Origin of the sequence: Mycoplasma bradburyae, assembly GCF_024338845.1 — a bacterium.
In the GTDB taxonomy this organism is placed as follows: domain Bacteria; phylum Bacillota_I; class Bacilli_A; order Mycoplasmatales; family Mycoplasmoidaceae; genus Mycoplasmoides; species Mycoplasmoides bradburyae.
This window is the reverse complement of the sequence record NZ_CP101414.1, coordinates 230,686-288,356: the sequence shown is the minus strand read 5'-3', so window position 1 is coordinate 288,356 and position 57,671 is coordinate 230,686. Positions and strand designations below refer to the sequence as shown.

The 57,671-nt window shown below is 29.3% G+C and carries 34 protein-coding genes, 2 tRNA genes, 3 rRNA genes, 1 other RNA gene and 1 riboswitch (2 of these 41 only partly in view); of the genes, 4 read left to right on the top strand and 36 right to left on the bottom strand.

Going from position 1 to position 57,671, the window contains the following annotated elements:
- From NMG68_RS01185 to rpoB, 33 genes are all read right to left on the bottom strand, one after another.
- Positions 1 to 99, bottom strand: the start of a protein-coding gene (locus NMG68_RS01185; protein ID WP_255034873.1) for a hypothetical protein. Its footprint begins 1,671 nt before the window's first position; 99 of the gene's 1,770 nt are visible here — the first part of the coding sequence; its start codon is at positions 97 to 99; its stop codon lies off the left edge, out of view.
- A 16-nt stretch (positions 100 to 115) separates the two neighbouring features.
- The gene (locus tag NMG68_RS01180; protein ID WP_255034872.1) at positions 116 to 1,255 is read right to left on the bottom strand and encodes a replication initiation and membrane attachment family protein; all 1,140 of its coding nucleotides are present in this window, start codon (positions 1,253 to 1,255) and stop codon (positions 116 to 118) included.
- A 212-nt stretch (positions 1,256 to 1,467) separates the two neighbouring features.
- Complete coding sequence (coaE, locus tag NMG68_RS01175; protein WP_255034871.1) at positions 1,468 to 2,058, bottom strand: dephospho-CoA kinase; 591 nt, start codon at positions 2,056 to 2,058, stop codon at positions 1,468 to 1,470.
- Positions 2,039 to 2,863, bottom strand: coding sequence for a DNA-formamidopyrimidine glycosylase (gene mutM / locus NMG68_RS01170; RefSeq protein ID WP_255034870.1), 825 nt, complete (start codon positions 2,861 to 2,863; stop codon positions 2,039 to 2,041). Before mutM ends, coaE begins: the two co-directional genes overlap by 20 nt.
- Before the next feature lie 2 nt (positions 2,864 to 2,865).
- Positions 2,866 to 3,735 (bottom strand): 5'-3' exonuclease, encoded by an 870-nt coding sequence (locus NMG68_RS01165; protein ID WP_255034869.1) that lies wholly within the window; start codon positions 3,733 to 3,735, stop codon positions 2,866 to 2,868.
- On the bottom strand, positions 3,728 to 6,808 hold the full coding sequence (locus tag NMG68_RS01160) for a DNA polymerase III subunit alpha (RefSeq protein ID WP_255034868.1): 3,081 nt from the start codon (positions 6,806 to 6,808) through the stop codon (positions 3,728 to 3,730). Before NMG68_RS01160 ends, NMG68_RS01165 begins: the two co-directional genes overlap by 8 nt.
- A complete protein-coding gene (locus tag NMG68_RS01155; RefSeq protein WP_255034867.1) occupies positions 6,809 to 7,069 on the bottom strand; it encodes a hypothetical protein in 261 nt (86 codons plus the stop codon).
- Between the two features lie 143 nt (positions 7,070 to 7,212).
- On the bottom strand, positions 7,213 to 9,135 hold the full coding sequence (locus NMG68_RS01150) for a variable surface lipoprotein (protein ID WP_255034866.1): 1,923 nt from the start codon (positions 9,133 to 9,135) through the stop codon (positions 7,213 to 7,215).
- Between the two features lie 108 nt (positions 9,136 to 9,243).
- Positions 9,244 to 13,107, bottom strand: a complete 3,864-nt coding sequence (locus NMG68_RS01145) for a M60 family metallopeptidase (RefSeq protein ID WP_255034865.1) — start codon at positions 13,105 to 13,107, stop codon at positions 9,244 to 9,246.
- A 437-nt stretch (positions 13,108 to 13,544) separates the two neighbouring features.
- Positions 13,545 to 13,649 (bottom strand): 5S ribosomal RNA (gene rrf, locus NMG68_RS01140).
- 67 nt (positions 13,650 to 13,716) lie between these two features.
- Positions 13,717 to 16,623, bottom strand: a 23S ribosomal RNA gene (locus NMG68_RS01135).
- Between the two features lie 501 nt (positions 16,624 to 17,124).
- Positions 17,125 to 17,919: a hypothetical protein gene (locus NMG68_RS01130; RefSeq protein ID WP_255034864.1), complete on the bottom strand. Its 795-nt coding sequence runs from the start codon at positions 17,917 to 17,919 to the stop codon at positions 17,125 to 17,127.
- Between the two features lie 584 nt (positions 17,920 to 18,503).
- Positions 18,504 to 20,020, bottom strand: a 16S ribosomal RNA gene (locus NMG68_RS01125).
- The 16S, 23S and 5S rRNA genes sit together here, the layout of an rRNA operon.
- Positions 20,021 to 20,140: 120 nt before the next feature.
- The gene (locus NMG68_RS01120) at positions 20,141 to 21,877 is read right to left on the bottom strand and encodes an MATE family efflux transporter (protein ID WP_255034863.1); all 1,737 of its coding nucleotides are present in this window, start codon (positions 21,875 to 21,877) and stop codon (positions 20,141 to 20,143) included.
- Positions 21,861 to 22,496, bottom strand: coding sequence for a YtpR family tRNA-binding protein (ytpR, locus tag NMG68_RS01115; protein WP_255034862.1), 636 nt, complete (start codon positions 22,494 to 22,496; stop codon positions 21,861 to 21,863). Before ytpR ends, NMG68_RS01120 begins: the two co-directional genes overlap by 17 nt.
- 2 nt (positions 22,497 to 22,498) lie before the next feature.
- Positions 22,499 to 23,374 (bottom strand): DegV family protein, encoded by an 876-nt coding sequence (locus tag NMG68_RS01110; RefSeq protein WP_255034861.1) that lies wholly within the window; start codon positions 23,372 to 23,374, stop codon positions 22,499 to 22,501.
- Positions 23,375 to 23,512: 138 nt separating this feature from the next.
- Positions 23,513 to 24,697 (bottom strand): elongation factor Tu, encoded by a 1,185-nt coding sequence (gene tuf, locus NMG68_RS01105; RefSeq protein WP_255034860.1) that lies wholly within the window; start codon positions 24,695 to 24,697, stop codon positions 23,513 to 23,515.
- Positions 24,698 to 24,923: 226 nt separating this feature from the next.
- Positions 24,924 to 24,998, bottom strand: a tRNA-Trp gene (locus NMG68_RS01100).
- A gap of 5 nt (positions 24,999 to 25,003) precedes the next feature.
- Positions 25,004 to 25,237: a phosphopantetheine-binding protein gene (locus tag NMG68_RS01095; protein WP_255034859.1), complete on the bottom strand. Its 234-nt coding sequence runs from the start codon at positions 25,235 to 25,237 to the stop codon at positions 25,004 to 25,006.
- 41 nt (positions 25,238 to 25,278) lie between these two features.
- Entirely contained in the window at positions 25,279 to 25,878 is a 600-nt protein-coding gene (locus tag NMG68_RS01090) for a DUF5452 domain-containing protein (protein ID WP_255034858.1), read from the bottom strand.
- Positions 25,878 to 26,960, bottom strand: a complete 1,083-nt coding sequence (locus NMG68_RS01085; RefSeq protein ID WP_255034857.1) for a DUF5443 family protein — start codon at positions 26,958 to 26,960, stop codon at positions 25,878 to 25,880. The genes NMG68_RS01090 and NMG68_RS01085 overlap by 1 nt, the downstream gene beginning before the upstream one ends.
- Complete coding sequence (locus tag NMG68_RS01080; protein ID WP_255034856.1) at positions 26,954 to 27,289, bottom strand: MG284/MPN403 family protein; 336 nt, start codon at positions 27,287 to 27,289, stop codon at positions 26,954 to 26,956. The genes NMG68_RS01085 and NMG68_RS01080 overlap by 7 nt, the downstream gene beginning before the upstream one ends.
- A 267-nt stretch (positions 27,290 to 27,556) precedes the next feature.
- Entirely contained in the window at positions 27,557 to 28,981 is a 1,425-nt protein-coding gene (proS, locus tag NMG68_RS01075; RefSeq protein ID WP_255034855.1) for a proline--tRNA ligase, read from the bottom strand.
- Positions 28,982 to 29,128: 147 nt separating this feature from the next.
- Positions 29,129 to 30,733, bottom strand: a complete 1,605-nt coding sequence (locus NMG68_RS01070) for an ABC transporter permease (RefSeq protein ID WP_255034854.1) — start codon at positions 30,731 to 30,733, stop codon at positions 29,129 to 29,131.
- A complete protein-coding gene (locus NMG68_RS01065; RefSeq protein WP_255034853.1) occupies positions 30,720 to 31,469 on the bottom strand; it encodes an ATP-binding cassette domain-containing protein in 750 nt (249 codons plus the stop codon). The genes NMG68_RS01070 and NMG68_RS01065 overlap by 14 nt, the downstream gene beginning before the upstream one ends.
- Entirely contained in the window at positions 31,469 to 32,560 is a 1,092-nt protein-coding gene (gene cypl / locus NMG68_RS01060; RefSeq protein ID WP_255034852.1) for an ABC transporter thiamine pyrophosphate-binding lipoprotein p37/Cypl, read from the bottom strand. The genes NMG68_RS01065 and cypl overlap by 1 nt, the downstream gene beginning before the upstream one ends.
- A 40-nt stretch (positions 32,561 to 32,600) precedes the next feature.
- Positions 32,601 to 32,706, bottom strand: a riboswitch (TPP riboswitch).
- Positions 32,707 to 32,769: 63 nt separating this feature from the next.
- Positions 32,770 to 33,116, bottom strand: an RNA gene (gene rnpB, locus NMG68_RS01055) — RNase P RNA component class B.
- A 71-nt stretch (positions 33,117 to 33,187) separates the two neighbouring features.
- A tRNA-Trp gene (locus NMG68_RS01050) sits at positions 33,188 to 33,261 on the bottom strand.
- Between the two features lie 38 nt (positions 33,262 to 33,299).
- Positions 33,300 to 34,793, bottom strand: a complete 1,494-nt coding sequence (locus NMG68_RS01045) for a hypothetical protein (RefSeq protein WP_255034851.1) — start codon at positions 34,791 to 34,793, stop codon at positions 33,300 to 33,302.
- A 70-nt stretch (positions 34,794 to 34,863) separates the two neighbouring features.
- Positions 34,864 to 38,376, bottom strand: a complete 3,513-nt coding sequence (locus NMG68_RS01040; protein ID WP_255034850.1) for a P116 family lipid acquisition surface protein — start codon at positions 38,374 to 38,376, stop codon at positions 34,864 to 34,866.
- Positions 38,377 to 38,480: 104 nt separating this feature from the next.
- Positions 38,481 to 41,480, bottom strand: coding sequence for a P116 family lipid acquisition surface protein (locus NMG68_RS01035; protein WP_255034849.1), 3,000 nt, complete (start codon positions 41,478 to 41,480; stop codon positions 38,481 to 38,483).
- Positions 41,481 to 41,595: 115 nt separating this feature from the next.
- Positions 41,596 to 45,513, bottom strand: a complete 3,918-nt coding sequence (gene rpoC, locus NMG68_RS01030) for a DNA-directed RNA polymerase subunit beta' (protein ID WP_255034848.1) — start codon at positions 45,511 to 45,513, stop codon at positions 41,596 to 41,598.
- A gap of 30 nt (positions 45,514 to 45,543) precedes the next feature.
- Positions 45,544 to 49,707, bottom strand: coding sequence for a DNA-directed RNA polymerase subunit beta (rpoB, locus tag NMG68_RS01025; protein ID WP_255034847.1), 4,164 nt, complete (start codon positions 49,705 to 49,707; stop codon positions 45,544 to 45,546).
- A gap of 137 nt (positions 49,708 to 49,844) precedes the next feature.
- Between rpoB and NMG68_RS01020 the strand changes: the two genes are divergently transcribed.
- Entirely contained in the window at positions 49,845 to 50,660 is an 816-nt protein-coding gene (locus tag NMG68_RS01020; RefSeq protein ID WP_255034846.1) for an alpha/beta fold hydrolase, read from the top strand.
- A gap of 155 nt (positions 50,661 to 50,815) precedes the next feature.
- Here NMG68_RS01020 and NMG68_RS01015 read toward each other — a convergent pair whose 3' ends face one another.
- On the bottom strand, positions 50,816 to 51,397 hold the full coding sequence (locus NMG68_RS01015) for a DJ-1/PfpI family protein (RefSeq protein WP_255034845.1): 582 nt from the start codon (positions 51,395 to 51,397) through the stop codon (positions 50,816 to 50,818).
- A 113-nt stretch (positions 51,398 to 51,510) separates the two neighbouring features.
- Here NMG68_RS01015 and lspA point away from each other — a divergent pair, with 113 nt between their 5' ends.
- From lspA to tsaB, 3 genes are read left to right on the top strand one after another with little or no spacing between them, the layout of a single operon-like run.
- Positions 51,511 to 52,419, top strand: coding sequence for a signal peptidase II (gene lspA / locus NMG68_RS01010; RefSeq protein ID WP_255034844.1), 909 nt, complete (start codon positions 51,511 to 51,513; stop codon positions 52,417 to 52,419).
- Positions 52,412 to 53,347: an RluA family pseudouridine synthase gene (locus NMG68_RS01005; RefSeq protein WP_255034843.1), complete on the top strand. Its 936-nt coding sequence runs from the start codon at positions 52,412 to 52,414 to the stop codon at positions 53,345 to 53,347. The genes lspA and NMG68_RS01005 overlap by 8 nt, the downstream gene beginning before the upstream one ends.
- A gap of 13 nt (positions 53,348 to 53,360) precedes the next feature.
- The gene (tsaB, locus tag NMG68_RS01000) at positions 53,361 to 53,933 is read left to right on the top strand and encodes a tRNA (adenosine(37)-N6)-threonylcarbamoyltransferase complex dimerization subunit type 1 TsaB (RefSeq protein WP_255034842.1); all 573 of its coding nucleotides are present in this window, start codon (positions 53,361 to 53,363) and stop codon (positions 53,931 to 53,933) included.
- Here the strand turns inward: tsaB and NMG68_RS00995 are convergent.
- Positions 53,930 to 55,810 (bottom strand): P68 family surface lipoprotein, encoded by a 1,881-nt coding sequence (locus tag NMG68_RS00995; protein WP_255034841.1) that lies wholly within the window; start codon positions 55,808 to 55,810, stop codon positions 53,930 to 53,932. The two genes, tsaB and NMG68_RS00995, sit on opposite strands and share 4 nt — an antisense overlap.
- 221 nt (positions 55,811 to 56,031) lie before the next feature.
- Positions 56,032 to 57,671, bottom strand: partial view of a P68 family surface lipoprotein gene (locus NMG68_RS00990; protein WP_255034840.1) — the 3' portion only. The gene runs 253 nt beyond the window's last position; only the last 1,640 of its 1,893 coding nucleotides appear in the window; the start codon falls outside the window, past its right edge; it ends in the stop codon at positions 56,032 to 56,034.

Genomic DNA, 57,671 nt, shown 5'->3' with positions numbered 1-57,671 from the left:
AGCTCAATCAGTATATAAATTAACAAGTTCTTCACATAAATAAGTAACTTGTTTTTTTAAATTCTTTTTATTTACTTTATTCTTTTTTTTATCCATCATTGATCTTTATGATCTTTTAATTTCCTTTTGCTACAGCAGATTTGAAATTATCAGTTTTCTTATTACGATATGCTTTTCTAAAAAACTTAACTGCATCGTTTAATTTTGCTATATTCTTTAATTTTAAAGTATTAGAAATTTTTTCTACGTACTCAAATTGAATCTGATCTGTTAAAGTAAAGTGAGCGGCAAAATCTAAAATCGCATTAACAATATGCTCTTTATTAGAATGCTCTTTTTTGATTTTTTCAATTAATTCAACTTCTCTAGGGAATAAATTTCTACGATAAATACCTCTTAAGTATTTTTCGCTATTCATTGTACGATATTCTTTTAGAATTTTCATTTCTAAGTCATTAGGACAAAATGCGCTATAGAAACTTTCATTCCTAGACATATTTTGCGGAATAGCATTGTCTTCAACTTGATCTACAGTTTTTGTGTAATCAGAGATAGCTTTCGTTAATTCATAAACATCATTAATGTTTTCTGTGCTATTAATAATTTTTTTCAAATCATCTTCAGTAGGATTATATGATTCACATAAACTAATTAATGCTGTTTTAGTTTCTTCAGATATTTCAAAATCACTAAGCGAAAGATCATCAATATTAACTAATGTCTTTGTTGGTTTGATAATATGATTGAATTCATCAGTACCATTAGGCTTATAAACTTGATGAAAGGTCGATGAGACATTAACATTACTTCCGCCAATATTTTTATTAGAATAAAGACTACTTAATCTAAAGTATTCCTCGTGACCTATTTTAGATATTAATCTTTTCTTTATTTCTTCTTGAGAAACCAAACTCTCTCAATCAAGCATTTTTGCTAAACAAAATTTATAAATAATCTGTTTATCAGATTGTTTTTCTTCTTTATAAGTTTTGATTAAACTCATGCCTTCTAGTAAATTTCTAAAATCGTTTAGTTGTTTTTTAGAGATTCTTAAACTACTTAAGATACGAGATAAAGGTAAAGTATTCTTCTTGCATAACTCGTTCATATATACTTGATGATCATTAATCAACCACATATAAAACATAGTAGCATCAGGACCTAGAATATGGATATAAACATTAGTGATGAGACCAAAATCACTAAACCCACCATTCATTTTATGTATCTCGTATAACTCTTCGTAATCAATCATATCAATGCCCCTTTTTTATCTTACAAATGCTAGTATTTCAACTTGCGACATTAAAAGTATAAGCAACTTAAAAATAGATATTTGACTTTTTTCATATGATAAAAAATCGATAATAAATAGAGAAAATAAACTTAAAAAATTATCCCAATTTTTAATACCCAATATTAGGGGTTTTTGTTAAGTTTTCCACAAATTGTGGATTATAATTCACATTAGCTATTAATTTTTTTTAGAAAATTTTTCAATTCATTATAAGCATTCATGATATCGCTATTATTTTGAATGCAAATATCAAACTTGAAATTTTTATTTTCCTTAATTGGATTCCATTTTTTTAAATTAAAGTCTTTTAAATAAGCGAATTTTGCACGAATTGAATCTTCAATCAAGTTTTGATCTCTCTGAATCAGAACAAAATAATCAAAAATATCAAGATATCTTTCTTGATTGTTATAAATAGCCGCACCTTCAACTATGATAATCCCTTGATTGTCAATGTTTTTTAGATGATATTTCACAATTTTTTCAGCAAAATCGTTTAATAGTTTTAATTTGTTAGGATTATTAAAAACTAAATCACCCAATTTTTTACGATTAACTTTTTCATTATCAATGTAATCGCTACCAAAATTATCTAAAACAAATTGATAACCCGATTTACCTTTTTCGTAATATTCATGAATTAAATTATCAAGTTTAATTGTTTGATAACCATCTTTATTTAACAAATCAATTAGCATTGATTTCCCGCACGATGCTTTACCTGATAAACAAATTAAAATCTTATTTTTGGCATTTTTCACAATAATAAGTTCCTCTATTGTTTACCTTAGTTTTCTTAATTAAACACTTACAAACTTTACAAGGTTTATCTTTTTGCAAATGAACATTTAAATATTCTTGATAAGATCCTGCATGGTTTTCTTTAAATTGATATGAAAAAATTGTAGTTCCGTTTAATTCAATCGCTTTTAATAGAACCTTCGTAGCATTTTGCGCTATATCTTTATATTGCTTATTAGTTAATTCGTTAGCTTTTTTAGTTGGATTTATTTTGGATAAAAACAAAATTTCATCAGCATAAATATTTCCGATACCAGCGACAACTTCTTGGTCTAGAATAACTGATTTTATTGCTCTATTTGATTTAATGGCATTATTTTTAAGATACTGCCAATTTCATTCTTCTTGTGTTGGATCAATTGCCAACTTCTTAAGATAATCTTGATCTTTATATTCACCAATACTGTGAATATGAAAAGTTCCAAATCTTCTTGTGTCATGGTAGTGTAGTTCAAATTTATCTAATTTAAATCTAACTAAAACATGGCGTTGGTCATAGTCGGCATTAAACTGATTAATCTTGTATTTACCCTCCATTCTTAAATGGGATACTAACACTTTATCATTGGTTAGAATAAAAATAATATACTTACCAATCCTTTTAATATCAACAAAAGATTCGCCAACTAAGAATTTTTTAAATTCTTCAGGCGTTGAATTTTTAAGTAGTTTAGTAGCATTAACAATAACATCATTAATCTTTTGATTAATGATTTCTTCTTTTAAATAGTTAATTACAGTTTGGACTTCTGGTAGTTCTGGCATAATTATCAGTTTCTATAATTTATATTAAAATATTCGCAAAAACCAATAAAATTACTTTCGTCAATTGGTTTGATTTTGTAATCTTCAATATTATGTTCTTCTAAGCAATCAGTTCTTATTGTTGCTAGTTTTTTAGATAAATAACAATTATCTTTATTTTCAATTAATTTATTACGAATCGATGGTTTAATCCGATCAAGATTTTCGTATATACCATCAATATTTCGATAATCCTTAATTAATTGTATGGCAGTTTTTTCGCCAATCCCCTTAACACCTGGAATGTTATCAGATTTATCGCCTACCAATGATTTATATTCAATTACATCCAATGGATTTAATCCATGGAAGTGTTCATTAAAATTCACGTGATCAATTTCGTTAAATATCGTTACACCCTTAACGAATTGAAACAATTTAGTTTTTTCATTTACCAATTGGTAAATATCTTGATCAGATGAATATATATGCGAGATTATATTATTTTTAGTAGCTAGAACACTAAATGACCCGACTAAATCATCTGCTTCAATTCCTGGAGATGAAATAACATTTAATCCCATAAATTTAAAACCATCTTGAAGCGCAATTAATTGTTCAATTAATCCTTCTACAGGTTTTTTTCTTGTAGCTTTGTATGCATCATACAATTTAGCACGATCAGTTTTTTCTTTAGAGTCAAAAGCAATTAAAGCATAGTCGTATTTATCCTTAGCTAAAATCTTATTAACCATAGATAAACTTGTCTTAATCCCATTGTTAGGTCTGATATTATTTTGTACTGCATATTCATACATATTAATCGTTGCATAAAATGCTCTAAAAACCAAAGAATTACCGTCGATTATTAACGCTTTTTTAGTGTTATTCATGATTGTTTTTATATTCAATTAAACCAAGTGCTGTGTAAGAATCATAACCCCTAAAAATATCTCGTTCTAATCTTATTAATAACTTGTCTTCCTTATCAATAAAATTAGATAAATATTCAACTAACTTAAGATCTCTTACCTTAACATTTATTTGGTAAGCTCCATCAAATACTGTAAATCTTCAAATTTTATTTTTTAGTTCTTTCTTTTTGATTTGAACTAACATCGAACACACTTCTTTGTTGAGCGTTCCTTTTAATTCTTTAACAGTTTTTAGATTTTTAATATTTTTTTCTAGTTTTGTTATTTCGCTTTTAAAAATATTTGGTTTGTAAATCTTATTTTTAAGATCTAAAAAAGAAACTTTAAGTAAACTATCAGTTTGCTCATTTTCTTTTTCTAATTCTTCCCTTGTTAAAACGCTAAACAATTCAGGATTTTGTTTGTTTAAAAAGAAAATATTCGAATTGATAATCTCTTTTTTTTCTTGAAAGCTTATGAGATCATCGTCGCTTTTGTAAGAATTATTTTCATCATAATAATTTTTAACTAAAGCAATCATTACTTTTTTAGAAAATTCTTGTCGATATTCATCAAAAACACCGGCATTGATTAATTTTTCGAATAAAACTTTAGTTATCCCTTTTTTATGTAAATTAATTAAACAATCAATAAAAGAATCGAATCGTTTATTATTTCTAGCCTCAATAATTTTGTTAGCAATTTCACTACCAAGACCATTTATCATATTAAATCCTAAAATGATTTTTTGACCATCAGAACTTAAACTGAATGAAGCATCTGATAAATTAATATTAGGTTTAACTAAACTGATATTACGTTCAATAATTTCGATAAAATAATCAGCTAATTTTGATTTAGTATCAATATTATGTCTTAATAAAGTTAGATAGAATTCTTTGGGATAATTCGCTTTTAGATAAGCCATTTGGTATGCTAAAAAAGCATACGCTAAAGAATGGGAATGATTAAATCCGTAGTCAGCAAATTTATGTAAATATTCGAAGATTTCAACAGCTTTTTCTTTTGTGTAATTATTTTTTGTTGCTTGCCTAATGAAATTATCTTTTTCTTTTAACAATAGCTCTTCATCTTTTTTAGAAATCGCTCTTCTAAATAAATCAGCTTGAGCAGCGCTAAATTTAGCTACAACTATGGCCGTATTAATGACTTGTTCTTGATAAACAATAATTCCGTGAGTAGGTTTTAGAATATCAATTAATTCATCACTTAAATGATCGTATTTTTTATTCGAAAACTTACGTTCAACATATTCATCAATATTTTGTTGCGGGCCTGGACGGAATAATGCTGAAATAATAGAAATATCTTCTAAAGAATCTGGAAGCACTTTTCTCAAAACATTTTGCATCCCAACAGATTCTAATTGAAAGACACCTTTTGTGTAACTTTTCTTTAATAAATTAAAGGTTTCTTTATTGTCTAATTCTACTTTATTGATGTCAAAATTTTTGTCGTGATTTAATTTAACTAAATTGTTAATTTCATCGATAATTGTTAATGTTTTTAATCCTAGCAAGTCGATTTTTATTAATCCAAATTGTTCAAGATATTCCATTGAAAATTGCGAAGTTGCACGATCGCCAGAATAGATTAATGGAATGCAAGTATCAAGCGGTTCGTTACCACATACAATACCTGCTGCATGCGATCCGATTTGCCTTGGAACATTAAAAATCATTTCAGCTAGATCAAAAATCTTTCTAATTTTATAACAACTAACATTACCAGATCTACCACAATTCTTATTAAATTCATCGCATTCTTGGCATTTGATAACTTTTTTAAGCCCGGCAGAATCCTTATTCTGTTCTCACTCTTCAATTTCGTCATAACTAACAAATTTAATAACTTCATCAGTTTCAGATGTTTTTAAATCTAAAACACGACAAACGTCACGAATTGCGTTTTTTACCTTAATTCTTTGAAAAGTGATAATGTTGGCAACATTGTTTTTAGAATACTTATCAAAAATGTATTTAGCAACATCTTCACGCCGTGAATCCATGATATCAACATCAATATCAGGCATGCTCTTACGTTCAGGGTTTAGAAAACGTTCAAAGATTAATCCGTATTCGATCGGATTAATTGTAGTTATATTTAAAAGATAAGAAACAAATGAACCAGCAGCAGAACCTCTTCCTGGTCCTATTACAATTCCTTCTTTTTTAGCGAAGTAGATGAAATCATATACGAATAAGAAATAATCACTAAAATTAAGGCGCTTGATAACATCCAATTCAGAAACAAGGCGTTTAATATCATCTAATTTAACAAGTTTTTTATCTAGCAACTCATTAAAAGATTTTTTACATAATTCTTCTAGATAAGTGTTACTATCAAATCCTTTTGGAGTTTTATATTTAATTATTGTATTTTTTTTAAGATTATCTAAATCTCAAAAAGAACATTTTTGAATTAAATTATTGAGTTTATCTAATTGTTTATCAGAAAACTTGCTATTGGCTTGATTCGTACTTAAAAATGGACTGGCTAAAACAATATCATCGTTATACAGTTCATTAATTTCAAATTTCGATTTTTGACCTGACTGTTTAATACTTATAGCATTAATCAAATTTAAGCCAACCTTATCTTTCAAGTCATAACAGTTAGCAAAATTAAATGCTAAATCATCTTTATTTAAACAATTTGGGTGGTCTCATCAAAAATTGCCAGACTTAACAATTAAAAAAAGATTATCGTCTAAATAATCAAAAATGTTAAATTCAATCGAACTACTAGCTAAACTACTAATTTTAATTAATTTTAAATATCCATCATTATTCTTAGCTATTAAAACTAGTTCAGAATTACTAGATATATCAAAAATTTCTAGACCTATGATTGGGACTAGATTATTTTTTTTCGCTAAATTAAAAAATTCAACAGCTCCATAAAGAACATTAAAATCTGTTAAACAAACATGAGTTTGTTTATTCTCAATAGCAAATTCAATAATTTTACTAATACTTAAATTAGTACTTAGTAAAGAATAGTAAGATCTTGTGTTTAAGTTGACAAACATTTATTTTTTTTGATCTGTCAATTTAGCTAATTCTTTTTGAAGTTCTTTGATTTCTTTTTTAAGTTCTTTACGAGTTTCTTTATCTGTAGAATTTTCGAATTCCTTAGTTAAATTAGCAATTTTTTCAGTTAATTCTATCTTTAGAAGACTATCTTCCATGTTAAAAACTTTGGTGTCTTCTAATTTAACACGTTCAAATTTTTCTAGATCTTTAGATGATGTGTTAAAACGTACAGTTTTGTTTTTTTTATTAGAATCCATCAATAGCCTCACAGGTTTATGTAGTTAATAAATAGTTAATAAAATTATAACAAATATATTTTCTTAATCTTAAAAACGAGTCGTTTTATATCTAATTAATAAAAGAATCAACTTAATTTTGCGCTGAAATATTCGTTGTTCTATTATTTTCTTCCTTCTTTGAATACCATATCAATAGCATTGAAGTTGTATTTATTAAATCTAGAATTTTCTTCTCCTGGTTTAGGATCGCGTTTAAGAACAACAATAGATCCATAAAACCCATGATGAACATCTAAAGTATTATATAGATGCCCTCAATCAGCAAATTTCTTAACATCAGACGCATCGCGATATTCACTATAAGGTTTTCTTTCACCCATAATTGCTTTGAAAAAAATTGAAGAAGCAAATTCAGCTGAAAACCCAACGTTCTTAGGTGATTGTGAAGGATTATTGTATAAACCGTAGTAATTCTCAGTGTAATATCATTTATGTTCTTCAGCTACGCGTTTTGTTTCAATATTATAACTATGCCCAACTAATTTATAACCATTAACTTTTTCACCTCTTCTAATAAAATCACCTCTAACAGTCGCTAAAATTCCATGAAGTAATAATTTTGCTTTTTCTGTATCAGTTAAGGTTTCAGATAAATCACTGATAGGAGCGATTTTTAGTTTAGCTCTCAATGTGTTATATTTTTCTAGTTGAGATTTAGTGTAATAATCAGCAAATTTAATTAGCGGTTTAAAGGCTTCAACATCATTTAAATCTAATTCAACTAACGCTAATTTAGTATCACTAAATTCACCTCTACCAGCTCTTATTTCTACTTCAAACTTCTTTCAATATTTATCTATAACAGCCATTGTAGTTGGATTTTCAAATATGGAATCATAGAAATGATCTCTATCTAAATCTTTATAAACAACACCCATAACAGCAGAAGGATATAAATCAGCTACTGTCTTGAAAGTATCGACATACTGTTCTCTAGTATCTAAATCTTTATCCATGTATTTAAGACCATCTAAAAGAGGCATTTTATTCCATTTAGCTCTAGCAGCTTCATTACTCTTCTTATCAATCAAAACTTTTTTTCTAAATTTAAAAACCTCATTTTTTATTATTTCAAGAGATTCTTTAGCTCGATAAATTACAGTATCTAATATTTGCTCATTTTGTAAACTATATGGTTTGTCTTTGTATTGATTATATTGACTTTCTAATACTCTTGCGTTATTATCTGCAGATTCACCTTCTAGAGGAGTATCTACAAGAGTAGCTTGATTTTTAGCAAATTGGACGATGTTTTTAAATTGAGTTAATTTATTTTTATAATTAGATAAAATTTGTTCATTTTCTTCTGCCCACTTAAAAGTGAATGTAGGGTCTAATGTATTAATATGTGGTACATAAGTTTTTATAAAACTTACAGCCTGTTCAACCGCTTGAACAGTGCTATTGTTAACATTTTTTGAACTCGCAGTACTATCTATACCAGATTTTATCTTATTAACTTGAGTCTTTATAAATTCTAAATAGGAATTTTTTACTGTTTGATTAGATGCATTTATAGCATCTATCAATGCCATACCTTTATTATATAAGCCTTGTCATTCATTAATCTTTATTTGGTAATTAGCTAAAGTATTATCAGCTTGACTTGGCTCAGATGAAGTCGAAGTTGTACTTGAAGTGCTAGTAGTTGGATTTGATATATTAGCTAAACTTTCTTCTTTCTCAGCTAATTTTCTTATTTCATCATCAATAGATGATTCGTCATAATAATTACTATCAGAAATTTCTTGATCGTTAGATTCAAATAATCCAAGATTATCTACATCTTGGTTTTTATTAGATGAATCATTTTCTTTGGATAAATTGCTTTCGCTATCAGAATTATTCGAAGCGTTTTTGTCAATATTATCTTTACTTACATTTCCTGAATCGGTTTGATTACTACTTTTATTTTTATTATCTTTTTTTAAATTTTCTTCCGTCTTACATGCTGTTGTTACAAAAGGGATAATACTAGAAGCTAATATACTCCCCATTAAAATTATTTTTTTAGTTTTCTTCATCGTTATCTCTGTCTTCTTTTATTTTTGTTAATTTAATTCATTAAAGAATTAAAGATAAAACAATCTTATGATTTGTTTTATCTTTTATCTAAATAATTGGTCTATGGTTTATAAATTACTTGATGGTAAGGTGTCAATTCTGTCTTCTTTATCATTAATGCCGTAATACCCTATTACTAGTGGGTTATTAGATTTATTTACAATTTTAACCTTATGATTACCTTTATTATCAAAGAATCTTTCAATTAATTTATTGTTGTTTATATCGAATTGTGATCTTATTTCAACATTCTCTTCTACTAATTTGTCATCATGGTAAATATCAATTACAGCTGGTTTATTTGATGTGTAACCATAAATTACATATGATTTCATATCCTTAGTAAATTCAACATAATCGTTTAATGTTGTAGTTGATAATGCATAACCATTAATAAATGATTTATTATTTCGATCAATTTTTCAAGCACCATAATAATTAAAGTCGTTATTTATAGCACTCTTAAACGTATCAATTCTATTATCAGTATAGAATCCAACACTACCAATAACTATACCATTTCTTGTTGAAGAATTCTTTTTGAATTCAATTCTTATTTCTTCAATATTTAAATTGTATTCAATGTAATATCTTTCAAGATCTTTACCAAATCTACCATTAATTAATTGCTTCTCTTCACCATTTATTTTAGCAAAAATTTTAATTCGGTCTGGTCTGTGTTCGTAATGTCTATAATAGTTTTTGATTTGAATTAAATTTAAATGAACAGGTTTTTCGAATTTCCAAGTAAATGTAGCTTCTTTAGTATTTCAATATTCAACTCTTTTGTTTCAACCATCAATGATATTAATGTTTGTTCAGTTTGTATCACTACCAGCATTTCCTAAACTCGATGTTGTTGTAAAAGGAGTTGATATCTTATTGTTATTATCATCAAGAAGATATAATGTATTTAATTCTTCTTTAAATCTATTAGCAATATCAAATTGGCGTTCTTTATAATCATAAGAATAATCATCTATATATTTATCTCAATTATTCTTATCTGCGTCTAATTCTGCTAAAGATTCAGGAATTATGTTGTCCGAAAAATTATATAAATTTTGTCCATTAATTTCTGCTAAAACCTTAGCTCAACCTCTTCCTCCGTTATTATATATATCAAGACTAATATAATATCAGCGACCTTTTATGGCGTTTTTAATTTCACCTAATATTCTTTCACCACCTTGATAACTTGAAGAAGATGTTACAATGTCATTCGCTTCATCGTCCGATGAACCATTAGGATTGATAGTTAATTTATATCAGTCGTCAATTTGACCTTTAATTTTAATATCACCATCAGCTTGAGCTCTATAATAACCTTTTAAGCGAAGTAATTGTTTTGATTCAGTTATATCAGTTGAATTATTATATGAATAAGGATATCTAGTAACATCTCGTCTTGTTCCTAACCTTCTAATAGCTGTATTAATATCTGAAATGCTTCAATTAGAAGGTGCTGCTTCCTTAATTCTAGCTTCAAAACCTTTAACAACATTACGAATTTTAATTTTAAATTTGTAACCAGGAACATATTTTTCAGGTCTTTCAGCTCATTTATCAGGAACTATAGTTACATCAAATTCGTCAATTTCATTCAATTTACTAAGGTTAGGAGTATAATCAATCAATTTAGGATTGAATGGATTTCTTTCTAATTTACCGCCATTCTTAGTTGTCATCGAATCTAATTTTAGTTCAGATCATCTAAATTTATCGTTACGTGAAATAATTGTATTTTCAAAATCAAATGTATGACTTTCGCCAGCCGGAATTTCGTAGGCAGGTTGAGTATCTCCATTATAAGTATAGGTTTTTGTTCTTGAATCGTATCAATAAGAACCAGCAGCATATAAACTACTAACAAAATCTAACGCAGGATATTTACTCAATGAAATATCATATCAAACTTGTTCACCTTGATTTAATTCATAGCCTGAAGCTTTTTTAAATGAATGATCATAATTATTTATATTACTACGATCATAAGAATTTCTTAAAGTATATACAAAATTAATTCCAGTGAATTCTGATAAATAAGAAACTGTATCAAAACCTGCTCAAGATCTACCATTTCAACCACTACTTAAAGTTCAATCAACAAAACGATCACGACCTAATGTGTGAACCATGTTAGCATAGAAATTATATCAATCCTTGTAAGTTTTATTTAAAGTGTAATGATTAGCTAAACGTTTTCATCCATCGGTGTTTCCTTCACCGTTTATATTCACTTCATTTCTATATCTTAAAATATCATTAATGTAAGAAAGATTGATAACTGAAGGAATGTTAGTTCAACCATGGTTTTTGATATTAAAAGGATCTTCCTTAACTTCGAAATTGTGGTTAACTTCATGGTAGTTACCTCAATTAGTTAATCCGAATTGATCATCAGCTATAAAAAATCTTGAAGACCAACCAATAGGTGCAAATAAATTATCTCCGCCACCTCAAGCTCCAGCTCCATTTCAAATATCATCACAATATTTCAAGTTTATTCTTTTGTGATTGTATCCATATCATCTAAATGAAGAGGTAAAAAAGCTTTCCCATTTTCGCATTACAGTTTCAGGGAAAGATACCTGATTAATAGGTAAATAGGCAACTGTTTTATCAGCAGTAAATGATGTAGCTAATGAAAAATAACCTGATTGAATTCCGACATTAGGTGCTTTTAATTTACCATTCTTAATTCTTTCAATTTGATCATCTCACTCTTTTTTTGATGTGCTCTTATATCAATAATTAAGCATTTCGACACCATCTGTAAGATTGAATTCTAAACTGTATGGTTCGCCATTATTACTAGATATTCTATTATTAATTTCAAGTGTTACACTTCCACCAAATGGGCTACCAATTTTGAAACATTGTTCATCTTCATAAAAATCGTTTCATGTAAATGAAAAAGTGGTTTGAACAAATGGATAACGATTAGATATTCTACCAGAGTTATCGTATGGTCTATTATGTCAATAATTTATATTAAGTATAGCTTGAAATGGTAATGCCTTATCAGTGTTTGGATACATTTGTTTAAGTAAATTAAATGTATTTGGACTTAATTTAATTTTAACTACCTCACCAGGCACTGCATAAACACCGGTGTTTACTGAACCAGTTCTTCTTGTGCTAATCTTAAGGTCTTGTTCAATTGCTTGAGTGTCAGCCGTTGGCATTGTTTGATATCATAGTTTAGCTGCTGGGTGTTTTTTTAATCTATTATTTTTAATTTCATTAGAAATTCATGATGAATCATTAAATCTGATGCCAGACCTACCATCTGTATATTTGGTTGGGACTTTTTCTTCAAAAACAGCAGTAGACATATTTAATACATTAGGACTACCATCTGAATTAGCTTCAGGCAATGTTAATAAAGCATTAGTCCCTGTTTCATAGTTATAATTTCAAGCTGGATATCTGAAACCTTTATCTCCGTATTGATTCAATAAATCTGTTTCATATTCAGCGTTATTAACTTTGTCACTTCTTGAATAGAATCTTTTTGTTTTTGCTGAACCATCAACAAAAACTACATCATCTGTACTTAACTTTTTAAATCATTCTTCGTCGTTTACATAACTCTTACTTCTAATATCGATATTATTAATTTCAGAAGATGAATTTGCGTTATTAGCTATCGCATTCTCTATAATATCATTATCATTATTTTCATTTCTTCTATTGATTGAAGTTAAACTAGTACTAGGATCATTAATGATTGGGTTATCACCAATATTATCAACTGTGGGATTTGCTGAATTATCTACATTTTGATCAGTTGTTTTTTGTTTTTCTTGTTTACCGATTTTACTGATTATCGGAATTGGCGTACAACTTGTTATAATTGAACCTAAAATCAAGCTAGCAGGTAATGCTGACAATTTTATAAATTTATTGATTTTTCTTGTTTTTAACATATTGTTTTAGTTTATTAAATAGTTTTTTGAAAAATGATAAAGTTAATGAGTTATCTATTAATTATAACAATAATTAATCTATAAGTCTAGGAAACAGTATTTATAAAGTTTGTAACATTTAATTATAATAAGCAAAATAATTCCTTATTTTTAACTAAGATTCATTAAATAAATTTGATTATTTATTAGATTAAATGTTATTCAAAAATGAATATTAAATCGTTAAATAAAAGTTGTTTTAAACCTTATTTAAATTTAAGACATTAATAATAAATCCCTTGTTAGTGAATTTATTTTCCTTAGTCTTTAAAAAAAGAATATACATAACATTGTATAACTTTAAAACAATTAAATAAAGTTAATACACTCTCTTAAGCTATAGTTGATAGTAAAAATAAAAAAAACACCACTTATAGTGGTGTTTTAATTTTTGGTTTGCGTGATATTTTCCTATTCTCACCTAAGCTACCTTCGGCTCCATGATGCTTAACTTCTGGGTTCGGAATGGGACCAGGTGTTTCCATCACGATATCGATATCACACACATCGCTCTTTGAAAAACTAAATACAACAAATCATAATGATTAAAACAACTAATGTTTTATGATCAAATCTAAGTCCTCGAATTATTAGTACTAATCAGCTAAATACCTCACGGCACTTACACATTTAGCCTATCAACGTCGTAGTCTACAACGATTCTTACTCCATTGCTGGAAGGGAAGATTAATCTTAAAGTCGGTTTCACACTTAGATGCTTTCAGCGTTTATCCGTTCGACACGTTGCTACCCAGCGGTGCAGTTGGCACTACAACTGGAGCACAAGAGGTGTCTTCACTCCGGTCCTCTCGTACTAAGAGTAAATCTTTTCAATCTTCCTGCGGGCACAATAGATAGGGACCAACCTGTCTCGCGACGGTTTGAACCCAACTCACGTATCTCTTTAATCGGCGAACAGCCGAACCCTTCGAACCTGCTTCAGCTCGAGGATGAGATGAGTCGACATCGAGGTGCCAAACACTGCCGTCGATGTGAACTCTTGGGCAGTATCAGCCTGTTATCCCCAGAGTAGCTTTTATCCGTTGAGCGATGGCCATTCCATACTGAACCACCGGATCACTATGACCTAATTTCTTACCTGTTCGACTTGTAAGTCTCACAGTCAAGCACCCTTATACCATTACACTCTTAACACGATTTCCAACCGTGCTGAGGGTACCTTTGCACGCCTCCGTTACCTTTTAGGAGGCGACCGCCCCAGTCAAACTGCCCGCCTAACACTGTCCTATTGCTGGATAACAGCAACTAGTTAGAGAAGAATTTAAACAAAGGTGGTATTCCACTGGTGACTCCACAACTCCTAGCGAAGTTGCTTCAAAATCTCCCACCTATACTCTATATGTCTAAACTCTGCCCAATATTAAGTTACAGTAAAGCTTCATGGGGTCTTTCCGTCCCGTTGCGCCTAACGGGTGTCTTCACCCGTACCTGGATTTCACCGAGTCTATAGCCGAGACAGTCAAGAGATGGTTACACCATTCAAGCGGGACGGAATTTACCCGACAAGGAATTTCGCTACCTTAGGACCGTTATAGTTACGGCCGCCGTTCACTGGGGCTTCAGTCGCGAGCTTTGATTGCTCTAACACGCTTCTTTAACCTTCCAGCACTGGGCAGGTGTCACCCCATATACATCATCTTGCGATTTAGCATAGAGCTGTGTTTTAGTTAAACAGTCCCCCCTCGTTCTTCACTGCGGCTCAACTTTTACATTGAGCATCCCTTCTTGCGAACTTACGGGATGAATTTGCAGAGTTCCTTAGCTATAGTTCACTCGCTAACCTTAGGATCTTCTCCTTGACCACGTGTGTTCGTTCTCGGTACTGGAAACAAATAGTTAACTCAGAAGCTTTTCTTGGAAGCGTGATGTATGCATCTTCGCTACTTGCAGAGCGTTCACTCGTATTCATAAGTTGTCCTTAAAAAGAGCGGATTTGCCAACTCTTAAGACTTCTTATTTAACCCCAAATCCAATAATGGGGATGCATTAACCTTCTCCGTCACTCCATCAGCTATTTGTTTGTACAGGAATATTAACCTGTTCTTCCATCGACTACGCATTTCTGCCTCGCCTTAGGTCCAGACTAACCCTGGAAGGACGACCCTCGTCCAGGAAACCTTAGTCAATCGGTTTGAGAGATTCTCACTCTCAAGCGTTACTTACACCGGCATTCTCACTTGTATACAGTCCACCAATCCTCACGGTTTGACTTCACCCCATATACAACGCTCGTCTACCACTATCTAAATAAATAGATAATCCATAAATTCGGTAATATGCTTAGCCCCGTTACATCTTCGGCGCAAAAACACTCGACAAGTGAGCTGTTACGCACTCTTTAAACGATGGCTGCTTCTAAGCCAACATCCTTGCTGTTTAAGTATTTTAACAACCTTTTCCACTTAGCATATTTTAGGGACCTTATTTAATGATCTGGGCTCTTCCCCTTGTGACAATGAAGCTTATCCCCCACTGTCTGACTGCAAGAGTAAATTAATTGGCATTCGGAGTTTAATTGTATTCAGTACACCAAGGCGGCGCCATCATACATTCAGTAGCTCTACCTCCAACTAATCATTATCTTACGCTAGTCTTAAAACTATTTCGACGAGAACCAGCTATCACGGATTTCGATTGGAATTTCACCCCTAGTCACAGGTCATCCGCTGTCGTTTCAACGAAAGTCGGTTCGGTCCTCCATTAGATGTTACTCTAACTTCAACCTGCCCATGACTAGCTCAACCCGTTTCGGGTCTATAATAACAAACATATGTGTCGCTCTATTCAAACTCGCTTTCGCTTTGGCTTCCCTTCTAAAGGTTAACCTGCTTGCTATCATAACTCGCCGGCTCATACTTCAAAACGCACGCCATCACACATTAATGTGCTCTGACACGTTGTAGGCATATGGTTTCAGAATCTATTTCACTCCCATCCCTGGGTTCTTTTCACCTTTCCCTCACGGTACTATACGCTATCGGTCACTAGTTAGTATTTAGGCTTGCCCAATGGTCTGGGCGAATTCCATCAAGATAACGTTTCTCGATGTACTCAGGATACTGTTAGGTATTGAACCAATTTAAGATACGGGGCTATAACCCTATATTGCGTAGCTTTTCAACTACTTCTCCTATCAATTCAAAGTCCATGTCACAGTCCTATAACCCCAAGATAAATCTTGGTTTGGCCTCTTCCGCTTTCGCTCGCCACTACACACGGAATCTCTTTCGATTTCTTTTCCTGTTGCTACTGAGATGTTTCACTTCACAACGTATCGCTTTTAGACCCTATGAATTCAGATCTAAATAATTAATATCTCTATTAATCAGGTTCCCCCATTCGGACATCTACGGATTATCGCTTCCAACCAGCTCCCCGTAGCTTTTCGCAGGTTTGCACGTCCTTCATCGCCTTCTAGTGCCAAGGCATCCACCATAAGCCCTTAGTAACTTATGTATTTGATCCATTAGCTATTTTTGAATCTATATTATTGAAATTTGATTTGATACTTTAATCAAATTTCGGACTAGAAAGATTTGTCGTATTCAGTTTTCAAAGAACAATGTATTTGATCCATTAGCTATTTTTGAATCTATATTATTGAAATTTGATTTGATACTTTAATCAAATTTCGGACTAGAAAGATTTGTCGTATTCAGTTTTCAAAGAACAATGTTAGCTATTTAAAGCCTTTAAAAGTATAACACAAAAAACTAAATATGACAATATTTTTTTAAATATTTTTTATTTTTAGTTTTTTTATCAAAATTTTTATCTATTATTTTTTATAAGTATTGAAAATGCAAGATCTTATAAACCCTAGAAAATACAGGATTCTAAACATTATTTATATAAATAAAAGGATCGCAATTTTTAATAAGATTTAAGAGTTTTCTTGTTATTAACTTCTTTTTATCTTGTATATAAAAATAAGAATGCATCCGAGATGCATTCTTATTATTTTCAAACTTGGTAATTATTATCCATATCTTGCAACGAAATGTAATTCGCTTTTTTTAGTCTGTATTCAGTTAATAATCAAGGAAGAAATATTTGACCAAAATATTCTGATTTAGATGAAATTCTTAATTCTTTCTTTAATTTTTTTGTTTTAATAATTCGACTAAAGAATTTAACAGTCGCAACAACTAGAGTTACTAATAATATTATTCCGGTTACATAAGATATCGGCGCATAAACAATAAACGAAACAAATTTTATTGATCCTAAATTACTCAAGGAATTGGTATTTAAATAAATAACATTAACTATCAATAATATTGAAATAATAATTGAAAATAATATTTGCGTAATTGACATTCAGTTAAATAAATTTTTCGTCGCTAAATTATTCGGTCTAATGATTCGATCAGAAAATTTATTTGCAGTTTTCTTAAAAATAAGGAAATCTACTACAACACCAATTAACGGAATTATTGATAGAATTACCAATCAAGAATCAATATTAGTTTCTGTTTTAATAATTTTTCTAAGACTAACTTTATTAATTCAATAAACCAGATTTAATCCAAAAGTAATCCCTATACCAGCTAGCCCAATTATTAAAAAAGCAATTGATGCATTAATAAAAAGAATGCCATTTTGTGATTTATTTTCATTCATATGATCTAACTGATTCGGATCAATATTTGATAAGTAAACATAGACCGTAATAAAAACAATCAAGCTTACCAACATTATAATGTTTAAAACAAACCCACGGTAACTAAAAAAACTTAAAATTCTTTTCATGATAATATAACCACTTTTTATGTTTTTATACACATTTGCATTCAAGGAATAATTTAATGTATTCAAAACATTGACTGGAATAACATAATGCTCTTTTAAAGAGTTTTTCAACTACTTTTAAATATTAATTTAGATGTATTTTTATACATTTACTTAATCGACTGGTGATCAAGTGTTTTATAATATCGACATTAAAAGTAGTGATTTCATATTATATTAAACTCCTCTTTATTGATACAGCTTAAATAAGTTATAACAATTTCATTATAATACACTTTTCATAAAAATCTAGTAACAATTTTTCTAATAAAAGACTAAAAAAATAATTTTTAATAACTTGATCTTTATCAAATTATTAAAAATTATCGGTAAATATAATAAAAAAACACCGGTTTGATCCGGTGAATAAGAGGGTTTCTAATGATAAAAATATTAAATGCCCCTTGATAACTGAACAGAATCTGACCAACAACTTTTAGTTAATAAATTTGCTTTAATGGGTTTAACCTTTTTGTTGGATTTTATTATTTCACCGTTATATGTAACAGGTGTATATCGTGTTAGTGTATTAATATACTCCATAGAAAGGAGGTAATCCACCCCCACGTTCTCGTAGGGGTACCTTGTTACGACTTAACTCCAATCACCGGCCCTACCCTAGACATGCGCTTCCTTGCGGTTAGCAACACGGTTTTAGATATTACCAGCTCTCATAGTTTGACGGGCGGTGTGTACAAGACCCGAGAACGTATTCACCGCGACATGGCTGATTCGCGATTACTAGTGATTCCGACTTCATGAGGGCGAATTGCAGCCCTCAATCCGAACTGAGACCAACTTTACAGATTAGCTCCGCCTTACGGGTTTGCGACTGTTTGTATTGGCCATTGTAGCACGTTTGCAGCCCTAGACATAAGGGGCATGATGATTTGACGTCATCCCCACCTTCCTCCAACTTACGTTGGCAGTCTCGTTAGACAAAGTAACTAACGATAAGGGTTGCGCTCGTTGCGGGACTTAACCCAACATCTCACGACACGAGCTGACGACAACCATGCACCACCTGTCATTGGGTTAACCTCCATTATATTTCTATAACTTCGCCCAAGATGTCAAGTCTAGGTAAGGTTTTTCGTGTACCGTCGAATTAAGCAACATGCTCCACCACTTGTGCGGGTCCCCGTCAATTCCGTTTGAGTTTCATTCTTGCGAATGTACTACTCAGGCAGGATGTTTAATGTGTTAACTGCAGCACCGAAGTATTCGCTCCGACACTTAACATCCATCGTTTACAGTGTGGACTACTAGGGTATCTAATCCTATTTGCTCCCCACACTTTCAAGCCTAAGCGTCAGTATTGGCCCAAGTCCTCGCCTTCGCCTCTGGTGTTCTTCCATATATCTACGCATTTCACCGCTCCACATGGAGTTCCAGGACTCTCTACCAAACTCTAGACTAGAAGTTTCCAATGCATACAATCGTTAAGCAATTGCTTTTAACACCAGACTTTCTAATCCGCCTGCGCTTGTTTTACGCCCAATAAATCCGGATAACGCTTGCAACCTATGTATTACCGCGACTGCTGGCACATAGTTAGTCGTTACTTATTCAAATGGTACCGTCAGGTCAATAGCTTTCCACTCTACTGACTTTTCTTCCCAAATAAAAGAACTTTACAATCTAAAAAGACCTTCATCGTTCACGCGGCATTGCTCCATCAGACTTTCGTCCATTGTGAAAAATTCCCTACTGCTGCCTCCCGTAGGAGTATGGGCCGTGTCTCAGTCCCATTGTGGTTATTCTACCTCTCAGCATAACTACACGTCATCGCCTTGGTGGGCCATTACCCTCACCAACTAGCTGATATGCCGCACCCTCATCTTATAGCGAAGCAGTTGCTTCTTTAAAGTTATTCTCATGCGATAATTAACTTGTTATGCGGTATTAGCTAATCTTTCGACTAGTTATCCCCCACTATAAGGCAGATTGGATACGTGTTACTCACCCGTTCGCCTCTAATGTATTGCTACATCCGATCGACTTGCATGTATTAGGCATGCCGCCAGCGTTAATCCTGAGCCAGGATCAAACTCTCAGAAAATGACAGATTCTATTCAGTTTTCAAGAAGCATTTAACTAGCTACCAGTTTATTATCGATTGATAGCCTTTAAAAGTATATCATAATATTTTGATTATGCAATAACTTTTTTCAAAAAATTTTTATTTTTTTTCAATTTTATTATTTTTATCTAAATATTTTTTCATCAACATTCCAATATCATACTTACTAACAAATTCTCGATATTTATGAGCAAATGGTATTGAAATGATTCAGTTACATAAACAAGCTAGTATTGCATTTATTGGTTGAATTCAAATATATAGGAATATATTGTTTTTATTAATAGATAAATAATACATGGTAAAGAAAACTGGAATAAATGTAAATAAACCTTGCATTAACGAACTGATTCAAGCCATTCCAATTCTTTGAGTAGATTGAAATAATAATTGCGCGTTCATACTTAACGCAATAAAAATTGATTGCACTAAGGTGATTTTTAATATGATATTTGCAATAATTAATTTATCGTGATCTTCAATATTAAATAAACCATTTAAGAAAACGTTATTTAATCCAAATATAAATGTTAAATAAACAATGATCGAATAACAAAAAGCGATTAATGGAACATATCAATAAATTTTTGTAATGTCATTGAAATTCCTTTGACCAAATTTATATCCAGCAACAGTTCTACCTCCGTTTATTAATCCTCAAACTGATTGCAACATTAGGTTACTTATTGGTGTGATTGAACCAAAAATTGATTGATAATAATTTGGTGGTAAATTCGGCTGAATTTTTTCTGTCACACTTACTAGATTAGTTTGAAATATAGCATTAGAAATTGATAGTGCTGCATTTCTAAAAAAACTAGCAAGCCCAATCAAGAAAATTAAATATAAATAGTTTCAATTAAAATTAGCCTTTTTAAAAATGCCTTGATAAACTAGATAAGTTTCATTTTTCTTGATCAATAAAATATTGTAAGTAAGATAAGCCAAACAGTTTAATCCTCATCCAATAACAGTAGCATAGGCTGCGGCTGCTATTCCAGAATTTGTAAAACGAATTAGTAAATAATCAAAAATAATATTAATGATATTAGCTAATGGAGGAATAATTGAAATAAAAAGCTGTCTTCCTTCAGCTTGATTAAGCAAGAAATACATCTGATTCATCGATTGAATCACGAATAAACCAGCTAAAACATATACATAATTACATGCATTGTTTATTTGCAATTCTTTAAATCTAGCAAAGAATCTACTGACTATTTGACCATCGACTGAATTAACATCAAAAGCAGCATTCATATTATTCATGCTTCCATTAGCAGAATTAGTTAATCAAACTCTAGCGACACTTACAATAATTAAAGATGAAGCTATACTAACTACTAAATTAGTCGTAAAACCTGTTGATCATACTTCTTTAATTTTAGCTTCATTACCACTACCCAATGCTTTAGAAAATTGGTTAGCCATACCCATTGTAATTAATAATGTTAAAGCATTAATTATCACTGTTATTGGAGCTGATATTGAGATAGAAGCTCTAATTAGATCATTGATATTGAAAACTAGTACATTTAAATTTTTAGAAGCCTTTACATAATCATTGTAAGTTCAGGTTTGATTATTACTATCAACGAAATTAAAGTAATTGTTATCAAAAATTGATGCTGGATTTAGATCAGATTTTATAACAAACTTTACAATCATTATTTGATCAATAAATATGTATAATGCTGAAAAAAAAGAGACAAAAATTGACGGAATAATAAAACGTAATAAAACAACAAAAAGGCGTTTGTCATTAAACCTTTTTGTTATTTTGTCATTTAGTTGTTTTTTTGTTTCTAATCTTTGACTATTAATATTTGAAGTCATTAGAGTTACTGTTTATGGTTGTTTCGAATTCTGAACCAACGATAGCATCATCATTAAGAATTAGTATTTTATGATCATCATTACTCATATTAGTTAAACCTAATTCATTTTCTGAACAAATCATACCTGAAGATTCTAGATTAAACAATTCAGATTTTTTAATATGTTTACCGTTGTAAATGAATCCATCAACTTGAACCACCACAACCTTTATTCCTTTAGATACATTAGAACCACCACAAACAATTGATAATGGTTTTTCTTTAGCAATATCCACTATACAATGGTTTAAATGTGTTCCTTCTACTGGATTAACTTCAATTACCTGGCCAATTAAAAAAGCAGATTCTAAGTTGTTTATTTCAGTTAAATATTCATTAACCAAACATTCTTTAAGCTCTTTAGTTAAAAAAACTAATCCTTTATTTTTAATTAATGATGATAATTTTTCTTTTTGCGAAACATTTAGAATATTGAAACTAACAATGTCGTTATTGTTGTTGTAAAAATAAATTACATCGCCAATTTGTTTATTACTAGCGATAGTTGATGGATCTTTTATGTATCCAATCATTGTATCTTGAAGATTTTCAAAAGAATAATACAGTGTTACTTGCATAATTAATCTTCCATTTGCACTAATAGAGCGTAATTAGAAATTCCTGTATGTACAGCGATAACAGGTGAGAAACGAACTATTTTAATTTCAACATCTGATTTTAATAACGATTTGAATTCGTTAAGTACTTTTTGATTTTCATTATCATCAAGAATGGTAGTAACGATCGCTGCTCGCTTAATTTTTTTAGATTTTAATTTGATTTTTTCCTCAAGGAAATCAATTAAATTATTTTTAGCCGCTAAATCTGTTTTTGTTTTATCAAAATACTCTAAACCACCATTAGTAGGCATCATGCTAATTAGTAATTTAAGCTTTAAAGTTTTGACAAAAACCGCTTTAAACCCTTTTAATCTTCCACCAGCAATTAATTGACTTACATCTGAAACTACTAAAACTCCACCGAAGTTTTTCTTCATCTTAGCAATAAATGCTTCAACTTCTTTTGGATCTACTTCATTATTTTTAGATTCTAGGAACTTTCTTATTTCTTCCAACATCCATACTATTCCGATTTCAACATTACCTAGATTGAAAGCGAAGAATTTTCCTTTAAATTCAGATTCTAAACTTTTTCAAGTCGCATAGTTGCTTGATAATTTTTCAGAAATCGGCAGCCCAATTACATAATCATATTTTTGGGTTAATTCTTCTAATGTTTGTTGTAGAACTCCTATAGATGATTGAGAAGTTTTAAATTTTGAACCACTTTTAATTTTTTCATCTAATTTTTCTAAATCCATGTCATAACTTGCGTTATGAACAGTTTGCTCTGAGTTTTTAGTTTCAATTATACCTAATGGTACTAAGTATATATGTTTAGATTCATCACCTAAAATATTTGATGAGGAATCTATAACAAAAGCGATTTTTTTCAAAGTTAAATACTTCCTTATTGTTATTTATAAATAAAACTAAGGAACATTATTGTTATTTATAAATAAAACTAAGGAACATTGTTCCTTAGTTATTATAATTTTTATTATTAAAAATGAATTATTCTAGTAATTAAACTACTATTCTAATACTTCAACTACAGTACCAGCACCTACAGTTCTACCACCTTCACGGATAGAGAACTTAGAACCTTTTTCACAAGCGATTGAAGAAATTAACTCAACAGTAATTTCTGCGTTATCACCAGGCATAACCATTTCAGTTCCTTCTTTTAATTGAATTGAACCAGTTACGTCAGTAGTTCTGAAGTAGAATTGAGGTCTGTAACCATTTAAGAAAGCAGTGTGACGACCACCTTCATCTTTCTTAAGTGCATAAATTTCAGCTTTGAACTTTTTGTGCGGAGTAATAGAACCAGGTTTAGCTAATACTTGACCACGTTGAACATCTTTACGATCTACACCACGAAGTAAGATACCAGCATTATCACCAGCCATAGCTGATTCTAATTCTTTTCTGAACATTTCGATACCAGTTACTACTACTTTTCTAGTTTCAGTAATACCAACGATTTCAACTTCTTCAGATACTTTAAGTTGACCACGTTCAACTCTACCAGTTACAACTGTACCACGACCAGTAATAGTCATAGTGTCTTCGATAGGTAATAAGAATGGTTTATCAACTTCACGATCAGGAGTTGGGATGTATTCGTCAACAGCCTTCATTAATTCGTGAATTTTTTCTTCTCATTTAGCTTCACCGTTAAGAGCGCCCAATGCAGAACCTCTGATGATTGGAGTGTTGTCACCATCAAATCCGTAAGATTTAAGAAGGTCTCTAACTTCCATTTCAACTAATTCTTGCATTTCTGGATCATCAGCAACGTCACATTTATTTAAGAACACAACCATCTTAGGAACACCTACTTGGCGAGCTAATAAAATGTGTTCACGAGTTTGAGGCATAGGACCATCAGTTGCTGAAACTACTAAGATACCACCGTCCATTTGAGCAGCACCTGTAATCATGTTTTTAACATAGTCAGCGTGACCAGGACAGTCAACGTGAGCATAGTGACGATTTGCAGTAGAGTACTCTACGTGAGCAGTGTTAATTGTAATACCACGTGCTTTTTCTTCTGGAGCTGCATCGATTTCATCGTACGCTTTAGCTTCAGATGTACCAGCTTTTGCTAACACGGTACAAATTGCTGCGGTTAATGTAGTCTTTCCGTGGTCAATGTGACCAATTGTTCCGATATTAACGTGGGGTTTACTACGATCGAACCTTTCTTTTGCCATTTTTTAAAATATTTCTCCTTAAAAATTTCTAAAGTGAAACGGTCTTGAACCGTGTTTACTTATAGCGCTATGTATTTTTATATTATATAGCTTTAATGCTAATATATTATATTATTAAAAACCTTTTTTTAATAAAAAGTTACTTTTTTTTACAAAAAGTTTTCACAAAAAAAAGAAAAGACGCATTATCTGCGTCTTTTCTTTTTTTATAAAACTTATCAAATAATGGCAGGGGTGACAGGACTCGAACCCACAACACTCGATTTTGAAGACCGATGTTCTACCATTGAACTACACCCCTAAAGATTATTTCTTAAGTTCTTTTATATAATGAACTAAATCATTTATAGTTTTAATTTTCATCAATTTTTCATCAGAAAATTCAATATTGAACTCAGATTCCAATTCAACAATAATATCAAATAGATCTAAAGAATCAATACCTAATTCTTTGTAACTTTTATTCATATTCGAATCATTAAGAGTTACAGCCATTTTTTTCTTTTTAGCTATATTATTGATGACGCTTAAAATATCCATAAATGCTTTATTAGTATATCAATTTAAAAATAAATTGACAATTATTCATTATCGATAGTCAATTTATCTTTTACTCTTAAAACAAACTGATCTCAAAATTTAACAGTTTTATTTTTGTACGTTAAAGCTTTTTTAAATGATCAAACAGCATTGATACTTATTGATCTGCTAGGGTTCTCAATATAATAATCAATATTTATAAAAATATCATCATTGTTATTGCGAAATTTTGGCGATGACCTTATAGCTTGATAAACTCATTTCTTAATATTTCTTTTGAATAGATTAACATCAAATCCACTAAAAGGTCGATCATTGTTATTTTGATTTAAATAATCACGATAGTTAATTAAAGAATCTAAATCACTTATCTTATAAAGATATTTGTAAATTTCAACATAATAGTAATAATATTTATTTGAATCTATCGAATTTTCTAAAGGATATTTTTTAAGACTTGGAAGAATTTGATTTTTATTATCTTCATTATTTTCTATTTTATTCTTACCTTCAATTTTCCCTTCATCTTTTTTAATAGTTTTTGTGCTCGAAAAATAAGTAGCTACCGCCAACCCAACAGTACCAAAAAACAGAAAAGATGAAAATAAACCAATCACTATTTTTTTATAAATTTTATTCATTATTCAACTATTGCGTATGAACCTATAGATTTAATAACCTTCGGAAAAATATCAATAAAATCAAGTTTACTTTGGTTATCTAACCAAGAGAAATAACTAAATGTATTAGCAGCTTCAAGATCGTACTTGACTTTATTAATTAATAAACTTATTTGTACAGAATACAAACCTTCACCACCATTCGGTAAAAAGAAATAATGATTGTTTATTCCTCTATCTAAAATTTCATTAGTATTTGTGTCGTATATGTAATTACTCTCTAAACCAAATTTAATATCTGTATTGGGAGGATATGTTATTTGACTTCTCTCTGAAATATTAAAGCTTTTTGGCGATCCGTTAACAGAAGAAGAATATCGGAAAGAGATTTTGTAATTAAATACAGTTACAACTGAATTTATATTTAAAGTAATTAATTCCTTAATCTGATCTAAATCACTCAGATGCGTATAGTTAGGTTGGTATCAACTTAATTTTCTTTTTTCAGAATTTTCGTATGAAGAATCAACCTCTTTTTCACCTCTTCTTTTCTTAAAAAATAGGTAATTATTGAACTTAATTTTAGTTGTAATTCTAGAATTTTTTAAATTTTCGATTAATAACCTAAGAGCATTAGATTCTAATGAATCTTTAATTCCATCTAGGATATCTTTTTGCAGGTAAAAATCAATTACGACCGGTAATTCTATACCTTCTTCAAATTTTTCGGTAGTAATTTTTTCAATAGGAACAACAACTTTTATTATCGCTTTTTTAGTTTTGAAATTATCCTCTTCATTAACTAAATCAATTAATGTTGGATATATTGTTCCAGCAATTGAAACATTACTCTGAACAAAGTTGGGAGGCAGAATTGAATCATTTTCAATTATTACCTCAAAATTTAAATGGATGTTATTTTTATCCGATCATGTGTTTTGAAAATTTAATGATGCTCTGAAATAGATCGGATTTCCGTTATCATCAAAAAGGATCTTTGAATTTTTATCTTTTAAAGGTATTAGTTTTCATCACGTATCTTCTTTATTGATGATAATTGGTTTATTATTACTATCAAAGATAATATGATTAGTAATTAACATGGGTTAGTTTGATACATAATTCCCATCGAATAAAAGAAATTTGAGCAAGCTCTATTTAATAATCTATAAAAACTCGCACAACTATAATTAAACTCAGTTCTATGTTTTCTTTTTAAGAAAACATCAATTAGTATATTTTTTTCTTCTTTTTTAAGTTGTTTTAAAGATGTTTCAACTAATTGAATATAAGATAACATATCTGATGAATTATCTTCACTAAAATCTTGGTTAAATACACTTTTTATAATTTCACTATTATCGATTCGTTTTCTAAAAAATTCATATCTTTTTAAATATTTCTTAGCATCATTTATCATTTGTTTATTCATAGAATGATCTCCAGATATTTTTAAGTTTTCTATTCAAGATATGTCTTTACTTTGCTAAAAGGAAGAAAAATTGTTTATAATTATTGTTGTTGAATTTTAAAAAAGCAAAAATATGGATTTTGAATAGGTTAGATCTTATAATAACGACCTAACTTAAATATAACCCATATTTTTGCTTATTATATGTTATTTTATATATCAATAGTTTTTATTTAATCTTAAATAAATTCGTTTGATATTTATACTTTATATAAGTAAGAATATTTCTTAATAAGAACGAGCAAAATATATTTCAACTTTTGCTTGTTTATTGGAGATAAAACATTTTTCATTAGTTTTATCATCTAAACGTTTGATAATACATCTTGACGAAGCTTTAGTCTTTTCTTTAATTTCTTTTTCGTATTGTTCTTCATCACAATAATAAACTTTTACGAATTTACCGGATTCGATTTTTTCTTTGAATTCATCAAATGTTTTAGCGGTATCAACTTTCGTTTCAAAAACTGCTTGAGCTTTTTCGTAAAGTTTTTTATCAAACGAACCGAATAAATCTTCTATTATTTTGTCTAAATTGTCAAGACTGATAAATTGTTTTTGTTTGCTAATGCGATCCATAAAAACAATTTCATTTTTCTTTAAATCGTTTGGACCCATCATTAAGATACAACAATCTCCACGTTGTTGCGAGTTCTTAATTTTTTCACCAGTAGAATCTTTTGATAAATCTAAATGAACACGGTATTTTTTCGATAATTTTTCGTTTAATTCGTTTAATTTAGATAATAATTCTTCGTTTGTATTATCAAAAATACAATTTAGAGAAATGTGATAAGGCGCTACAGTAGTTGGGAAGACTAAACCATCATCATCCCCGTGAGTCATTATGATAGCACCGATAATTCTTGTTGATATACCAGCTGACATCGTATAAACATGTTGGTAATCATTGTTTTTAGTTTGGTATTTGATATCAAACGCTTTAGAGAAGTTTTGCGATAAGTTATGTGATGTTGCGCTTTGTAATGCTTGACCATCAGGCATAATTGTTTCAACTGTGTAAGTAGTTTTAGCGCCGGCAAATTTTTCTACTTCAGTTTTTTCTCCAGCCACTAATGGAATGCATAAAACATTTTTAATAAAATCTTGGTAAAGATTTCAAATGTTTAATGCGAAGTCGTTTGATTGTTCTTCAGTTTCAAAACAACTGTGAATTTCGTGTCAGAAAAATTCACTATTTCTAAGGAATGGACGAGTGTTTTTTTCAACTCTAAAAACGCTAGTTCATTGATTGTGTTTTATAGGTAATTGACGGTAATTTCGCAATGTTTCACGTCATAAATTACAAAATGAAATTTCAGAAGTTGGTTTTAAAACATACTTCTCATTTTCATTGCTTGTTTTAGTAACTAAAAATAGTTCTGGAGCAAAACCTTCTAGATGTTTTTTTTCTAATAAAAAATCGTTATGGCTTATTAATGATGGTAAGCAAAGTTCTAGAATTCCTCTTTTTTCAAATTCTCTAGTTAATTCTTGTCTTATTTGTTGTCAGATCTTTCAACCATTAGGAAGAAATGACATAAACCCTTTAATATTTGAATAATGGATTAGATTACCCTTACTAATTACTTCAGTATATCAGTCAGAAATATTAGCTTCTTTAGAAGAAGTTAAATTTTTTTTGAAACTCATAAATTAATTTTTTTTAAAAACGGTAACTGAAAGAATGCTTAAAATAATTATCACCACAATAACCAAAATAATTGTGATTGATAATATCATTCTATTCCTTCTGAACTTCGATAGTTCTTTATTTTCTTTGTCGTTCATTTTTATTACCTACTTAGTATAAAAAAATATATTTTTTTTATACCTAATAGCAATCGATAATAGATCAATTATCTGGAAATAGAACATTATACTCAATACATAGGTACCTAAATTCTCAATATTACTTCGATAAATGTAGATATCTATCAATTGACCTATTACTGAAGTACCATAAGCTCCTAGAGTGATTAATAACCTTAGGATTGATTCAAATTCAAGTAAATATACTGTAACTAGATCTTTTCTAATAGACGGTAGAATATACAATCTTATGATTTCATAATTTGTATATAACTTAGTTTTCATGCTTGTTACTAATGATCAGTTTAATGAGTTTATTAATACATATACTTTCTTAGTTATTGATGTTGAAATATAAAGCGATCCGACCACAACTATTGTTGAAACTCCTGAGTTGAACAACGGATTGAATAATCTAAAAATAATGATAATAGGGATTGTTCTGATAACTAAAAAGAATCCCTTGAAAAATATTGATACATATTTATTTACAAGATTAGAACATAGTGTTGCGAATAATAAACTAAATACAAAAACTATACATAAAATTAGGATTGATTGAAGTGTTAATTCTATTATGATTAAAAACGGATTTTCACTAAAAGTTTTTGTTGCAAAAAAACTTGTATTAAAATTAAATAAACGTTCAAAAAAGTCGGTAAAAATTGATAAATTATTAACTTTTAGTCTTATTGAAAACAACGAATATAAACTGAATCCAATGATGATTAAAAAGAATAAATAAATAATGATTTTTTTAATCATTAATAGCTTATTTAAATTCTTTTCTTTTGAATAAGATTTTCTAGCTATAAAGTAGTTTTCAAATAAATATAAAATTACTTCATTCATCAATAAAAAAGTCATTAAAACAATTAATGGAATTAATGTAGATGAAAAGTTATTATCGATTGATATCGGATCATTAATTAACTGTCCAAAACCAATTAAACCTACTGCTGATAAAATTGTTGTTCATCGAAAATTAGATTCTAATGAATATGCAAATAAAACTAGAATCTTTGATTTGATATCAATGTAGATATTATTAAAAAATGAACTGATTTTGTTTTGTGAACGATCTACAAATTTTTGGAATTGTGCAATATTACTATTTTCAATGTAATCAGCAATATATTTAGCACCTCACAACATAGAAAATCAAGCAATAATAATTATTGCTGATAAATTCGAATTAAATGAGGTGTTAAATAGATTAATAAAAATAACAACAGGGAATGATCTAAAAAAGATGATCACTAATTTAATTACCCATGCTGTTATATTGTTTGTTATTTTGAGTGCGGATAAATATCCAACAAAGCAACCTAAACTAAAACCAATCAACGTTCCTGCTGTTGTGTATTTTATTGTAGTTCATAAATATTCAAAGGATTTTTTTAATAACGCAGATTTGTTGATTTCAGATTGGTTAAATAGACTTGCAAAATTCGTTTTAAAAACTTCTCATCCATTAACATTAATATTAACGTTTATAATGACAACAGAAATTATGCATAAAATTAAAAAAAGTGCAAAAAGTACGGTAAATTTGTTAATTTTTAATAATCTTAAAAAATTATTCTGTGTCATATTTTCTTTTTATTTCTTCGATATTTAAGTCGTCAGAATTGCTAATCAAATTGGCTGTTTTATTTTGAATAATTAATATCTTATGAGCGAATTTTTTTACTATCTCAAGATCGTGAATGGATATAATTACAGGAGCATTAAATTCTTTAGATAAGGCAATAATTTCTTTGATAACAATTTCAGAATTTAAATAATCTAATCCCGTGGTTGGCTCATCGATAATCAATAACTTTGGTTTTTGAAAAAATATCTTAGCAATCTCGACTCTTTGTTTCTGTCCTCCTGACAGGTCTTTAACTAATTTATTAATATGGTCTGATAGACCTAATTTCGCTAAAACTTGTTCTACTTTATTTAGTACAGATAATGGTGTAAAATTGAATATTTGGCATCATCATTTCTTTTTGATGTTTCTTGTAATATTTTCATAAACATAATCTTCTAATATCAAATTAGGGACTTGATCAAGGAAACCGAATGATCTTGATATTTTTCTGATTTTGTTTTTGTTTAAGGACAATAAATTCTGATCGTTAAAAATAATCTGACCATTAGAAACAAGTTTATTATTAGTAATGGAGTTTAATAGAGTTGTTTTACCAGCACCCGATTTACCAATTAACATCAAAACTTCCGAACCATATAATTCAAAATTGATATTATCAACGCTAAAATCTTTATATTTTTTATGTTTAATAGAAACGCCCGAAAATTTTATGTAATTAGTTTTATCCATTAATTAACCTTAGCTTTGTCTTGGAATTGATATACTTCAGTATTTGCGTCATTAATAACTCTATAACCATTGTAACCAACAGTAGGTCCGTATGGATCTTCGTTATTCTTAGCAAGTTCAACAATACTTTCACTTAAAGCATTAATAATATCAGATGGCAATCTGTTGTTAAAAATTCCGATATCATACAATGCAGGGTCAGTGAAATATAAAATCTCTACTTTTTCTTCAGGCTTAGATACATCAAAAGTATAATAAGGCGTTGTTTTGTTTTTGTTTTGTGTTCAAGCAAATGAGTTCATATCATCAAATACTATATGAACTTCTTTGTTATTCCCAATTTCTCTACCTTTAACAGATTGATAATTTGGAATAGTTAGACTCTTATTATTAAAGTGTTTCTTTAATAAATTCATTGGGTAGATATACTTACCATTAGAAGACATTTTACCGCCGCCTATTCCGAACGCAGAGAACGCATCTCAGTTTTTTTCAGTTCAAGCTTTTTTAATTCCCATTAAGGTAGTTTCATCACCACCAATTAAAATCATTCCGCGATAAAAACTAATTAAATCATTAGCAGGTCCGTAGAAATATTCATATTTATTTCCATCCCACATCCTGTTTTGATCAGTTCAATCTTTATAAGCTATTTCATTGAATAAATCACTTGTTTTCTTAGCTTTATCACCTAAAGTGTTAGCTTCATAGAAATCTGGGCTGTTATCGTATTTAAATGCTCTTGTTAATGTTTGCAATTTAGGGACTGTTTGCACATCACTTTTTTTAATAGATGAAGACGAAACAAATGCTAAATCAGTTAAATTAGATTTAACGCGATCAACACTTGTATTACCGTCTGATGTAAGACTTGATACAACATTAACTTTTTTATTAGTTTTTTCTGTAACTTTGTCAGCTAATTTCTTTAAATAATTCGGTAAAACCGAATTAGAATCATGATCAATTTTTAAATCTAGTCTTAATGTTAATGCTTCATCTTTTTTAGAATCATAACAAGAAGCAACAAAACTAGAACAGAATAAAAATGAACTTATTGCCAAAAACAACTTTGTGGTTGTTTTGAACATAAAAAAATCTCCTTTTTAAATCAAATTTAAATAAGGAGGCACTTGAGATTATATAACTCGCTACGCTGGTATTAACCAGATCAGCTATTAAGAGTATTTCTCAACTTCTTTTATCAAAGATAAAAGAGGTACCTCTGTTATTCTTAATTATTATAGCATCTATTAAATAAAAAATCCCACCAAATACTTGGTCGGATTGATTATTTTGCTGCGATAAGCCATGTTCTGTCGAGGTTGGTTATTTATCTAATAAAATAATGTATTTTATTCTTCTAAGTAATTCTGTTTCTTACTTATTAGTTCCCTTACCAAATTTAGGTTTCTCGCTTGAGGGGTTTACCGCGTTTCATATTGATTCTTTCGAAATCAACTCGTCTCTGTGGCACGTTATAAAACTTGTTACATATTGATAAACAACTTAGCAAAAGTTTCGCCGTCACACTAATTCTAATGTGCTAAATTTTATTTTTTATCTATTTACACAAACACTACAAGCATCACAGCTTGTGCGAGCATGGACTTTCCTCTGTTTATTAAACAGCAACCAACTGCAGCATTAAGATTATATAAAAAAATATCTCTTATTGCTTTAAAGAAAGCATAAAAGATATTTTAATTTTCGATTAATGGCAGGGGTGACAGGAATCGAACCCGCATCGAAGGTTTTGGAGACCCTAGTTCTACCATTGAACTACACCCCTAGCCATTTCATTTATTTTTAAATTAGTTGATATTTTAATTAATTAACAGTTGCTCTTTTAACAGAATTTTGGTTCTTGTTAATTGTTTGGTTAGATCCCGTGTTTTTTTTCTTAGCTTTATTGTTAGTTTTTGAAGAGCGACTTTCTACGACATCATCTGCTTCGATATTAAACAAATTATCAAAACTTAGAGTTGGTTGATCAGAACTGTAATCCATTGAACTTACTAAATCAAGTAAATCATTTTGTTTAGACATATCAATATCATCCTTGTCTTTCTTGATTTCTTGATCTTTTTTAGTCAATTTAATTTTATATGTAATTTGTTTATTCTTTTTAACGATTACAGGAGCTTTAGATTTATTTTTGTTACTATTTTCTTTTTTAGTTTGTCCGATTTCGACAGGTCGGCGGTTATCTCTTCTTCGATTCTGTTGATTATCATCGGTTTGTTGGAATGTCACTAATTGTCTTGACTGAGGTTGTCTATTTGACATTTCTCGTTCGTCTTCAAACTCTCTTGTTGAATAGTTGATTGATGAAGTTAATAATAATGGTTGATCATTAGTTACATTAACTCTTTGTAATAACTCACGAAGTCTTCTGTTTTCTTTGCGCAGTTTTCTTCTCTCTTCGCGTAATTTAGTAATGGCTGTTTTAACTTCATTTATTAAAGAAGCTGAAAGCATTCCTGAATTTTCAACATAATTAACTAATTGACGAGAATTTTTGAAATTCGGAGCTGACTGCATCGGAATCAACGCCAATTCATTTTTCTTGCGATCAAGAATTTGTTTTTCTTGGTTAATTTTTTGAATTTCTTGATCTAAGTATTCTTTTTGAGTTTCTAATTGTCTTACCGTATCTTCGTAACCATTAACATCAATTAATAAATCACTAATTGATTCTTGGTATCACAAATTAAGATCTTTAATGTCAGAGTCATCAGAGTTTTGCAACACAATATGCGTTGATACCCCAATAATAATACCTACTAAAGGAATTCATCCAATTAAGAAATAAGAAACATAGGCTTTTTTAAATAAGATGAAATAATCCAAAGCTCGTTCAGTTAGTGATAACTTAATACGTTTATTATGCATCTTAATAAAGCCATACATAAACAACCCAGTAAGATAACTGATAATTCCGAAAGCTAATGATAAGAATAAGCTAATTGCAATATAGTTAGATTCAGAGTGTTTGAAGCTAAAATTATTCAGCCCAAAAAAGACCATAAATAAAACGAACGTAATAAGATAAACTACATTCACTCAGATACCAATGAAATTATATGACTTGGTTGATTGAACTAATTTATCAAAATAACGATTCTTAGTACGATTAATATCTAATGTTCTTAAATCTTGTTTATCGTAGTTAATATTCTTTTTGAATTTATGATTTTTATTGACATTATCGAAGCCAAATTCCTCATCTTCATCAAAAAAACTTTGTTCATCTGTTTGAAAGAATATATCAGAAGGATCTTGATCATCGAAATCAAATAAATCTGTTTGATACGGTGCCATTTATCTTATTAATTTGTAATCAATTGACTATTATTATAGTTTATCTTTTGTATTATAACTTATTAAAATTTTATTCACCTACACCGAATAATTCAATACTAAAAATTAAGTGACTAATTTCAGCTTTTAATTTAAATGTAGGAGCATTTGGATTGGTCATATCAAGAATCGGATATGGCACCATCACTCGGTAAGAAAATGAGGTCAAGAATGCTTCATAAGCAACATCAATGGGAACTTTTTTAGTAATTGCACCATAAGTAAAATTAGTTGATAAATTTAATTCGTTAGGTTTTGATATCGTACTTAACGAACGACTAGCTCGAACAATTCATTTTTTATCGACACCTTTTACTTCAATTAATGAATCTAATAATTTTAAAGATTCATCATCGATTCTTGTTTCAAGAGTATCAGGATCGCGTAAAAGGCCTTTTTTGTGTGATCGACGATTAGTGATTCTTAATACTTGTTCACGAATTCTACGTTTAATTTGTTCGCTCGATCTATCAAAATTATTAACAATCGACAAATTAGCATTATAAGTAAATAAAGCTACATGCTCATAAGGATTGGTTTCATCAAGAATTAGATTAGCTTTAATACCAGTATCACCTGGTAAAACAATTCTTGTTTTAGCTTTATACTTACGGTTAATTGATAAATTTAAAGTGTCTTGAACGGTATTAAAAATTGATTCATATACTTTTTTAGATATATCACTAAACGGTATTGACGGTCTGTTGTATTGATATTTAGGGAAATGTAGTTCTATTTTTTGATAAATATCCCTAAAATCATTTTCAAAATCAACATTGTATAGCTGATAAGCTATCTGTGTTTCATTAGTGTTTGAAGGTAATACCTTAAAATAAGGTAGTACATCAACATTTTCACCATATCATTTTAAATAACCGACACCTTTAAAAGTGATAATTGAACTATTAGGATTATTATTGTTAGTTCCTGAAAAAATTTCATTAGCTAGATCTCTAATCGTTCTTCCATTATCTCTAATCCCGCTGATCACTTGGTTATTTCAAATATTATCAAAAACTTCTGAAAAGAAATTTTTAGCAGGATCACCAACCCATTTAAACGATAAAACACCAGCTGCTGATAAAAGATCTTTATATCCATCTTTAATTGCTTGTTGGAACGCCTTTTCTTTTAATTCAGCATATCTTTTATCATCAACTAGAAACTTCAAAAAATCAATAATTTTAATATTAGGTAGAAAATCAAATACCGCTGATAGCAAACCATAAGGGATATCAAATTCATTAATTTCAAATTTGAATCCAACGTCTAATTTCTTAACTTTTAGACTATTTTCTGTTTCTATTAATTCTAGGTTTTCTAAATTCTCAGGTTTGTAATAATTAAACTTAATTTTATTAATGTTTTGTTGTTCTAGAGAACGAGCAATTCAAGTGAATAAGTTGAGAATTTTTGCTTTCAGTTTTTCGCGAGATAATAACTCTGGATTTTTAAATAAAATTATATCTAAGGATGTTTTTAGGAATGTATCAATATTTTTGATATTTAAACCAAATGTATCTAAAATACCAAATAAAAAATCGAAATTGTTCGCTGAAAATAACGTAATTAATTCATCAAAATAGTTAGTAGATTGAGTTATTAATTTGATAAAAGTATCTCGTTTTTTTATGAATATGTATTTGAATAAAGGAGGGAAACTATTAGCAATCTGATTGTTTTGATCATTGTAATTATTAGCGCTAGCTTCATCACTCGTACCACCAAATTTACCATTAACAATATTTAATAATTGATCATAAATATCATTAAATAAATTCTTTGATTCAAAAACAATATTAACTAAATAAGTCTCAAATTTTGGTGTAGGAATTAAATTTCCTGCGTCATCACGGTAACCTAAAATTCTTTCAATAATATTGAAATATTTAATTTTAGTTGGATAGTTCGAAATCAGCTTTCTTAAAATAGGAATAGTTTCATAGAATCTTTGATAAAAGTCAAAAGCAGAATGAATATCTTTAGTTAAAGAATCAAAGATATTTTCATATGCTGAGATATCTAAGAAATAAGTATTAAGAATTAATTTAAAAGCATTTATATTGTCATATAAAACTTCATAAACATTCTTAGATCCCGGGATGGTAGTGTTTGAAGTTAATGCATCAACAATCAACTTCTCAATTGCATTTCTTTGATCAGCATAACTAATATTCAGCCCAGAAAAATGGAAACTAAATAAACGTGCAAAAGAAGCGGCCTTATCTGATAATAATTGATAAGCTTTTTTATTACTATCTTTATTATCAATTAATCATTGGATAATATCATGGATTAATTTAAAAGTTTCTAACTGACTAAAGTATTTATCTCTAAAATAAGATTTAAGATTTTTAGATAACTGACTTGGAGTCAGATCGCGATTCAATAATTTATTTTTTCCAACTAAATCATTAGCAGCCTCGTATGGGTTCTTACCAGGAGCTGTTCTTGTTAATATAACGTTCATTGACGGAACATTATTATTAAATATGAAGTTAGCAAATTGATAGCTATTATTATTAATTTCTAATTTTAGGTTAGAAACATTTCAATTTAAATAGTAGTTATAAAACAAATCTTTAGTAACTACAGCATTAATATAACCATAACCAGGAGCTAAATTACCTGAATCAACCGTACCAATATAGTTAGGTTGAGTTAATGGATTAACATCATTAGATGAGCTTTGTGTTTGAAAACTCAATGATACTTCTGCGTTTCCATCAATTAGTTGTTCATATTTTTTATTAAAGTATCAAAAAACAAAAGTTCTTGCTTGATCTGATTGATTTCTAAAAGTAAATTGCCCATTAATATTAACATGTAGCGGGTTGTTATCAGACGATTTGGTGATATTAACTTTATTAATGCCAACAGGTGTAAAGAACGCAGAATTATTATCATAAGTTTTTCTTATGAAATAAGCAATATCTGAATATAATCAAGAGTAATTAAACTTAACTTGGTTGGTTAATAATTCAATTAATTTACCGTGAATCTGGTAAGATTCAATCGGTAAATTAACTGGGTTAGTTTTATTAGTAAGACTAACACCATTAACTTCTGAACGTTTATTAACTAGATATGAATTATAAAATTTAGGTAAACTATCATCAAATTTAAATTTTGGTTCAGTCGGTTTAAGTGTATCAATTGTGTTATCTTTTCTTTTAATGTTACTAGATTCTTGATTTTTTTTATCAACTTGTTTTAAGATAGCAAACGACAACAGTGGCCCTGCTATCCCAAAACCAATTAAACTTACACCAATTGTTAAAAACTTTGATCTTTTTTTTAATATTCTTGGATCAGTAACTAATTTAACTTTAGGTTTTTTTGTTTTTTTAACTAAAGATAACGATTTATTTTTTTTATCTTCTTGTTTTGATTTAGAATCTTCCAACAATAATTGAGGTTTTTTATTTTTATTATCAAATCTATCTAAAACTGATATTTCTTCTGATAATAAGTCGTCTAAATCTATCCCTTTTACAGGAATTAATTCGGTTTTGTTTTTCTTATTTTTATTTGGTCGATTCATTTTATTGTAATTATTGTTTAGATAAAAAAATAATTAGTTTTAATAACTAATTATAATTTGTTTTGCTATTTATCGCAATAATATGATATTGATTTTACTTGGCTTTAAGCACCAATTTTAAACAATGTATTTTCTCAATGTTTAGAAACTTTATTAACAAACACCACATTGTTATTGTCAAGATCGTCAGCTACATTGTATGGAGCAATTAAATCATAAGATAAAATTCTTTGTTCAATACCAATCTTTAAGTTTAATGGAATTGTCACAGGGAATAATATCACAGTAAGATTAAAATTCAAACCTAATGAAGCTTTCAATTCTCCTGTACTGAAAGGTTTGATCGATTTAATTAAGTATCGATTTTGAATACCAATCGGATGAATTAAGTTATTAAATTTATTAGATAATTGTTGATCAATGATAATGTTGTTATTGTCTGTTGTATTTCAATTAGCTGTAGCATCTTGTTTAGAAATCTCTAAACCAGGTTTTGTAGTTTGGTCACGAATTAACAACTTAGGATCATAAGCATTTTTAACTATCTTATTCGTTTCAATTGATTGATCAAGATAAATCTTGTTACTAAAATCTAATACTAAATTATCGATAATTCTTATAGGTTGATGATTTAAAGTTTCTTTAAGTGAATTGAAGAATGATCGAGTAACAGCAAATAATTTCTTTGATAAATTTTGGTATTGAATTACTTGATTAGAATTCTCGTAATTATCTTTAATTAATTGCGAATTATTAACTAGGTTGGCTAAATTAATTTCTTTAGTAATACCTAGTAATTGATAATTGAATAACGTCTTACCATTATTTTGTTCGTAATAAGGTAAAACTTGGATATTATTACCTTTGATAGAAATATCAATCGATCCATTAAGATTGATAAAATCACCTTCATCATCAAAATTTAACTTACCGAATAAAAGTTCGGTAACTAATTGTTTTATATTAGTTTTAGCAAGTTGATCTTTAAGGGTATTGATATTTCGAACAACCTCATTCTTAAGGTTTTGATTACCATAAATAGCAACTCCTAATCCACTAGCTTTTTTAGCTTCTTCAACAGCTTTATCTGCTGCGTCATTGATTGCTGCTTGAGTAACATAGCGATCAATGAAACTTTGGAATGTTGCTGATGTTGGAATTAAGTTTATAATCTTTTTAATTGTTGAATTTTTAATTGCTAAATTATTAAAATTCAACGAATAACCATAACTTAAGTTCGCAATCTTTAATTCATCAAAAGTTGAAATGAATTCAATTCTATTAGTTTGGTTGTTATTAAGCGGAATAAAAGTAATCTTACTTAAATTTTCTGGACTTATCAATTCAATTAGATCACTTAAAATCGAAACGACATTTTCTAATCCTTTTTGATCTTTTAATGAATCATTATTAAATACAAAGTTATCAAATAAAAATTTAGTTGCTGGATTATTTATATCAATCTTGATATTAAAAAAGTTTAGAATCGCAAAAATAACTTGAAAATCGTTATTAAAAAAGTTTATTAAAATATCGTTGAAAGATTTTGTATTATTATCCATTAATAATGAATATATTGCTTGTTTACTTAAATCAAAAGCTTCTTTTAACCTAATGTCTAAACTTGAAGAAAAACTATTATAAGCAAAATCTAAAATTACGTTAAAGACAACTGGATCTTTTATAATCGAATCGATAAAATAAGGTTTTGGACTTTTTAAAATTTTTGATAATAAATCTAAGTATGGCGCAAAGGGGCTATCTTCTTTGATTAATTCTTTAATTGTTGGTAAGAAATCGATAATTTTATCTCTTAATTCGTTCTCAGCGCGCTTAGGATTGGTTTCAGTAATTGAATTAAAAAAGTTATCAATCAAACTTCTATACGGAGTGATATTAACTAAATTAGATTCTGATAAGAAATTAATAATACGATCTTTATAATCAAGAACGATTCGGAATAAGGTTTTTGATTTATTGTTTGCTGAAGAAGAAGTTAATAAATCATAAATCAACGATTTAAGAATTTTAACTTTGTCATTCTTTAGTGTTTGTTCTAGAGTATAAATTAATACTTCACTAATAGTACTTGCATTATCAACAATAAATTTGGAAACATTAAATGGTTCTGAACGATTTTGGATCATTCACTTACTTATGTGATAGATATATCCTGCATATTGTTTAGCTAAATTGAATTGATCTTCATAATTTCTTCTTAATGAATCTTTTAAAATACTTTCATTAAGACTAGCATTAAGCTTCTTATTTTCACCAACAAAATTTTTAATAGCATCATATTCAGTATATCCGCGTTTGATATTTCTTAGATTAACATTTAATGATGGATTGTTTTTATTAAACACTAAGTTATCTAGGCTTCAATTTTCGGTATAGCTACCATCGATTGATCTTAATGTGAAATAAACGCGATCCATCGATCAATTAAGTCGGTTGTTATCATCTAAAAAAACTGTTGCTTTTTTTAAGAAAGAAGGGTTTTTATCTGTATAAACTAAAAGCTCAAGTGTTGTTTTTGAATTAATACTGAATTTTCTGTTATTAATTCAAACTTCTCTTTGTTTTTCTGAATCGTTCTTAATGTAATAAGAAGCGCTAATTGATACTGATAAGTATTCTGAACTACCAGCAGTTTTAACTAACAATAAATTTTTATAAACACTAAATTTTTTGTCATTTCGATTGAATAAATCAATAAAATAGCTTGAAACATCAGCCTCAATGATCTTTTTATTTGACCTATTTACTTTTCGAGCAGCTAGACTATCTAATTCAGGTTGAATACTATGACTAGCTAAATACAGATCAGTATTATGAGCTAATTCGCTTTTGTTAATTAAATTCAAAGCAGATTCATTAGTTTCAACTGCCTTATAGCTTGCTTCTTGAGTTATCTTATCGTCGATTGTACCATTTGTTTGAATCGAAGTGATTGGTTGATCTGGACTTATTTCTTCGCTTTGATCTTTGTTTTTTGCTTGAGTATGTTTTTGATAAAGAGTGATCCCTGCACCTAGAGCGACTGAACCAATTAAAGACATACTAAGTCCAAAAGAGACGATCAGCTTTGCTTTTTTGTTCATTAATAAAACCTTGAAATACAGATATTAATAAATATGATTATAGCACTTGTTTTGTAATTCGAAATTAAAACAAAAACCCATAAATATATTAATATTTATGGATTTGTAATGTTTTCTAATATTCTTTTTTAAGAGCTTCTTCTCCAGCTTTAATAATCTCTTCAGACGACATAAAGCCTGTACCAGCTGGAATTAAGTTACCTAAAATAACATTTTCTTTAAGACCTAGTAAATAGTCAATTTGACTCTTAACAGCTGCGTCTGTCAAGATTTTCTTAGTATCTTGGAATGAAGCTGCTGATAAGAATGAACCTGTTTTAGAAGGTGCTTCATCTAAACCGAACACTTGATTAATCGCAACAGGAGGACGTTTGTTAGCAATTAACATGTTACTAACTTCTTTTCTAAAGTGGTTGATATCAACAGTTTGACCAACAAAGTAATTAGAATCTCCGACATCAATTACTTGCAATTTATTTGTTAATTGTCTAATAGTTACTTCGATGTATTTATCAGCAATTTCAATACCTTGTAAACGGTATACTTTTTGAACTTCTTCTAAAAAGTATTGTCTCACCGCTTCAATACCTGAAACTCTTAATAGATGTTTAATATCAATTGATCCTTCAGTTAGTTTCATTCCAGGATATACTTCTTGATTTTGTTCTACACGGATCACTGCGTCAAACGGAACGCGGTATTCTTCGTCTTCAAGTTTTGTTTTAACGCGAATGATTCTTGAAGATTCGTCAGAAGTTATTGATTCTACTACACCTTCATTTTCAGCAATAATTGCTAATTCCCATTCTTTAGGAGATACAACATCAAAGATTTGTTTTAATCTTTCAAAACCTTGAGTAATGTTACCTTCATTCGCAGTACCACCGGTATGGAACGTTCTCATTGTTAATTGAGTACCAGGTTCACCGATTGATTGAGCTGCTATTACCCCAATAGCTGTACCTACTTGAACTAAATCATTAGTTGTCAAGTCGTTACCGAAACATTTTTGACATAATCCTTTTATTGATTGACAATAAATAGGAGAACGAATTAATGCTTTTGTAACATTTGCTTTAGCGATTTTTTCAGCAATTTCACTAGTAATTAAACAATCAGCACCTACTAACATTTCGTTAGTTTTTTCATCATAAATAGGGTCGATTGTGTAACGAGTAACTATTCTTTCAGCTAATGTTTCAACAATACCACCATCAAGTGAATTATAGATTGATGATACAGTAATACCTTTATCAGTGTTACAGTCAGAATCATTAATAATAACTTCTTGAGCAGCATCAACTAACTTACGAGTCATATAACCTGATTTAGATGTTTTCATCGCAATATCGGTCATACCTTTTCTCGCACCATATGATGAGTTGAAGTATTCATTAATTGTTAAACCTTCTATAAACGAGTGTTTAATCGGAACTTCAATAGTATCACGAATTACTTGAGATTTAATCTTTTGGTCATAGTTATATGATTTAGACATCAGACCACGCATCCCGAATAATTGGGTGAAGTTTGAGATATTACCACGAGCTCCAGAGTCAGCGATAACTACAATTGAGTTATCTTTATATTCTGGTCTAGTAATAATCTTCTTAATATCATCTGATACATTATCCTTAACTTCAGATCATAGACGAATTACTCTTGTATATCTTTCATCATCGGTTAATAAACCTTTTTGATACATATGTTTTAAACGAGTGATTTCTTGATCAGCTTCTTTAATGTATTTTAGTTTATCGTCATATCTTGGAATATCAAATACTGAAATTGTGGTTGATGATAATGTTGAGTATTTGAAACCAAATTCCTTAATTTTATCAAGAATTTCAGGAACTTTTTCCAATTTGAAATTCTTATAAAGAATTTCAATAATCTTAGATACAGTCTTTTTGCCAAATGGTTTGTAAATCGGACGTTTAGCTAGTTTTTCCTTGAAATTTTCACCTGGTAAAACGATGTTTGATTCATCAATTTTAAGTAGATTATCACCATCATTTAAGAAAGGCATTTCTTCAGGCATGATTGAGTTCATAATTGCCTTACCAACTGTAGTAATTAAAATACCTTGTTTTTCAAATGGTTTTTTAGGCATGCATTTAGTTGACAAACCAATTAATGCATGGATTGAAGCTCTACCAGATTCGTAAGCTAAAACTACCTGATCATAGTTAGAGAAAATTAAGCCTTCACCTTTTTGATCACGTTTTTCAGTTGTTAAGTAGTAATTACCTAACACCATATCTTGAGTAGGAGTAGCAACTGGTTTACCATCCTTAGGACCTAAGATATGTCAAGAAGCTAACATAATAGCTCTAGCTTCAGCTACAGCTTCTTTTGAAATTGGTACGTGAACAGCCATCTGGTCACCGTCAAAGTCAGCGTTAAAAGCAGTTGTTACTAATGGGTGTAGTCTAATCGCTTTACCATCAACAATCTTAGGTTCGAATGCTTGAATCCCTAATCTGTGTAATGTTGGAGCACGGTTAAGTAATACAGGTCTTTCTTTAATTACTTTTTCAACAATTTCCCAAATTCTTTCAGATTTTTGAGCAATCATTTGTTCAGCAATCTTAATGTTTGGCGCTATTGGTTTGATTTCTTGTCCGTCATCATTAAAACGGCGAATTAATTCGCGTATAATAAATGGTTTGAATAACTTTAAAATCATTGGAGCCGGAATCCCAACTTCATACATTTTAAGTTCTGGACCAATTACAATAACCGAACGACCTGAGTAGTCTACACGTTTACCTAATAGGTTTTGTCTGAATAAACCTTGTTTACCTTTTAAGCGATCAGTTAATGATTTTAATGGACGCTTATCTTTAGCAGTAATCGGTTTTTTTCTTGAAGAATTGTCGAATAAAGCATCAACAACTTCTTGTAACATTCTCTTTTCATTATTAAGAATTACAGAAGGAGCTTTTAATTCAATAATCTTCTTTAGACGTTCATTACGAATAATAATTCTTCTATAAAAATTATTGATATCACTCGTAGTGAATCTAGCACCATCTAATTGAATGATCGGTCTTGTATCTGGGGGAGTAACCGGAATTACTTGCAAGATCATATTAGACGCTTTAATTCCAGATTCTTTTAATCATCTGATTGTTTCAAGACGTCTTAATGCTCTTTTTACTTTTTGATCTTCTTTTTCAGTTTTTAGATCTCTAGAATATGTTTTTAATTCATCATTAATAGCATCATATTCTTTTTGAAGATCTACACCTTCTAGTAATTCTAAGATCGCTTCAGCTCCGATTCCTAATCTAATCCCTGCGTGAGTTTCGATGAATTTAGCTACTTCATCAATTGAGAAAGGTAGGTGTGATTCTTTCAGTCTGTTGTAGTATTCAGAAGCTCTCTTGTATTCGAATCACAGTTTGTTGTCTTGATCGTTTTCTTTTTGAGTTTTACCTTTTTGTAAATTCTCTTTTTCAAGTTCAGCTCTTTGTTTTTGTAATTTATCTTTAATTTCACGTAAAACTTTACGCAATTTAATTCTTGCAGACTTAGAACCTTTACCAGATAGATCGACAACTTCTTTAAATTTGAATACTGGATTTTTTGAGTTACCAGGATTTAAAACGATATAGTTTACAAAATAAACTACCTCTTCAACTTCTTTGTAAGATACATCTAAAACTAATGAAATTTTTGAAGGCGAAGGAAGTTCTTTAGTCATTCAAATGTGAGCAACTGGAACTGTTAGATCGATATGACCCATACGTTCTCTTCTTACAATTGCTTCAGTAATTTCTACTCCACACTTTTCACAAGTACGACCACGGTGTTTAATTTTCTTATACTTACCACAAGCACATTCGAAGTCTTTAACTGGACCAAAAATTGCTTCATCAAATAAACCGTCTGTTTCAGGTTTTAATGATTTATAGTTGATTGTTTCTGGCTTTTTAACTTCACCGTGTGATCAAGATCTCATCTCTTCAGCAGATGCGATTGAGATTTGTAACCCACGAATGCGTTTAGTTTTATTTTTTTTAGTCATTTTATCCATAAAAATTATCTTTGTTGTTTATTAGAAGTTATCGTCGTTGTCGTCATCTAAAGTGAATGATTCAAATTCAACTTCTTGTACTTTTGGTTCTATACTCTCATCAACAACTGAGATATTATTAATGTTTTCGATTGAGTCATCGTCGTATAACACATTCAATGTCATACCTAAACCTTGAAGTTCTTTAGTTAATAGTTTAAACGATTCTGGAACACCTGGTTCTGGAATACTTAAACCTTTAACAATTGCGTTGTATGTTAGGTTTCTACCTCTAACATCATCAGATTTAATTGTTAAAATTTCTCTTAAGTTATGAGCAGCACCATAGGCTTGCAATGCCCATACTTCCATTTCCCCAAATCTTTGACCACCGTTTTGTGATTTACCTCCAAGAGGTTGTTGGGTAATTTTTGAATAAGGACCTACTGCTCTTGCGTGAATCTTATCATCAACCATGTGGTCTAGTTTTAACATGTACATGATTCCGATAGAAATTGGTTTTTCAAACGGTTCACCAGTTCTTCCATCAATCAGTTTAAACTTACCTTCAGTTTTAATTGGATCGATTCCAGCTTCTGACATAATCGCTTTTAAATCGTCCATGTTAACACCTTCGAATACAGGTGTAGCGATCTTAAATGCTAAATCATCATAAGTTAGACCGATTTGTTTCAAAGCAATATCAATATCGATTGTCTTAACACGATCTTGAGCTTGTTTAGCATCACTAACACCAACCGATTCCATATGTTGTTTTAGGATTTTGATCAGTGTATCTGTCTTAGATTTTTCTAACCCAAAAATTTTGTGTAACTCATCAGCTAATTTAGTATCAAAACAAGCTTCAACTAAACGTTTTTTAGCTAATTCTCTAGCAGCATAACCTAAGTGTAATTCGAAAATTTGCCCAATGTTCATACGGCTAGGAACCCCTAATGGGTTTAGCAAGATATCAAGTGGAGTACCATCTTCTAAATGAGGCATGTCTTCTTGAGGAACAATCTTAGAAATAATTCCTTTGTTACCGTGACGACCAGCCACTTTATCACCGATTTGAATTTTACGTTTTTGAACTACATAAACTTTAACTAATTCTAAAACGTCATCATCTAATTCATCACCATTAGCAATACTAAAACGTTTGATACCAGCAACAATACCATCACCACCATTAGGAACTTTTAATGATGATTCACGTACTTGTTTAACTTTATCACCTAAGATTGCTTGAATTAGTTTTTCTTCAGGGCTTGATTCAACTTGTCCTTTTGGAGAAGTTTTACCTACTAAGATGTCACCTTCTTTAACATCAGCACCAACCATGATGATACCTTCTTCATCTAGGTATCGTTTAGCTGATTCTGAAACGTTTGGAATATCTCTGGTAATTTCTTCATCACCATTCTTAGTTCTTAAACATTGAATCACGTATTCATCAATATTAATTGATGTATATACATCTTCTTTAAATAGACGGTCTGAAATAATTACAGCATCTTCGTAGTTATAACCACTTCATGTAGTAAATCCTACTAAAACGTTTTGACCTAATGCGATTTCACCATTCTTCATTGAAGGTCCATCAGCTAAAGCTTGATGAGCGCTTACTCTATCACCAACACTTACAATAGGTGATTGGTTGTAACAAGTATTCTTATTAGATTTAATAAACTTCAATAAGTTGTAGTTAGCTAACTTACCGTCATCTTCTTTAACAACGATTTTGTGAGCATCAACATAAGTCACAACACCTGGATTTTTAGCAGTAACTAACATTCCAGAGTCTTGAGCTATCTTATATTCTACACCAGTACCTACTAATGGAGAATAAGGTTTTAATAAAGGCGTTGCTTGACGTTGCATGTTCGCACCCATTAAAGCACGAGATGAGTCATCGTTTTCTAAGAATGGAATTAATGAAGCAGCAACTGATACTACTTGTTTAGGTGATACATCAATGTAATCAACTTGTTTAGGACTGTATAAATCTTGAGATGAACGATATCTAGCGATAATTTTATCGTTGTTAATTGATCCATCTTTATCAACATCCATATAAGAAGAAGCTTCAGCAATAATGTATTCGTCTTCTCTTAGAGCTGTTAAATGTTCAACTTTGTCAGTAATCTTACCGTCTTCGACTTTTAGATAAGGAGTCATTAAGAACCCATTCTTATCAATAGTTGCATAGAACGCAAGCGACATAATCAACCCGATGTTCATACCTTCAGGCGTTTCAATCGGACAAATTCTACCGTAGTGTGAGTAGTGAACGTCACGGATATCTAGGTTAGGGTCTTCTCTTGAAATCCCACCAGGACCCATTGCTGAAATTCTTCTTTTATTTGTTAATTCCGATAACGGGTTTTGTTGATCTAAAAATTGCGTTAATTGGTGAGTATTAAAGAAATCTTTAATAACAATTTGGAATGGTTTAGGGTTAATTACTGATTTAACTGTTAATTCATTATTCTTTTCAGGAATAATTTCAGATCCATCTAAATCAGTTTCAGTAATCTTGTTATTACCATCAGCGATTTGAAGCTTATCCTTAATGTATTTTTCAATACGCATCATTCCTGTTTGAACTTTAGATTTCAACAATTCGTTGATTAATTTTAAACGTTTATTACCTAAGTGATCAATATCATCATATAAACCGATATTGTGAGGTAGGTTAATTATGTATGAAATGATCGAGATTAAATCAGCTAAAGTTAATGTTTCGATTGAATCATTAGAACCATCGATACCAATAATTTGAGTTGTTTCATCTCTTAAGTCGTTATTGATGTAAATTTCAACTTCTTCATAAGTATTTACATCTGTAAATCTAGTGTTTAATTCAGGATTTACAAAGTCAATTTCACGGATAATATTCAGACGTTTTTCTTTAGATAAGCGTTTGAACAAATCAATTTGTTCTTTAAGCATTAATGTTCCTTGCTTAATTACAACATTACCATCTAAATCACAGATATCCTGAGCAATTGTTCTTTGGTATAAACGTTCTGAAATTCTTAATTTACGAACGAACTTATGTCTACCAGCTGATGATAAATCGTAACGTTTCTTTTGGAAGAAATGTTGTAATAAGATAGATTGGTATGAAATTTCTTCTTTTTGTGAAACGTTATCAAGACTTCTAGTTGAAATTGATAGTTCTTGAATTACGTGTTTAGCAGCTTTTTCGCAAATTAATTTTCTTAAAACCACACCGATGTGAGTATCTAGTGATTCTAGTTTTGCAGGATTAGAATTTTTAGAATTAATTAATTCTTGTTTTTCTTGATTTAATTTGTATCAATCTAAAACTAGATTCTTTCATTTTTGATCGATTGGTAAAGATTTAACTTTTGCAATACGATCAGTTTCTACATCGCGAATTAATTGAGCAATATCTGGTTCATTTAAAATTTGTTTTTCATTATAAAACTCTGATTCTAATGATCTTAAGATATAGTCATTGTTTTTAAAGATTTCTTTAATCTTGATTTCACTTAAACCAAAAGCTTTAAGTAAAGTAGTGATCGAAAATACTTTAGCACTTTCACCACCAACATCTCTAACTACCGCTTGAACAAAGTCCTTGTTTTCAGCAATATAGAATAACATTAAAGTACCTTTAGAAGGGAATACTTCACAAATATAACCTTCTTGGTTACGTTTTCTTGAGTTAGATAACTTAACTTGAGATTTATTTAAAATGTAAGCACCTGGCGATCTAACTATTTGAGCTACAACGAATTTCTCAATCCCGTTGACAATAAAAGCGCCGTTTTCAGTCATTAACGGGATGTTAGAAAAGAAAATCCCTTCAGCATTTGACTTAGATGATTTTTTATTAATTTTTTTAACAGTTCCAGTTTGATGGTTGATTAAAGATAAATTTACATACAAACTAGCTTCGTATGTCTTAGATTCAGCGCTTGCTTCTTCTTTAGTTCTTTCTGGATCTAAAATTTTCATTCCATGGAATTCCACAGAATATTTTCCATTCGGTGATTTAATAGGAAAATATGATCCAATAATTTCTTCTAATTCTTTTTCAAGGAATTGCTTATAAGCATTTACTTGAATCCCTGGTAAATTTGAAGGGGTATAGTTGTTATGAACTTTTGAATAGTTTCTTCTAACTACTCTAGGCGAATACTCAGTATTATGAAATGGTGAATTTTTTTTCACGAATTTACTCCGGATATAACGTTTAGATTAAAACAAAATAGTATAACTACATAGTATAACCTAAAAGCAATATAAAATAATAACATAAAATAAAATTTTTTGTAAAAATGTTTTTTTTGTGTTATATGTAAATCACAATGGAAAACAAAATTAATTTATCTAATATCGATAGTTTTGAACTAATCAGACCTGATGCTAAACATAAAATTGTTTTTTTGCATGGATTTGGTTCTAATTACAAAATAAAGAAAAAACTATGAGAGTATTATGATAATTGTAGTTTCTACGGCATTAATATGCCAGGTCATGGTAAAAGCAAAATCGAAAATCCGTCACAACTAAGCATCGCTTATTTCAGTCAAATTATTAAGTGTTATTTCGAAAAGCATGATCTTAGAGACGTCATTCTGGTAGGTCACTCAATGGGTGGAGGTCTAAGTGCAATTATGAATTACTTGATTCCAGAAAGAATTAAGTTAAGCATTCTTGAAGCTCCAGCCAATGGATCTATTTTATCTAACATCGCAACAATTGCTAAACTATTACCTGAAAGCCCAGAACAGATGAAAGAACTTTATTACGCATTGTATTATGATGCTGATAAAGAATTTGATGGAAAAATCGATAAGGTTGCTGAAACAGAATATTATCAAGAAAGAAGATATTTTAAGACATTAGAGCCTTTATTATCTATAGGTGTGTTAGAAGAAATGAGTAAACTTAGCGATATTGGATATCGCTCAGTTACTAAACCAATGATGGTAATCTTTGGTGAAGATGATAAGATCGTGATTCCTGGCGATTCTTACGAACACATTACAGCATTAAACAAAAATATTCAATTTGCTTTTATTAAAAAATCGGGTCATGTTCCATTTTATGAACATACTCAAGAGTTTTTAGATATAATGACTAAATTTATTAAAAGCGTCGATCCAACTTTTAATAAATAATGTTTTTAGATTAAAATATTTTTAATAAATAATAGCGGCTAAATTAGCCGCTATTATTTATTTAATCTACAACTTTTCGTTAAAATAACTAAATTTATAAAAATCGATTTTTATTGAATAGTTATTGTTATTTGTTCTTTTAAAAAAATAATTTCTTACTTTTGATAAGAAATCATTTTTGCTAAATCATCAGCTTCTTTTTTGCTTGATAATACTTTAATTGCTTCAATAGCAAAATCTATTGCATGACCAGTAGATCTAGCTGTTATAATGTTGCCAGAAAATAATACATTAGATTTATTGTCAAAGTTGCTTCCGATTATTTCTTTATGTTCTTCATTAGCTACAACTTTTTTATCTTCTAAAAGGTCTAGATTTTTAAGAATAACTGGTGATTGGTTAATTGCTAAAATAAATCTTTGTGTAGTTTGATCTTTTTCATTGAACTTACTAAGATAATGAATTAATTTTTGATCATCACCAAAACGTTTTGATCCTAATCCACCAGGTAGATAAATCGCATTATATTGCATTAAGTTTGATTTATCAATTGTTAATCCACACTTAATCGAAGTTCCTTGAGCTAAAGTAACACTATTCTTTTTTTCAATTGAAATATAATCAACTATAAATTTAGCTCTTCTTCATAAATCAGTTGGAACAATTAGTTCTAAATCATCGACCTCAGTAGCTACAATGGCAGCTATTCTTATTTGTCGTTTAATATTTTTTTTCATTATTTATCGATCACCATACCCAGAAGTTAAGCATCACAATCTAGGTTTATACATAAAAGTAAATCTATTTTAACATTTATAAAAAAGATAATTATTAATTTAAAATGTTTAATATGTATGCTTTTAAAAGATTCCTTGATAAATCCAAGGATGTAATCATTAAACAATTCAAGATTGCTAATACTAAAAAACTTGTCAAAATTAAATACCCTATTTTATTTGGTGTTGGCATTGTAATTTTGCTTATTGTTTTTTTATTAAGAAATTATTTCTTGAATTTAGGTATTGGTTATAAAACTGAAGAAGGTTTTATTAATATAAACGTAATTACTAACAAGGGTGTTGGTTTCTCATTATTTAATAGCAACCCTGCCATCCCTTATCTTTTGCAAATATTGTTAACAACAGTATTTTTAATTACATTTATTTTTTGCAAAAACATTGCTTTAATCGCATTTTTACCTTTAATTACATTTGGCGGATTATCAAATGTAATTGATCGTTCAATCCCGATCAAATTATCTAATACAGCAATTGAAAACAACTCTGTTTTGGACTATTTTCAATTCTTTAAATCATCGGCTATTTTTAATTTTGCCGATATTTGTATAGTTATTGGATTTGTTTTAATTTTCTTAAATTTCTTTATTGAGTTATTTGTAGACTTTAAAAATAAGAATAAAAATAATTCAACAAATAAACAGATTCATGGATGAAAAAATATTCCAGAAGATGAAAGAGTAAAATGAAGTACTTGAAATGACAATAAATGTGTTTTTTGCAATCAACAAATGTTGATAAAAGATAAACAAGTAATTTGTTCTAACCAAAATTGTTCATATATTGATTTGATTAATGAAGCAAAACCTTTATCAGTAGAAAATCAAGAAATTTGCATAATTTGCAATAACGAAATGATTAAAAAAAGCAGCGATAAAATATCAAGCTTTTTAGCTTGCTCAAGATTCAATGAAGGGTGTTATTACACCAAGAATAATAAAACATTAGAAAACAATGATTAAGCACAGATTTTTAAATGAAAATACTAGCAAAATTAGGTTAGATGTTTTCTTAACTTATCATTTAAATTTATCTAGAAATAAGACATCATATTTGATCGTTAATGATTTAGTAAAAGTTAACAAAAAACCGGTAAATAAGAATAATTTTATTCTTAAAGAAGGCGATGTAATTGAATTAGAATATGATGAAGCAATATTTAATAAATCTAAAGATGAAATCTTACCTTTTAAAAAGAAATTAGATATTGTTTTTGAGGATGATGATTTACTTATTGTAAACAAACCAACAAACATGTTGTCACATCCCACAACTCATAACGAACCTGATACTTTACTAAACTGTTTAATGTATCATAACAAGAAACAAAAGGTTTATTTAGCGCACAGATTGGATAAAGATACAACAGGTCTTATTGTTGCTACAAAAAACTTTGAAGCACTTCAAAAGATTCAAGAACAAATTGTCAAAAGAACAATGAAGCGTTATTATTTGGCTATCGTTCATTATCCTTTTAATGAACTTCGCGCTACAATTAACGCACCAATCGGTTATCTAAAAGATCATGATTTAAAATTCGGTGTAGAAAATACCAAAAATCCTAAAGACGCAATTACAAAAATTTATGTAATTAATCAAAACAAAAAATATGCTTTAATAAAATGCGAATTGCTAACAGGCAGAACACACCAAATCCGTGTTCATATGGATTTTATTAAACATAATATTGTTAATGATCCTCTTTATGGCGTTAAAGGAGAACAAAGAACTGATTATAAACAATTCTTACACGCTTACCAATTAGAATTAACTCATCCTTCAAGTGGCGTGCCATTGTTTTTCGAAGTAGCTCCTGATGAAGTATTTATGAAAAAATTGTTCGATGTTCATCTTGATTTAAATCAAGACCTTAAAGATTTATTTAAATAATAATACTAATATTATGAGAAAGCTTTGTTTATTTATTGATACTTGTCTAGATAAAATTAATCTAGCTATTTTTGATAACGAAAAAGAGGAATTATACAATTACACATCAATTGAGATTAACAAGAATTTAGTTGATATTGTTGTAGAAAGAATTGATGATTTTTTAAAACAAAGCAAAGTTAAGAAAAAGGCAATCAAGAAACTTTATATTACTGTAGGCCCTGGTTCTTTTAGTGGTGTTAGGGTTGGAACTAATATTGCTAAGACATGAAAAACAGTTGATCCTTCAGTTGAAGTATATACGATTTCAACACTAAAAATTCAAGTTCCTTATGGTGATGGAATCTCTTGTTTAGATGCTAAATCAAATAAGCAATTTGTTAGTATTTACCGTGGAAATGTCGGAAATATTAAGATTGTTGATCACGAAGAATATGAAAACATGTGCAAAAAAAATACCGACCTTTCGCTGTTTAAAAATTTTGCAAATGTCGATATTTTCGAGAATTTAATTAATAATATTTCTAACTTCGAATTAACAGAAATAGAAGATATTAAACCAATTTATTTAAAAGATCCTCTTTAATTTTCGTTTAAAACTTTATTAATTTCTTCAAGAAGTTTTTCTTTTGTTAAGTTAGTAGGTTCTTTAGTTTTAGAAATTCCACCAATAGCATCTTTTAGGATCTTTAAAATCTTACCAGATTTATCATCAGTAGCAATTGATATAATTGAGTTTTTATCTGGCATTGCATCTCTTTGTTTCTTGAAATCTAAGAAATTACTAAGCGTTGCTAAAGCAGCCTTGTTAAAGTTAAGATCTTTTCATGATCTATTATTGTTAACATCATCAACCGTTGGCCCGTCTTTTAAAACTTTGTCTGCTACTGGTTGTTCTTTATCTAAAATTTCTTTTAATTTAGTTTTAGATTCATCTGAAATAGCTTTTTTAGAAGTAAAAATGTAACCACCTTGACTATTTAAAATTGAGTTAACAGTTTCACCTTTAAAGATAGAATCGTTTTGAGTGATTGTTGAATTGATATTAAATAATCATTCAAGGAATTTTTTAGCTTGCTCATCACGCTTAGTTGAAGTTTTAATTCCAACTAATGATGAACCACCAATTCAGAATGTATTTTTTGTTTTATCATTCTTATCAAATTTTTGAATTTGATTCTTTCATAAAACTTCATTAGGTGCTGCATATTTATTTTTAGCAGTCGTAATATCTTCAGCAGTTAAAGGAGCTTTACGATCTTTTCTAAAACGATCAATTGTGTATGGTGAAAACATTGAAGAATTTCATGCAATGTGCGGAGCTATACCAAATGCTGCATCAAATTTAGCTACATTTCAAGAAACAATACCACCACCAGTATATTGAACTGATCTTAGAAGTTGTTCGTTATTTAAATCAAGAGCTGAATAATGATTTTTTAAGAAATCAAATGCTTCACCAATTTTTGTTTGAGTTTCAGGTTTTTTAGCATTTGCAAAATCTAAATCCAATATATCCCCATCAGCTTTTTGAGTTCACAATCAACTTGTTTGATTGTTACCAAGTTTAGATCATAAGAACTTGTTAAATAGATCATCTTCATAAGTTACCAAGAAAACTTTAAGATCAGCATCCTTGGTATTAACTTCAGCATTATCTTTGATTTTAAGATTTTTAACAATCTTATCAGAGAATTCAAGTATAGACTCAAAGTTATCAAAAGTATTATCATCTACTGTTCAATCTTTAAATACTTCATTACCCTTAACTTCAAGATTTGTTCATTTTTTATTTTGAATCTTAGTGGTGAAGTCTTCAACTTTTAATTCTTTATAGATTTTTGATTCTTTATTAACTGTACCTCCACCTTTTTCAACAAAATCGAATAATAAACTCATTAAAGGTTTATTGAAAACTAATGCATCAGTTTCAGTAATATCAAACGGAATAGCATAAATTTTATTATCGTTTTTATTTGTTCCAACAAGCTTATTAAAGTTGTTGTAAACATCAGTATCAAAATAAGCTTCATTAATTACACTGCTTCCATTAACATCTAGTAAACGATCAAGCGTATTAATCTTGTAAGCAGCATTTAGATCAGCTAAAATAATGTTTGGAACTAATGGAGATTTAGAAGTTATATCACCTACAACTTTATTAGTTAATTCTAATTCTGATTTAGTATTAGTATTTTCAGTTGTTTGCAATTCAACTTTTAAAAAACCTTCAGTATTAGCTTTTTCTTTGTTATAAAGATCTACTAATAATGATAAAGTTTTCATTAAAGGGTAGTAACTATTTTGTGATGTTTGAATAACAACTTTATCATCAAACTCACCTTTAGGTGTTTTAGAAATATCAGCACCATTCGGTTTAAAACAAGATGATAAGCTAAAACTCATCAAACTTAACGCAGCCATTGAACCAATTAAAATTCTAGTTCTGGATTTAGATTTCATTTTCATTTTTTTATTTTTAAACTTTTCTCTTATATGGTTGTATTTTTATAAATAAAAATACAGACCTTGTTTGATTTTTCTACAAAAAAATTTTATTTAACATTTTTTAAATAAGATTTGTTAAATTTTGGTTGTAGTTTTAATAAGACATAAAAATACACTAAATTCCTAGTCTTTTTTACTTAGAATTTAGTGTAATTTTTGTAGAAGAATTTATTTTATTAGTTAGCAGAACCTAACTTATCTTGTATTTGCTTAATTAAATTCTCTTTAGTTAAGTTGGTAGCACTAGCAGTTTTGGTAATTCCTGAGATTGCGCTGTTAATTATACTTAGAATTCCACTAGCTTTTTCATCAGTATTGATGAAAGCAATTGAGTTTTCTTGCGGTTTAGCTGTTAATTCTTTCTTAAATGTTAATCAGTCATTTAATGAAGCTAAAGCACCTTTATTTAGATAGATCTTAGATCAATCAGGGGTTTTTAGACTTTCTGGAGTTGGATTATCTTTAACTTTATCAACTTCAGCTTGCTCAGCAGTAATTGTAGATTCTAAAGCAGTTTTAGCCGTATCTGATAAAGCATTTTTAGAAGTTAAATCATATGCAGAAATACTATTTAATATTTCGCTTATTGATTTGTTGTTTAAAGGAGAATCAGGAACATTAATTCTTGTGTTGTTGTTAAATAATCATTCTAAGAATTTCTTAGTTTGCGCATCACGTTTATCAGATGTTGAAATTCCGATTAATGATGAACCGCCAATTCAGAAAGTGTTTTTGTTAGGATTTGTTTTATCAAACTTAGTTAATTGAGATTTTCATAAAACTTCACTAGCTGACGCAAAATTAGTTTTTGCGTTATTAATATCTTCTTGAGTTACATCGCCTTTAGTAGCTCTAAATGTTTTAACTGTAAATGGTGAAAATACTGATTGGTTTCAACCTACATGTGGAGCAATAGCGAATGCAGTATCAAAGTTTCTAATATCTCAAGAAGCTCAGTCAGATACACCGCCCGAACCAAAGTAAATTGATTTTAAAGTTTGGTTATTTTTTAGATCAAGAGTTGAGTAACTATTCTTAAAGAAATCATAAGTTGTTCCGATAGTATTTTGATCTTCTGTTTTCTTTAAGTTAGTAAAATCTAAATCAAATGTACCATCTTTTAATTTGAAGTTTCATAATCATTTGTCTTTAGAGTTACCTAATTTAGACCACAAGTATTTTTGATAAATATTTGGTCCGTAGTCTAACATGAAGATTTTAAGATCTCTATCCCTACTCTCAGACGCCATAGCTGAATCTTCTTTAAGTTTAAGTCCATCAACAATTTTCTTAGAAAATTCAAACATTGATTCAAGATTAGAGAATGTGTTGTCATCGATAGTTAAACCTTTGTAGGTCATATTGTCTTTTATTTGAAGATTTTTTCACTTCTTGTTCATGAATCTAGATTCAAAATTTTCCATCTTTAATTCCTGATATATTTTCGAATTTTCTTCAACCATTCCCCCGCCTTCTTTTACTAACTTAAACAACAAGTTCATTAATGGTTTGTTGAAAACAAGACTATCAGTAGTTGTTAAATTGAAGGGAATAGCATATACTTTCTTATCAGTTTCACTAGATCCGCTTATTTTGTTAAAGTTGTTATAAATATCACTATCAAAGTAATTTTCATTAATAATAGTGTTATTACTTAAATCTAGTAAACGGTTATAACCATTAATTTTATAAGCAGCGTTTAAATCAGCTAAAATGATGTTTGGTACTAACGGCGATTTAGAACTAATTTCACCAACAACTTTATTAGTTAATTCTAATTCGGAATTAGCTTTACTAACTTCACTTTGTTGAAGTT